A 56247-nucleotide genomic window follows, 5' to 3' on the forward strand; every position below is an offset into this window, starting at 1 on the left:
AAACTGGCTCCCCCTGCTGGACTTGAACCAGCGACATACGGATTAACAGTCCGCCGTTCTACCGACTGAACTAAGGGGGAAGAGGCATCTCTTCAATGCGAGGCGCATGTTAAAGGCTGCTCTGAAAGCTGTCAACACCGAAACGCAATTTCCCTGAGTAATCAGTTTGTTTGCTGAAAATGTGATCGAAACGGCTTAAAAGTCAACGGCGTGGGGCAATGGTTGTTCGAGTTTAAAGCAGACCACACAGAAGACAGCGGCTTGGCAGCGCCAGGCGGCAGGCCCGGAAGAGAGTATTAACGCTGCGAACCTTTTGAATGTAAAATTTATGTAAATTTTACATTCCTGTTTTAATAAAAAAAACCAGAAAATAGCCGGCCTGACAGGCAGTGAGTAATAAAATTGTCATAAAAATTATCATGCATCTATTTAACGCTTTATTATTCTGACTTTAAAGTTATAAATTTGATGCCTGCAGATAAACTTGCCGCTGTGACTTATCCTTTTTGCTGATTGCATTTGCTGGCAGCCATTATTTTAATGCATTTGTCATAACAATAAGGGTATAGTGTGAATACCTGAGCATGGAGCTGGTTCAGGTGCGGTACCTGGAAAACGAATGTGTTGATGTCATTGTCGGCAAAGCTGGCCGTTAATGTACACAATTTTAATTTTTGCTTTCTTTTTATTGTATATACATGGAGTAGAGTGTTCATGACCGACAAAAAAATCGCGTTGGTAACCGGTGCAGCTGGCGGAATTGGTACAGAAGTATGTCGTTTATTTTTAAATAATGACTATAAAGTACTGGCTACTCACCGTCCGGGCAAAGAGCAGCAAGCTGCTGCATGGCTGCAGGATGAAGGCCTGGCCGGTCAGGATATCAAGTTGCTGGCGCTGAATGTGGCCGATCATGAAGCCACAGCGACAGTACTTGCTGATACCTTACGCGAAATGGGTCACATTGATGTGCTGGTCAACAATGCCGGCATTACCCGTGATGCCACCTTCAAGAGAATGTCGTGGGATCAATGGAAAGAGGTAATGGACACTAACCTGAACAGTCTGTTCAGCGTAACACAGCCAATTTTCAACAATATGTGCGAACAAGGCAGTGGCCGCATTATTAATATTTCTTCTGTAAATGGTCTTAAAGGTCAGTTTGGTCAGGCTAACTATTCTGCGGCCAAGGCCGGCATGATCGGCTTTACCAAGGCGCTTGCCGCTGAGGGAGCCCGTTTTGGTGTGACCGTTAATGCCGTGGCCCCCGGTTATACTGCCACGCCCATGGTAACTGCCATTCGTGAAGACGTGCTGGACTCTATTAAAGCCACTATTCCGCTTAAACGTCTTGCCACCACCGAAGAAGTGGCCGGGGCTGTACTTTATCTGGCTGGCGAATATGGCGGTTATGTTACCGGTGAAACCCTGTCTGTTAACGGCGGCCTGTACATGCAGTAATGCTGTATTTTTATTTACGGAGAAAAAGTCATGTCTGAACCAGTATATATTGTTGCCGCCAAGCGCACGCCCATCGGTGCCTTTTTGGGCTCACTTAAAACCGTCTCTCCTGCCGATCTGGCAGCGGCCGCCATTAAAGGTGCGCTGGAGCAGGCGCAGCTGTCCGGTAATGATGTTAATGAAGTAATCGTTGGCAACGTGATCAGCGCAGGTCAGGGCATGGGGGTCGGACGTCAGGCTGCCATGACAGCGGGCATTCCCGCCGGTATTCCTGCCTACACCCTGAACATGGTGTGTGGCAGCGGCATGAAAACCCTGATGGATGCCTGTGCCCATATTAAAGCCGGTGACGCTGAGGTGGTGGTGGCTGCGGGCTGTGAAAACATGTCGCAGATTCCTCATGTGGTGAAAGGCGATCTGCGCAATGGTCAGAAGATGGGTGACATGACACTGTCCGATCTGTTGCTGAGCGACGGTCTGACCGACGTATTCAATCAGTATCATATGGGAGTCACCGCCGAAAATGTGGTGGCACAGGAAAATATCAGCCGTGAACAGCAGGACGCACTGGCCGCTGCCAGCCAGTCAAAAGCGGTAGCAGCCATTGAAGCAGGCTTCTTTAAAGATGAAATTGTGCCGGTGGAAGTGAAAACCCGCAAAGAAGTGCTGAGCATTGATACCGATGAATATCCCAAGGCCGGCACAACCACCGACGCGCTGGCCAAGCTGCGCCCGGCATTCAAGCGTGATGGTGGCTCGGTCACCGCCGGTAATGCGTCCGGCATCAATGACGGCGGCAGTGCCATTATCGTGGCCAGCAAGTCTGCTGTTGAGCGCCTGGGCCTGACGCCACTGGCAGAGGTCGTCAGTTACGGCCAGGGCGGTATCGATCCCGAGATCATGGGATTGGGCCCGGTGCCTGCCATTGCTCAGGCGCTGGACAAAGCCGGCCTTAAGCTGGCTGACATAGAGCGCTTTGAGCTTAACGAAGCCTTTGCCGGTCAGGCACTGGGCGTGGTGCGTCAGCTGTCAGCCCGGCACGACATCGCCGAGCAGGTGCTGCTTGAAAAAACCAATAAGAACGGTGGTGCCATTGCATTGGGTCACCCGCTGGGTGCTTCCGGCAACCGTATTATGGTCACTCTGCTGTATGAGCTGCAGCGCAGCAACAGCAAGTTGGGGCTGGCGTCCCTTTGCGTGGGCGGCGGCATGGGTACAGCGGTAATTCTGAAGTCAGTTTCTTAATAAGGACATCATTATGTACACGGACATTTTCAAAACCTTTAACGATCAGACCGAAAAAACCTTTGGTCCTCTGTATCAGTACAATCAGCTGGTCGCCAAAAACTTCACTGCGCTTACCAACCTGCAGCTGGAAGCCGCTCGTCAGTATGCTGACATTGGTCTGGCGCAGCTGCAGATTAACAGCCAGATTAAAGACGTTCAGGGCCTGGTTACCTGCGGTTCCAAACAGCTGGAAACCATGACCCGCATCAGTCAGCAAATGATGGAAGACGGTAAAAAGCTGTCTGAGCTGGCCCAGGAGTTTAAAGCGGGTCTGGATGAACTGGCTGCCAAGGCCAACAAAGCCTGAGCCCTATCTTGACCGTGCTTGTTTAACAAGGGAAAGGGGCCATGGCGGCCCCTTTCTGTTTGTACAATACGGCTGTGGCCTTTTCATGCAGGGAGGGGAAATAATGCAGCAGAATATATTTGAAGGCAGTGATCCGGTTCGTCAGTTTTTTGCCTGGAACGAAACTGTCTGGTCCGATATTCAGAAGTCCAGCCTGGGAGATAACCTTGTTACTCAGGCGCTGTCCCGGGTGAACGCAGAGGATCTGAAGGTTTTTTATGATGTGGTGGCCAGTAACCCTGTACGGCTGATGGAAATGCAGATGCAGTGGTGGCAGGGCCAGCTGGCCATCTGTCAGAACAGCATGGTACGGGCGATTGACCGCAGTGCTGACAGTGTGATTGCCGATCCGCCCGGCGATCGCCGTTTTAAATATGCGGGCTGGAAGGAAGATCCTAATTTTGATTTTCTGCGCCAGTCATATCTGCATTTTTCCAATTCATTAATGCAGACCCTGGAGATAGTGGAAGGACTGCCTGATCCGGTGCGCCAGCGTCTTATCTTCTTTTTCCGCCAGACCATTAACGCCTTGTCACCCAGCAACTTTATCTGGAGTAACCCGGAGTTGCTGCACCGTACCCTGGAGGAAAAAGGTGCCAACCTGGTCAAGGGGATTCATCTGTTTCAGGAAGATCTGGCCAATAGTGCCAACCTGCTTAAAATTCGCATGACCCGTCAGTCGGCGTTTGAGCTTGGCAAGGATCTGGCCACCACACCCGGTGAGGTGGTATTTCGTAACGATATTTTCGAACTGATCCAGTATCAGGCCACGACCAGTCAGGTGCACAAAACCCCCTTGCTGGTGATACCGCCCTTTATCAACAAGTTCTATATTCTTGATTTGCGAGAGCAAAATTCCTTTGTGCGCTGGTTGCGGGATCAGGGGCATACGGTCTTCCTGATGTCCTGGCGAAATCCGGGCAAAGAGCAGGCCAGTATTGGTTTTCAGGACCTGATCAATTCAGGCACCATGGAAGCCATACGGGTAATGGAGCGCATCACTGGCGAAAAGGAAGTCAATGCTATCGGTTATTGTATTGGCGGTACTCTGCTGGCCAGCACCATGGCGCTGTATGCAGCCCGGCGCATGAAGCCCAGAGTCAAAAGTGCTACCTTCCTGACCACACTGCTCGACTTTACTCAGCCGGGAGAAGTAGGGGTTTTCATTAACGACCCCGTGGTCAGTGCCATGGAGCAGATGAACGATGCTCAGGGATATTTTGACGGCCGCCAGATGGCAGTGACCTTCAGTTTGCTGCGAGAAAACAGTCTCTACTGGAACTATTACATTGATAACTATCTGAAAGGCGAAGAGCCCACCGAGTTTGATATTCTGTACTGGAACAGTGACAGCACCAACCTCAGTGCTACCTGTGCCAGTTTTCTGCTGCGGGATCTCTATCTTGATAACAAGCTCGGCAAGGGTGAAGTAAAAGTCGGTAACTTTGGCGTAGACTTGTCCAAGGTTGAGACGCCCAGTTATTTTCTGTCTACCAAAGACGATCATATTGCGCTGTGGGATGCTACCTTTAAAGGCGCTGGTCTGCTGGGCGGAGACAAAACTCTGGTATTGGGTGAGTCTGGTCATGTGGCCGGTGTGGTTAATCCGCCTGACAGGAATAAGTACGGCTACTGGCTAAACGAGCAGGGTTTTGAGTCTGCCGATCAATGGCTGGCTGCGGCCCGACGGGAAAGTGGCTCCTGGTGGCCGCATTGGCAGCAGTGGGTCACTCCGCATCTGGGCAAACCGGTGCCGGCCCGTGATGTTGGCAATGAGGAATGCCCGCCGCTGATGCCGGCACCGGGCCGCTATGTACAGCAAACGCTGCCGGTAGAAGGATAACGCCTGTCTGCTTTATCATCAGTTAACGCCGCTTTCGAGCGGCTTTTTTACTTTTGGCAGCAATATAGTGGCGGTGCTATTGAGCACTGTGCCGGAATCATGGATCATGGAGACTTTACGCTATTTCACCATTTTCCACTTTCGAGGTGCATTGAATGAGTCAGGCGGACCACAGTCCCAGCAATTTCATTCGTCAGATCATTGATGAAGATCTGGCCAGCGGCAAGCATCAGGCGGTGCAGACCCGTTTTCCACCGGAGCCCAACGGCTATCTGCACATTGGCCATGCGAAATCCATTTGTCTGAACTTTGGCATTGCCAAAGACTATCAGGGCAAATGTAATCTGCGCTTTGATGATACCAACCCCGAAAAGGAAAGCGTGGAATATGTCGAGTCCATCAAGCGCGACGTACAATGGCTGGGTTTTGAGTGGAGCGGCGATATTCGTTACTCCTCCGACTACTTTGAAAAATTGTATGGTTATGCCGTTGAGCTGATTGAAAAAGGCCTGGCCTATGTGGATGAGCTTACCCCCGAGCAGATCCGCGAATACCGTGGCACCCTGACCAGTCCGGGCCGCAACAGCCCGTACCGGGACCGGCCGGTAGCAGAAAACCTGGCGTTGTTCGCGCGCATGCGCAACGGTGAGTTCAAGGAAGGCACTGCCTGCCTGCGGGCCAAAATCGATATGGCGTCTTCCTTTATGGTGATGCGTGATCCCGTCATCTACCGGGTGCGTTTTGCCCACCACCACCAGACCGGTGATCAGTGGTGCATTTACCCCATGTACGACTTCACCCACTGCATTTCCGATGCGCTGGAAGGCATTACCCACTCTCTTTGTACCCTTGAGTTTCAGGACAACCGCCGCCTCTATGACTGGGTGCTCGATAACATCAGCATTGACTGTCATCCGCGCCAGTATGAGTTTTCCCGGCTTAATCTGGAATACACCGTCATGTCCAAGCGCAAGCTTAACCAGCTGGTGACCGACGGCCATGTGGAAGGCTGGAATGATCCGCGTATGCCCACCATTTCCGGTCTGCGCCGTCGCGGTTACACACCCGCTGCCATTCGTGAGTTTTGTCGTCGTATTGGGGTGACCAAACAAGACAATACGGTAGAGATGGGGATGCTTGAGGCCTGTATTCGTGATGATCTCAATGAAAATGCACCTCGTGCCATGGCAGTGCTGCGTCCGGTACGATTAATCATTGAAAATCTGCCTGAAGGCCATGAAGAAACACTGAAAGCCCCCAATCATCCCAGCAAACCTGAAATGGGGGAGCGTGAGCTGGCGTTTACTCGTGAAATCTTCATTGATGAGGCAGACTTTCGTGAAGAGGCCAACAAGAAATACAAACGGCTGGTACTGGGCAAGGAAGTGCGTCTGCGCAATGCCTATGTGATCAAGGCCGAACGTGTGGAAAAAGACAACGACGGTAACATCACCACCATTTACTGCAGCTACGAACCTGATACTCTGGGCAAGGATCCGGCAGACGGGCGAAAGGTCAAAGGCGTGATCCACTGGGTTTCTGCTGCTCGCGGTGTACCGGCGGAGGTTCGCCTGTACGATCGTTTGTTCAGCATTCCCAACCCCGGAGCCGCTGAGTCTTTTGAGGCAGCCCTCAATCCGGACTCGTTGCAGGTGCTCAAACACGCTGTGGTTGAAGCCTCTCTGGCCAGTGCGAGTGCCGAACATGCGTATCAGTTTGAGCGTGAAGGGTACTTCTGCCGTGACAGCGAGTCTGACGCGCTGGTATTTAACCTGACTGTTGCATTGCGTGATTCCTGGGGTAGCAAGGAAGGCGCATAACAACAAAAAAAGCCGCAGTCACTGCGGCTTTTTTTAATTATTCATCGTTATGGTTACATTCGTCATTATTGCAGTGACCATATAAATAAAGGCTGTGATTGGTCAGCTTGATATTAAACTGGCCGGCAATAACGCGCTGCCGTTCTTCAATGACTTCATCATGAAATTCAATAACCTTGCCGCAGTCAAGGCAGACCAGATGATCGTGATGTTCCTGGGTAGCCAGCTCAAAAACAGACTTGCCACCCTCAAAATGATGCCGGGTAACGATGCCGGCATCGTCAAACTGGTTCAGTACCCGATAAACGGTAGCCAGACCAATTTCTTCGCCCTGGTCGATGAGCAATTTGTAGAGTTCTTCCGCACTGACATGCTGGGTATCCGGTTGCTGTAACAACTCCAGAATCTTGATCCGGGGGAGTGTGACCTTGAGTCCTGCTTTCTTCAGTGCTTGATTGTTATCGGCCATAAAATCAACGATTCACATTTCATTTGGGTATTAGTGTTAATTCTGCGTCTTCCTGCCTTCAAAGGCAACCCGAATTCCCGGGCGGTGACAAAACCGTCATATAAGGGTTATCATTTGAGTACTTTTACGGCGCGGAGTAACAGTAAATGGTAACGGTTATCCTTTCCCGGCCCTGGCTATTGCGCCGCTTAATGAATCTGTGGCCCCCTTTTTGGGGGGCGGGCATTCGGCTTGAGCATATCAGTCGTGACTACAGTTACTGCCGTGCGTCACTGGTTTTACGCTGGTGGAATAAAAATGCCAACGGGACTCAGTATGGCGGCAGTCTGTTTTCGATGACAGATCCGTTGTACTCCATGATGCTGATGGCCACGCTGGGGCCTGGTTATCAGGTATGGGACAGGGCGTCTCGTATTACGTTTTTAAAGCCCGGACGAGGTCGTGTTTATGCAGAAGTTTATCTGAATCGTGACAGACTCGACGAAATCCGACGTAGCACGGCGGGCGGTGGTAAGTATTTTCCGGAGTTTCGTATTAATATTGTCAATGAAAGCGGAGAACTGGTTGCCGAAGTAGAGCGTACCCTCTACGTGCGTAAAAAAGCGGCAAACAAACGCTGAATCATGATGTTAAGCAAAATTTCCTAATGTCATGGTCTATAAAATAATTTGCGGTTAGTGGTGAACTTCGTTCATACTTAGCTTGCTTAGTGGTCTTTTTGACTCCCATTAAAAACAAGGAGCATGTAATGCGTAATAAAATGATGATGGTTGGTGGTGTTGTTGGTGCCCTGATGCTGGCTGGTTGTAGCTCCACTACTGCTCTGGAAGAGAAACTGGACATGCTGTCTCAGGACGTACAGGCTGTTCAACAGGGTCAGCAGTCTAACGCTGCCAAGATTGACCGTCTGGCTGCCGACGTTGCCGAAGCCCGCGCTTCTGCCGACCGCGCCAACTCTCGTCTGGATCAGATGGGTCGTTACACCAAGTAACATTACCCTGCGAATATTTAAAAGGCCTGACGTAAGTCAGGCCTTTTTTATTGGTAATGCCTTAACGGGCAGACTGGCTGCCCGTTATATCAATACAGGCTTTGTCCAACCAACTGAGGCGTCGCTTGCTGCTGACCGATAATCTGCTCCAGTGTTGCCCTGTCGAGGCCATTTTCCAGTAAGGGCTCCAGTACGCTGATATCTACCGGGCGTGTATCTTTGTGTCCTTCCGGAGTAAGCGGCTCGTGAGACTCCACAAAAGTCTGGCCGTATTCATCGGTGCTTATCTTGAGTGACTGATTCACAATCTGTACGCGCGTGCCTTTGTCGACCTGAGCAAACAGCCACTCGACATGCTCCGGATACATACGAATGCAGCCGGCGCTGGAGCGCAGACCCACATCCAGCGGATCATTGGTACCGTGGATCAGATATTCACCGCTGCCATAAGAAAGGCGCATGGCATATTCACCCAGTGGGTTATCGGGGCCGGCAGGAACCACAGCCGGCAAAGGGATTCCTTTGGCGGCATACTCCTTGCGGGTATTGGCGGTCGGGGTCCAGGTCGGGTTTTCCCGCATCTGGGAAATAGAGGTCACCATTTCAGGCGTGGCGCGGCCCACCCGGCCAATACCGATGGGGAACACATAGACCTGATCTTCGTTTTCCGGATAATAATACAGGCGCAGCTCCGCCAGGTTGATCACAATCCCTTGCGTTTCGGCTCTGGGCAGCAGCATCTGATTGGGGATCACCACTTTGTCACCGGGGCGCAGCAGCAGCAGATCCTGATCAGGGTTGGCAGCCATCATCAGAATAGGACTCACGCCATAATAGCGGGCCAGCCCGGCCAGCGTGTCACCCTCCTGAGTGGTATGAATAAGAATTTGCCCCACGGGCTGCCCCTTGTCGGCAGGCAGAGGAAGCGGACGTACTGCCGCCTGTGCTGCCGTGAAAGGCAGCAGCATACTGAGCAGAATGGCACTAAACAGTTTCATGACGTAATTCTCTTACTGTGATGTGTACCGGGATCATACCCTTGTTGAACAAAAAAGGGATGCGCCCGGCGCATCCCTTAAAGACCCGAGCTGTCGCGTTAACCTTCCAGCTCTTTCAGGCACATTTCTTCATATACCTGTTTACACCAGCCCTTGACCCGCTCCTGGGTCAGCTCGGGCTGACGGTCTTCGTCAATGCCAAGTCCTACAAAGTGAGCATCGTCCACCAGGGCGCGAGAGGCTTCAAAATCATAGCCTTCGGTGGGCCAGTGACCAATGATAATAGCACCACGAGGCTCGATAATGTCTTTCAGGGTGCCCATGGCATCCAGGAAATACTCGGCATAGTCTTCCTGATCGCCGCAGCCAAAAATGGCAACCAGCTTGTCGTTAAAGTCGATTTGCTCAAGCTCGGGAAAAAAGTCATCCCAGTCGGCCTGAGATTCGCCGTAATACCAGGTGGGAATGCCCAGCAGCAGCAAATCAAATCCGGCGATGTCTTCTTTGGTGCTCTTGGCAATATCGTGAACTTCAATCAGATGCTTACCCAGTTCTTTCTGGATCATCTTTGCCACGGCTTCGGTGTTGCCGGTATCACTTCCAAAAAACAGACCTACACTTGCCATAATTATGCCGTACCTGTTGAGAATGGTGTTGTAAAACCTGGCGCTATTCCTGCTCTTGCTGTGCCAGTTGTTGCAACAGCAAGGCCTGAATCAGCTCGGCTCGGCTGAGCCGGCGCTCATTGGCCAGAACGTTAAGTTTGCTGAACAGTTGCTCATCTACCTTGAGCTCTATTCGGCGAAGACCGCGTTCACGATCCCGTTTGAGCTGATTACGCTTGTTGAGTTTAAGCTGAACCTGCCGGGGCAGGGGATTGGTTTTGGGTCTGCCGGGCCGACGTTCGTCGGCGAACAGATCCAGCGTGGTTCTGTCTGCCTCTTGCTTGGCCATGGCTCAGCCCACACCACCACTTTCCCATGCTGCCTCAATAATGCCTTTGGCGATAAATCCGGCACAACCGAGAAACAGCACCAGCCAAACAATAGAACGGCCAAACTTGGGCACATTGCCCCGTTTCAGAACATCCTGTATAGCCAGTCCGATCAGCAGAAAAATGGCCACAAAAAAGAGTTTCAGCCCCAGGCTTTCCAGCAGCTCAATTTGATCCAAAGACATAAAGTTGACCGACCGTTAACAATGGGCGCCACTATAGCACAAAGGCAGAAAGCCTGTTAACTGAGAGCAAGCAGGAAATCCTGCACCAGGCGGTTAAATAAATCGGGTTTCTCTGCATGCAGCCAGTGGCCGGTCCCCTGAATAACCCGGGCCTGAGCCTGCGGAAACTGAGCCAGCACCTCGGGCTGGTGCTCAGGCAGCAGATAGTCTGACTCACTGCCTTTAATAAACAGTACCGGTGCCTCAAAAGGTGCCGGCAGGCCGGGCCAGCTCATAATGTTGGCGTAGGCCTGGTGCAGGGCGGTAACATTAAAGCGCCAGGTATGTTCATCATTGCTGAACGACTTCAGCAAAAACTGGCGCACACCGGCCATGCTGACATGTTGTGCCAGCACCGCATCGGCTTCCTTGCGGGTCTGGCAGCCGGCGTTCATGACCGCCTGCAGACCGGCAAATACTTCCTGATGGCGGGCCTGACGGTAGGCCACCGGTGCCATGTCGGCCACCACCAGACCGCGTACCTGTTCCGGTGCCAGTCCGGCGGCCATCATCACGGCCTTGCCGCCCATGGAATGCCCCACCATGGCAGGCGTATCCAGCTGCAGCTGTGCGCTCAGTTCCAGCAGATCTTCCGCCATGGCGGAGTAGGTCATTTCTCCACTGCGGGGTGACAGCCCATGGTTACGCAGATCGACGGAGATAACATCGAAATGTGGTGTCAGTGCCCGGCTCAGACCATTTAAATTGTCAAGGCTGCCAAACAGGCCATGTACCAGTATCACCGGCATACCGCTGCCCTGGCGTCGATAATTCAGTTGCATGAAGCGTGCGCCTTGTTGCGTCAAAAGAGGGCAATATTGTTGCCCGAGCCGGGCATGGGCGCAACCCGCTTGGGCCGGACCCTTGCAACATGTATAATCAGCCACTCTTCACTGGGAGTGGATATGCCTGAAAAAATGATGAAAACCATTGAGGTGGATGAAGAGCTTTACCGTTACATTGCCAGTAATACCCGGCATATCGGAGAGAGCGCCTCGGACATATTGCGCCGTTTACTGAAACTGGAAAGCCAAAAAACCGAACCCAGCGCGGAGCCGGCCCCGGCGGGTGTGCAGGGAGAGGGCGTACGCCGTATGCTCGACGCCGGCACTCTGGCTGCGCAAGATTCTGCTATTGAACGTTTTATGACGATTTTGTCGGTATTGTACCGGGATAATCCGGCTGCCTTTGCTCAGGCCTCAGATATCAAGGGGCGCAAACGTATCTATTTTGCCGACTCGGAAGCTGCCTTGCTGGCGGCGGGCAACACGACCAAGCCCAGAGCCATTGATGGCAGCCCTTATTGGGTGATAACCAATACCAACACCGGCCGCAAACGCAATATCGTGACTCAGCTGATGGCCGCTATGGGCTATGCCCACGGCCTGATTGAGCGGGTCAGCCAAAGCATCTGAACATATCAAGGACAGTAATCAACATGAGCACGCACCCTCGCGCAGGCCAGCCTGCACAGCCTGCGGATCTGGTTAATATTCCCAAACTGATGGCCGCGTTTTATCAGCGTACCCCTGATGTCAGCCAGCCGGGACAACGTGTGGCCTTTGGTACTTCCGGCCATCGTGGTTCTTCTTTGGATGCCAGTTTTAATCAGGCGCATATTTACGCCATTTGTCAGGCGGTGGCAGAGTATCGCCGGGCGCAGGGTATCAGCGGGCCGCTGTTTCTGGGCATGGACACCCATGCGTTATCGGAAGCAGCCTTTGGCGCAGCACTGGAAGTATTAACCGCCAACGGCGTTGAAGTCAGGGTGCAGCAGGGCGGCGGTTATACCCCTACACCGGTGATTTCTCATGCCATTCTGGAGTTTAACCGCGCAGGTGGGGCGCTTGCCGACGGCATAGTGATCACACCGTCCCATAATCCGCCGCAGGATGGCGGCATTAAATATAATGGCCCCGACGGTGGTCCTGCCAGTGCCGAGGCCACCGGTGCCATTGAGCAACGAGCCAATGCGCTGCTGGCCGAAGGCAATGCCGGCGTCACTCGCCAGCCCTGTGAGCAGGCGCGGCAGCAGGCGGTGCCTCATGATTATGTGAATGCCTATGTGGCGCAGCTGGATCAGGTCATTGATATGGAGGCCATTCGCCGGGCCGGCATTCGTATTGGCGTGGATCCGCTGGGTGGCTCGGGTCTGGCTTACTGGCCGCACATTGCCAAACGTTTTGGCCTGAATATTACTCTGGTAAATGAGCGCCAGGATGCCGACTTTGGCTTTATGCCGCTGGATCATGACGGCAAAATCCGTATGGACTGCTCCAGCCCCTTCAGCATGACCCGTTTGCTGGCGCTGAAAGATGAGTTTGATATTGCCTGTGGTAATGATCCCGATTATGACCGCCATGGCATAGTGGATGCCGATGGTCTGATGAACCCGAACCATTATCTGGCGGTGTGCATACACTATCTGTTTACTCACAGACCCGAGTGGTCCGTCAGTCTGGCGGTGGGCAAGACGCTGGTGTCTTCATCCATTATCGACCGGGTGGCAGCCAGTCTGCAGCGTCCGCTGATGGAAGTGCCGGTCGGCTTTAAATGGTATGTAGAACACCTGATGGCCGGCAAGCTGGCCTTTGTGGGGGAAGAAAGTGCCGGTGCCTCTTTCTTGCGTAAAAACGGCGATGTCTGGACCACGGATAAAGACGGTTTTATTCCGTCACTGCTGGCGGCAGAAATACTGGCGGTAACCGGTAAAACACCCCACCAGTATTATGCCATGCTGACCGACGAGCTGGGCCGGCCACATTACCGGCGGGTGGATGCGCCTGCAAACCATGCCCAAAAGAAAGTGCTCAGTGCGCTTCAGCCGAAAAACGTGCAGGCCGACACCCTGGCCGGCGATGCCATTATCGCCCGCCTGACGAGTGCGCCGGGTAACGGGGCAGCCATTGGTGGTTTAAAGGTGGTCACTGAGCAGGGCTGGTTTGCCGCCCGCCCCAGTGGTACCGAGCAGGTATATAAAATTTATGCCGAGAGCTTTCGCAGTGAAGCTCACCTGGATCAGCTGATCACCGAAGCACGGGCTTTGGTGAGTGAGGTGTTTGCTCAGGCTGGCGTATAAATTTGCAGCCGGCGCTGATCAGCGCCGGCTTTTGACTTTATTATGTGGGGTAGACCCCTAAATCCTTAGACATTGATACTGAAATCGTGTTTTATTGCATTAAGATGTCTGGCAATAAAATGGATTTTTGGAGGTATCTGTGACTAATGCTCTTGATGACTTTCTTGCCCTCAGCAGACAGCACCCCTGGTATTTATCCCCTTCAGTATATTCGCTGCCTTGCGGCACTGCAGCCCAGATCTGGGATACCGGCGTCCTGTGTCTGGAGCCGGACAACCCGGCTGGTCGTGATTTGATTATTTCCTGCGGCATTCACGGTAATGAAACCGCGCCCATTGAGCTGTGCGAGGCGTTGCTGCACAGGCTGATCAGTGGCGAGCTGACCTGCCGCCAGCGAGTGCTGTTTATTTTTGGCAATCCGGCAGCGATGAATGCCGCGGTACGTGAACTGGATGAAAACCTGAACCGGCTGTTTTCCGGCGCTCATGCCGAGGGCAATGAGGTGAATCAGGAGCGTAAACGGGCTGCGTTGCTGGAAAGCTATGTGACCCGCTTTTTTTCGGTGCGAGAGCATGCAGAGCGGCTGCATTACGACTTGCATACTGCCATTCGGCCTTCACAGCGGGAAAAGTTTGCCGTGTATCCTTATTTGCATGGCGCACCTTACAGTCGGGCTCAGCTGGCGTTGTTGCAGGCTGCCGGCATTAATACGGTATTACTGGCTCACGAGCCTACCACCACCTTCAGCTGTTTCAGTGCGCACCGGTTCAATGCCCATGCCTTTACCCTTGAGCTGGGCAAGGTAATGCCTTTTGGTGACAATGATCTGACCCGGCTGACCGCACTTAATCAATGCCTTGAAGCATTGATCTCTGAGCCTGGCTGGCAGCCACCACCACTCACACCAGAGCATCTGGACGTGTTTGCCGTGAGTCAGGAGATTGTTAAAAACACCGATGACTTTGCCCTTTGTTTCAACAATGGTGTATCCAATTTCACCGAGTTTGAACAAGGTGTCTTGCTGGCGACTGATCAGCAGCAGCAGTGGCATGTTCAGCAGGAGCGGGAAGCCGTGGTGTTTCCCAATGCCAGTGTGGCATGCGGACAACGTGCAGCCTTGATGGTAGTACCGGTATCTTCGTTTACCTTACCTCTGAGATAGTGACTGAAAGCCGTTTCTTTGATGCTCATTATACTTTTGTGAACAAAATGTAGATTTTTGGTGTTGGCCTGTGTAATCATTCAGGTGCTGAAAGGTGGAATGCAAAAAACACAAAAAAATATTACTTTGTATTCACATCAGAATTCACCCTTTGAACCATGTGAAGGAATCACGGTTATGAAGCAAATCTGCAAGCGCGTTTTCACTCTGTCTGCCCTGGCCCTGGCCGTTTCTGCTGCTCCTCAGGTAAGTGCTGCTACCTGGTCTGATACCTATATTGGTTATCGCTTTGGTACCGAGTTTACTGAGCCTAGTAACGACAAAGATATAACCAAACACATTCTGCAATTTACCCACGCCAGCGGTTATGCCTATGGCCAGAACTTTCTGAATGTGGATTTGCTGCAGTCCGATGAAAATGATCCTGCCAGCGGCGATGTCCGTGGGGAAGGAGATGGTGCGACAGAAGCTTACCTGACTTATCGCCACCAACTGCATCTGGGCAAAGTTTTTGATCAGGACTTCAGTTTTGGTCCGGTAAAGGAAGTGGCACTCTCGGCAGGTTTTGATCTGAACACCAAAAACACCACCTTTGGCCCGCGCAAGCAGCTGCTGTTAGTGGGTCCGACCCTGAAGTTTGCCGTGCCCAAGGGCTTCTTGGACTTCAGTGTCTTTTATGCTCATGAGCGTAACCGCAATGGCTTCAAGCCTGCCGGCGAGCGTGATATCACTTTTAACGATTATACGGTCTACAACCTGGCCTGGGGACTGCCCTTTAATGCTGGCCCGGTACCGATGAAGTTTCAGGGCTTTATTAACTACAATACGCCCAAAGGGCTGGGTACCGATGATGAAATTCTGGCACGTCCTTCCCTGATGGTGGATGTGGGCGATCTGGCCTTTGGCAAGAGCAATACTCTGTGGGCTGGTGTTGGCTACGAGTATTGGCGTAACAAATTTGGTAATCAGGGTGTGGATGGTATTGATACCGATGCACCGACCTTTCAGCTGGAATGGCACTTCTAAGCCGCTGCATAAACACAAGTCCCTGTAAAAAAGAGCGCCGCGGCGCTCTTTTTGCATTTGCTATGGTTAAAACCGCCAGACAGCCAGGCCCTGTACTGCGCTCTCGGTAACCGAGCCGCCATATTTATTGTGCCAGTATTGATATTCAATCCCCACAAAGAGTCGTCTGGGATCATTGAACAGGGTTTTACCCAAATCGTAACGCAGCTGCGGCTGAGCCAGCACATGAGCCTTTACCTTGTCGCCGAACTCATTCTCCCGGCTGCCGATATATTCAATATGACCTTCCAGGCTGAAGTCATGGCTGCCGGCACTGAACGGAAAAGCCCAGGCGGTGTCCAGCATCCAGCTGTTGCTTTCCTTGGGTGCTCCGCCGCCGGCTACACCTGTGCTGTCGTCAATATAGGCGGTGATCAGGGTATTAAAAAAGGCGGCACCGGGCACATCCAGCGCCAGTTGTACCCCCGGCAGATATTTACGTACCTTGCTGTCTCCACCAGCGTTAATCCCCATCACCAGGCCAATATCCTTGACGGGGCCCAGGCTTAAATCCCGGCCACTGATCTTGCCCAGGCTGAAGTTGAAATAACCTTCACCATACCAGTCCCGGCGGCGCTGGCTGTCTTTCCAGTCGGAATAATCAATAAAAAAGAAGTTGTCGCCGTACTTCCAGCCGCTGGCGTGTTGCAGGGTATAAATGCTGGTAGTGGATTTATCATCGGCATCAGGTCCAAAGGGCTGTTGCTTGAGGTTTCCTATCTGATACTGCAGCTCTGTGGTACTCCAGTCGGCGGCCATGGCCGGCACGCAGCTGGCAGCAATCAATAAGCCAAGCAGGGATTTCTGTATCATAACATCCTGTTCCTTTGTGTCCGTATTACTGAAAAATGAAAATACAAAGTGCCGTTTTTCTGGCGTCATCAGGCACAGCAGGATGTTACATTCGGTTAACAATGTGGTGTGTGATCATGATCACAATACGATTTAAAATCTCCATATAAAGATTCTTTACTTAAAATCCAAGTTCCGCCATCAGGTTATAAAAAAGAAGCCTTGCGGCTTCTTTGGGGCTAGTCGGTTTTTACTGCCGGCTCGGTGGCCTGTGATTCCTTGGCAGTCTGCTGCTGCTCCTTAACCACATGATTTTTCGGGTAAATCGTCTTGGGACCAAACGGATAGCGGCGATGGGTAAACACATAATGATAGACACTGGCAAAACCTACCATAAACAGGGTGCCGGCCAGAGTGGGCAGAATAAAGTCCATGGGGGTCAGGTGAGCCGCAGACAGGTAAATCAGAATGGGGTTGGCACCGGCAGGGGGATGCAGAGTGTCGGTAAGCACCATCATGGTAATGCTCAGTCCAAAGCAAATGCCAAGACCAAGGGTGGGATCAGGAATAAACTCAAGGCCAGCCACGGTAATGCAGGTGGTTAAAAGGTGACCCAGAATCACATGCTTGGGACGCGACAGCGGCGCTGAAGGCAACAATAATAATAACACCAGGGTGGCACCCATGGGGGCACTCAGCACCATGAAGTGAGTCCAGTCCTTCAGGTAGCTCAGGCAGATAACGGCAACAAAAGCTGCTGCACCGGCCAGGGTTGCGTCACGCAAGCGGTGTTTCAAATGCATGGAGACCTCGTGATTTGTATCGTTTTTATAAGATATGCTTATAAAGCAAGCTACTAAATTGTATTTATAATGCATAAAAAATAAAAGTCATCATCCATGAAAAAAGTGCATAACTTATGAAGGAGAGCAGGGATGAGTGAACATGAGTCGCTGCGCAAGGCGCTGCACTGGCTGACCGGGCAACCGGCAATCAATAAAGAATCGATTGCCGCAGCCAGCCGGCACTTTGACTTGTCTCCGCTGGATGAGCAGTTCCTGCGAGATTACTTTTTAAACCAACGCGCAGAAAACGTCTCAAAAAGTATGCAAAGTGATGATTTAGAAAGCAATTGATTACCAAGCCCTTTACAGCACGAAGCGGATCACAGTATGATCCGCAGTACTGGAGGGGTGGCAGAGTGGTTGAATGCACCGGTCTTGAAAACCGGCGTAGGTTAATAGCCTACCGTGGGTTCAAATCCCACCTCCTCCGCCACATTAAAAAGCCCGCTGCATTAGCAGCGGGCTTTTTTGTTGTTGCTGACGCTATTCTGGCAGAAACGTATTATATTAGTGGTTTCTTTTATATGCGTGGGAGCGGGTTAGATGAAAACCATACTGCAGGTTGATTTTCCTTTTAGCGGGCCTTTTGACCAGGAGATGGCTCAGGCCATGGCAGGACTGGCGCACTCCATTAATGAAGAGGCTGGTTTTATCTGGAAAATATGGACAGAAAATGCGGCTCAGGAGCAAGCCGGAGGAGTTTATCTGTTTGAGAATGAAGCCAGCGCGCAGCAATATCTGAAAAAGCATACAGCCCGCCTTGAAGAGGCAGGAGTTACCGGCATTCGAGGTCGGATATTTGCTGTAAATGAAACGCTCAGCGCGGTTAACAAGGCACCTCTGTAAATCAAACGCCGGCCAGTGGCCGGCGTTATTATTGCTGTGATTATGCTTTCTGGCGGCGGCGCTGGGCCCAGGCCACCAGGCCTGCCAGCAAGAGTGCCGGAACAAACATCCATTCCTTGTCGGGGCGGTCGGACGAACGCTGTAACGACACCACTTCCAGATCAAAGTCTACCCCCAGACGCTCTGCCTGGCTGCCAAAATCCACCATATCAATCAGTATTTTGTCACCTTCGGTGCGCAGGCTGCTGATACCGGTGCTGGCCAGACGTTCACTGGCACTGGTGAGATCTGCATCAAAATTGAGTTTCACCATTTTGTTGACCGGCTCGCCAAACAGGTTGTTTCCTCCCAGCTGCAGAATAATGGACTCGTTCGCCGGCAGGCTTTCCACCACTTGCTCCCACTGACTGGCGTTATATTGCGCCATGGGCGGAAACAGTTTGTCCCAGAAAAAACCCGGCCGGAACAGGGTAAAGGCCACCAGCAGCAGCGCCAGGGTTTCCCACCAGCGGCTTTTAACCAGCCAGAACCCTTGCGTGGCGGCGGCAAACAACAACATGGCGGCCAGCGCACTTATAATGGTCAGCAGTAATCCGCCCCAGCTTTCAATCCCCAGCAACAGCAGCTGAGTATTAAAAATAAACATAAAGGGCAGAATGGCGGTACGAATATCGTAGGTAAAGCCCTGTATACCGGTTTTTATCGGATCGGACTTGGCAATGGCGGCGGCAGCAAAGGCGGCCAGCCCTACCGGCGGTGTATCGTCTGCCAGTATGCCGAAGTAGAACACAAACAGATGCACGGCAATGAGCGGCACTATCAGTCCATGCTGAGCGCCCAGATTCACGATCACCGGTGCCATCAGGGTAGACACGACGATGTAGTTGGCTGTGGTAGGCAGCCCCATGCCCAGCAGCAGGCTGATGACCGCCGTGAAGATCAGCATCAGGAGCAGGCTGCCGCCCGAGATGAACTCCACAAACTCCGTCATCACCAGACCTATGCCGGTAAGGGTGACTGTGCCGACCACGATACCGGCAGCAGCGGTGGCTACCCCAATGCCAATCATGTTGCGGGCACCGGTGACCAGTCCCATAAACAGATCAAAGCTGCCTTCCTTGAGCAGACCTTCTGTTTGTTGCTTGCGGAACAGGGCCTTGAGCGGCTTGTGCGTGACCACGATAAACATCATAAACAGGGTGGCCCAGAATGCCGACAGCCCCGGAGATAACCGCTCTACCGTTAAACACCACACCAGTACGACGATGGGCAGCAGATAATACATGCCCGACTTAAAGGTAGGGCCGGGCTCAGGCATATGAATGTCCGGGCTGTCCGGGTCGTCAATGGCCAGATCCGGCAGTCGGGCAGACCAGGCCACCAGCGCAATATAGGCCACCAGTGCCACTGCGCTCAGCACCCAGGTGGCCAGCGGGCCAAACAGGGTTTTGGTCCAGCCAATACCATAATAGATGCCGGCAGAAAGCAGCAGCATGCCTACGGTAATGGTCATAAAGCCGAACAGACGCTGGGCGATAGTAACCTTGCGGCGTTGCTGCAGCGGTTGCATACCGGCTTTTACCGCTTCCAGATGCACGATGTAAATCAGGGCGGCATAGGAAATGAGTGCCGGCAAAATCGCCGCCTTGATCACTTCTATATAGGAGATACCCACATACTCCACCATCAGAAAGGCGGCGGCCCCCATAATGGGCGGGGTCAGCTGACCATTGGTAGAAGCGGCAACTTCCACCGCACCGGCTTTGGTGGCCGGAAAGCCCACCCGCTTCATCAGCGGTATGGTAAAGGTGCCGGTGGTGACCACGTTGGCAATGGATGAGCCGGATACCAGCCCGGACAGGCCCGACGACACCACTGCTGCCTTGGCCGGACCGCCGCGCAGGTGCCCCAGCATGGAAAAGGCCAGCTTGATAAAGTAGTTGCCGGCTCCGGCCCGCTCCAGCAAAGAGCCAAACAATACAAACATAAACACAAAGGAGGTAGAGACTCCCAGCGCCACCCCAAACACCCCTTCGGTAGTCAGCCACTGGTGAGTCACGGTGCGCGCCAGGCTGGCACCGCGGTGGGCGATCACGTCCGGCATCATGGGGCCGGCAAAGGTGTAGAACAGAAAGATGGCGGCCACCACCATCAGTGGCGGACCCAGGGCCCGGCGGGTGGCTTCCAGCAGCAGCAGCATGCCAGTGCAGGCCACGACCAGATCCTGCATAATGGGCAGGCCCGGCCGGCTGGCCAGCTCACGATAAAACAAAAACAGATAGGCGGCACAAAAGGCACCGGCCAGACCCAGCAGCCAGTCGTGCAGGGGAATTCTGTCTCGCGGAGAATGCTTTAAGGCCGGAAAGGCAGTAAAGGACAAGAACACCGCAAAGGCCAGATGAATGGAGCGGGCTTCGGTATCGTTGAAAATACCGATATTAAACATAAAGGGCAGGGGTGATACGTACCACAGCTGAAACAGTGCCCAGCAGAGCGGCACCAGCAGCAGGGTCCAGTGACCCACACCGGTAGGATGCCGGCCGCCGGTATCGGCCTGAGCCAGCATCTCATCCAGCGTTTGCTGAGTGTTATCCTGAGGTGGTTGAGACATGTGTTTTCCTCCGAATGTCAGGGTAAACAGCAAACCGGGGCGGCAAGAACTTGGCTTGCCGCCCCGGTGGTTTCCTGACCAGAACAGGGAAGCAGGCTTCCCCGGTACAAGGCTGATTTAGTCGATCAGACCTGCTTCCTTGTAGTATTTCTGGGCGCCTGGGTGCAGCTCGGCACTCAGACCATCTTTCACCATTTCCTCTTTCTTGAGGTTGGCAAAGGCGGGGTGCAGGCGCACAAACTGATCAAAGTTGTCAAACACGGCTTTGGTCAGCTGGTAGATTTGCGCTTCCGGCACCTTGGCACTGGTGACCAGGTTGGCACCCACACCAAAGGTTTTTACGTCTTCATCGGAGCCGGTGTATTCGCCACCGGGAATGGTAATGTAACGGTAATAGGCGTTGTCGCTGACCAGCTTGTCGACCACCTCACCGCTCACGGATACCAGGTTGGCTTCACAGGCGGTAGTGGCTTCCTTGATGGAGCCGTTCGGGTGACCTACCACGTAAACGAAGGCATCAATACGGTTGTCACACAGGGCCTGGCCGTGTTCGGCGGGGCGCAGCTCGGACACCAGGCTGAAGTCATCGTGAGTCCAGCCATAGGCTTTCAGCAATACTTCCATGGTATCGCGCTGGCCGGAGCCCGGGTTACCTATGTTGACCCGCTTGCCTTTGAGATCTTCAAAGTTCTTAATGTTGGCATCCTGGCGGGCCACTATGGTGAGGGCTTCACCATGCAGGGCAAACACAGAGCGCAAATCCTCATACGCGCCCTGCTCGCTGAAGGGGCCTTCGCCGTTCAGTGCCTGATATTCCAGATCCGACTGGGCCACACCCACTTCCAGCTCACCGGAGCGCAGCGAGTTGAGGTTGTAACCGGAGCCGCCGGTGCTTTCTACTGAGCAGCGAATACCGTGCTCGGTACGGCCCTGGTTCACCAGACGGCAAATCGCACCGCCGGTAGGATAGTAAACGCCGGTAACACCACCGGTACCAATGGTGATAAAACTCTGGTCGGCTGCCATGGCACCGGATACACCGGCACCCAGCCCCAGGGTCATGACCGCTGCCGCGCCACTGATGGTTTTTTTAATCGACATAGTTCCTTTCCTTGTCTTTGGATTCAATGGTCGTGCTTGAATGTTTAGCTAAGCTATTCAAAGATAGCAAAAAATTGTATGAAAAGGCGAGATAAAAGAAGGACTCAAGCCGGCCTTTGAGTTAACGATTATTAATGGCTGCAATCATACGGTGCAAGGCCTCGTCAAGCATGGCCCGGGGGCAGCCAAAGTTCAGCCGCACAAAGTCACTGCCGCCGAACTGGCCGCCGGGAGACAGGCCCACGCCGGCCTGCTCAAAGAAACCGATAGGATCGTCCAGCTGCAGGGCGCTGATATCCACCCAGGCCAGATAAGTGGCTTCCGGGGACAGTACCTTCACACCGGGCACGTCGTTCAGGCGCTCCACCAGCAGATCCCGGTTTTTAAGCAAATATTCCAGCTGTGCCTGCAACCAGTCTTCGCCGTCGGCATAGGCGGCTTCGGCGGCCACAAAGCCCAGCAGGTTAACATCGGCCATAATACCCCGGGCGGCGCGGGTGAAGCGGGTGCGCAGCTCGGCATTGGGCACTACCGCAAAAGAGCAGCACAGGCCGGCAATGTTAAAGGTTTTGCTCGGTGCCATCAGGATCACGCTGCGATCGGCGGCGTCCGCACTGATGGCAGCATAAGGCACGTGAGACTTGCCTTCATCAAGCAACAGGTCACAGTGAATTTCATCAGAGCAGACGATCAGATCATGCCGTTTGGCAATGTCGTTGATGGCTTCAAGCTCTTCGGTAGTGTAAATGGTACCGCCCGGGTTGTGCGGGTTACAGAACAGCAGCAACTCGCTGTCTTTGGCCTGACGCTCGAGCGAGTCGAGATCCAACAGCCAGCGGCCGTCTTTTTCCACCATTTCGACGTGCGCCGCCTTGCGGCCATGAAAGCCGGGAGCATGTAAAAAGGGGTAGTAAATGGGCTTGGGCATCAGAATGTTGCTGCCAGGCTCGCTGAAGGTCTGACAGGCCAGATTCAGTGCCGGTACCACGCCGGGCATATAGACCAGCCAGTCGGCCTGAATGTTCCAGCCATAGCGCTCGCGGCAGCGCTCGATAATCAGTTCGGTCAGCGCCGGAGTAGGGCGGCTGTAGCCAAAAATACCGTGTTCTACCCGCTCATTCAGCGCGTCTATCACGGCAGGTGGTGCCTTGAACTCGGTGTCGGCAACCCACATGGGCAAAATATCGGTGCCTTCATATTTCAGCCACTTGAGCGCACGGGTAGGGCGGCGGTCTATCCACTGATCGAAATCAAACATGAGGTTTCCTTGTCTACTGCGAGTCCAAGAGCATAAGGAAGCCGGCGCGTGCTGGCAACAATCAGAGCACATCCTCAGGTTGGGCCTGATCATCGTAATGTTTGCGAATAAGACCCAGCAGCAGGCTGGCAGCGGGGCCGGGAGGAACAGTGCCGGGCAGTACCAGGTGGGTAAAACGTTTGCGCAATGCCTGGTTGGCCATGTGCAGTTGTACCAGAATGCCGTCATTCACCATGGGCTGCACCACATCCGAAGGAAGCCAGGCAAAGCCGACTCCCCGGCGCAGCAGTGAAAGCGCATCGTGTAAATGATGAATAATCCAGCGCTGCTCACCCCTGGCCCAGCCTTCTTCCTGTTCACTGCCATCGGCCAGCATCAGCTCCAGTTGTTGCTCCATCTCGGTCTGGCCCACGCCCTTGATATTTGCCAGCGGATGATTGGGGGCGGCGACGGGCACATAAACGGTGGTGGCCAGAGGGAGGGAGGTGAGATTCGGATAAGCTCTGGAGGCAAATACCATATGGGCTGCTTGCTGTCTGATCACGGTCTGACAGCCAGAAGGCTGGGTTTCCACCAGATGAATGCGGCAGCCCCGTGACTGAGTACGAAATTCAGCCAGGGCCTGATACAAGGGAGCGCGGGGCAAAGACGCTTCTACCACAATACGCAGCACCGGCTCCCAGCCGCTTGCCAGTATATCGGCCAGTCGCTCCAGGCTTTCTACATCCTGGGTCAGCTTGCGCGAGCGGCGCAGAAATACCTCACCCTGGGGAGTAAGGCAGGCCTTGCGACCGCGAACTTCCAGCAAAGAAAGACCAAGCGCCTGCTGCAATTTGGCCACCGCATGGTTCAGAGATGACTGGCTTTTATTCAGTTTTTCGGCGGCCTGGGCGTAACCACCGTGGTCAACCACCGCCTGAAAAATACGCCATTGCTCAACTGTGCTTTTGGGACGATACATAATAATGCCTGCCTTGGCATTGCCATCATGAGGCCGAACCATGGCCTCAGCGTTAATGATAGTCCTGTTCAGAATGAACCTATGCCAGAGTCAGTGTAGCAGCAGCGGAACAGGTATGTCAGGCTCTGGGCTGGCCGGACACTCTGTCGGTCTGCGCATCCAGAGACCGGCCGTTCACTGTCTCACTGTCGCTGCCCATCAGATAAAGGTAAGGCCCCATAATGTCGGCAGGCGAGCGCAGGCTAGACGGCGCTTCGGCGGGAAAGGCGCGCGCCCGCATGTGCGTGCGGGTTGCTCCCGGATTAATACAGTTGGCGCGCACGCCGGTATCCGCAAGCTCAGCAGCCAGCACCTGCATCATGCCTTCGGTGGCAAATTTGGAAATGGCATAGCTGCCCCAGTAGGCCCGGCCCTGTCTGCCTACCCCTGAGCTGGTAAACACGATGGAAGCAGGCTTGCTGTCTTTCAGCAGTGGCAGCAGTGCCTGGGTCATCAGAAACTGAGACTTGAGGTTTACCTGCATTACCTGGTCCCATTCATCCTCGCCAATCATTTCAAAAGGACCCAGGGCACCCAGCTGGCCGGCATTAAACAGCACACCGTCAAGGCGGCCAAACTGCTGGCGCACAGTGGCGGTCATGTCCTGATAGTTCTGTTTGGTTGCCCCCTGCAGATCCAGAGGAATGATAGCGGGCTCCGGACTGCCCTGAGCCAGCAGCTCATCATAAACGGCTTCCAGCTTTTTGACGGTTTTGCCCAGCAATATGACGGTGGCCCCGTGGGCACCATAGCTGAGTGCTGCCTGCCGGCCTATGCCGTCGCCGGCACCGGTCACCAGAATGACCTTGTTCTTGAGCAAATCGGGTGAGGGTTGATAATCAAGCATGGACCTTGTTCTCTGTACAGAAATTCAGTGTGTGCCGATCAAACCAGACTCTGCATCCTGATGCCAGCACGGAAAGCAAAAAAGCCGATTGGTGTTCTTGTTTGGGGCTGTCAGAATAACGCCATTCAGCTGCATAAGGAGAGTAATGTGGAATTTTTATACGAATATGGTCTGTTCGCAGCCAAGGCTCTGACCTGGGTGGCTGCTCTGGGGGTTGTGATTGCGCTGGCGGCGGCAGCCAGGCAAAAGCAGAGCAGCGACGGTGTGAACATTAAAGATGTGAGCGCAGCATTACGCCGGCAGGCCCGTCGCCTGCGCATGGAAACCGCCGTCACCGATGCCGAACGCAAGGCCCTGAAACAGGAATATCAAAAGGCGGATAAAACCGAAAAGAAGCAGGGCGATCAGCGTCGGCGGCTCTATGTGCTCGACTTCAAGGGCAGTATGGATGCTCATGAAGTGAAATGGCTGAGCGAGGAAGTGTCGGCATTGCTGCAGCTGGCAGATCCCGAAGACGAAGTGCTGGTGCGGCTTGAGTCTGGTGGCGGCGTGGTGCACGGTTACGGCCTGGGTGCTGCAGAGTTACAGCGACTGAAGGGCCATGGCCTTAAGCTGACGGTGGCGGTAGACAAGGTTGCTGCCAGCGGCGGTTATATGATGGCCTGTGTGGCCGAGCGTATTATTGCCGCTCCCTTTGCCATTGTGGGCTCCATTGGTGTGGTGGCGCAAATGCCCAACTTTAACAAATTTCTGAAAAACCGGGATATAGACGTAGAGCTGCACACGGCCGGCGAATACAAGCGCACCCTGACACTGTTCGGTGAAAACGATGATCATGGCCGGGCCAAGTTCCGTGAAGAGCTGGAAGTAATCCATCAGCGTTTTAAGGCCTTTATTGCCGACAACCGTCCCAAGCTGGATCTGGATCGGGTGGCGACCGGCGAACACTGGCTGGCCAGCGATGCTCAGGCACTGGGGCTGGTGGACTCATTGCAAACCAGCAGCGATTACCTGCTGGCGCAAAGTAGCGATAAACGCATTATCAGTCTGAACTTCAAGCCCAAACAAAGCCTGAAGGACAAGTTTGGCAAGGCGGCAGAAATGGGTGTCAGCCGGGCACTGATGAAGCTCTATGAGGCGGGGCAGCGGCCCTTCAGCTGATTTAATTCAGGGAATAGGGAGCAGGGAATAGGGATTAGTGGCCATTCCCTATTCCCTGCAGTTTACCGTTGAAACGGGTACACGGATCCTAGTTCAAGAATTTGGGTGAGCTCGTCCAGGGCCGCGCGGGATTCCTCCAGCAGCGCCGGATCGCGCAGATCGTTCGGGTGCAGCCTGTCGCGGTAATGGCGCTGTACCCAGTCGGTAAGGCGGCCATACAGGCGATCATTCATCAGGCAGGCGGGATTTACCGCATTCAGCTGGGCCCGGTTCATGGCCACCCGCAGGCGCAGACAAGCGGGGCCGCCCCCGTTTTGCATGCTTTGTTTTACGTCCATAAAGCGCACTTCCCGTATGGGGGTATTCATGGCCAGCAACCGCTCAAGATAGGCGTTTACGCTGGGCGTGCCGGCGCACTCTGTGGGCGCAATCAGCGCCATATGGCCTGGCTTCAGGGTAACCAGCTGCGTATTGAACAGGTAGCTTTTTACCGCATCTGCTACCGGCACCTCGTCATTTTTTACTTCAATAAAATGCAGCTCAGTATCGGGCAGTTTGCGCCGCACTTCTGCCTGCATGCCCTGAGTATCAAGAAAAGCCTGCCGATGGTAAAACAGCACATTGCCGTTACCCACGGCAATGACGTCATTATGAAACACACCCTGATCAATCACTGCAGGATTTTGCTGAATAAAAACCGTCTTGCACTCACTCAGCCCATGCAGGCGGGCCACGGCCCGGGAGGCTTCCAGTGTCTGGCGGGCAGGAAAGCGGCGCGGTGCCGGTGCCCCGGGCTGATGGGCCCGGCGGCCATAGACAAATAGTTCAAGCCCGTGGCCCTGCTCATTATGCAGCCGGGTGTGGTTTGCAGCGCCTTCGTCACCGAAGTCGTCATGGGCGGGCAGGGCCTGGTGATGACAAAAATGGGCTTCGTCGGCAAACACACTGCGCAATATACGGCCAGTCACCTCATGCTCAATGGAGCGGTGAAACTTGTTAACCAGATTGGCAGGAGTAAAGTGCACGCGGCCATCAAGTGTATCGGCACCGGGTGAAACGGTGGCGGCGTTGGCGGTCCACATGGCTGATGCGGAGCTGCAGGCCGCCAGCAAATGGGGGGCCTCACGAAAGGCGCTGTCCAGTACTTGTGCATCAGTGCCGGCAAAGCCCAGCCGGCGCAGTGTGTCTGTGTCGGGGCGGGCCTGCGGAGCCAGCACTCCCTGCACCAGCCCCATGTCGGCCAGGGCCTTCATTTTGCTCAGTCCCTGCAGGGCGGCCTCCCGCGGATGCGACATGCTTTTAGCATGACGATTGGATGCCACATTACCCCATGAAAGTCCGGCATAGTTATGAGTGGGACCTACCAGACCATCGAAGTTCGCTTCCTGTTCAATCATGATAATCTCCTTGAAATCCTGGCGTTGACCAATAAAAGATGCTGCGTACTGCCATTATATTTAGATTTTTATCAAGGTTGTAACTCAAATGTGACAAAGCCACCAGGGGCAGGAATAATGATGCATAAAAAGCGGGCGAACAGGCGACCTGAATAAAAAAGCAGTTGATTCCTGTCTCTATGAGGGCGTTAATAAATAAATATAAATTCACTGAATTTTTTTCAGGCCCGCGCCCGGCTGGTTTGCTTTTTATGACGATATCACTTATACAGCCGTCATTACCGTGCCACAGACCCGCCCGAACGGGGCCGAACTTTAAGGATTTTAACGCGCTTTATGAGCAAATCTCTCGTTATTGTGGAATCGCCCGCCAAAGCCAAGACCATCAACAAGTACCTGGGCAGGAACTATGTGGTCAAATCCAGTGTCGGCCATGTTCGGGACTTGCCGACCGCCGGTTCAGCCAATGGTAAAAAGCCGGCAGCGCGCAAAACCGATACCAAAAGTCTGAGCCCGGAAGAAAAGGCCCGGCTGAAAAAAGAAAAGGATCACAAGGCGCTGATCGCCCGTATGGGGGTTGATCCTGAGCACGGCTGGCAGGCCAACTATCAGGTATTGCCGGGCAAAGAAAAGGTGGTCAATGAGCTTCAGGCACTGGCCGAAAAGGCTGACACCATCTATCTGGCAACGGATTTGGACCGCGAAGGGGAGGCCATTGCCTGGCATCTGAAAGAGCTGATCGGCGGTGATGACCAACGCTTTAAGCGGGTGGTGTTTAACGAGATCACCAAGTCTGCCATTCAGGATGCTTTCAGCCAGCCGTCGGAGCTGAACCTGAACCGGGTAAATGCTCAGCAGGCCCGTCGTTTTCTCGATCGGGTCGTGGGCTATATGGTATCGCCACTGTTGTGGAAAAAGGTTGCCAGAGGCTTGTCGGCCGGCCGGGTGCAGTCGGTAGCGGTGCGGCTGATTGTGGAAAAAGAACGGGAAATCAAGGCTTTTGTGCCTGAAGAATACTGGGATATTCAGGCTGCGCTGAGCAATGAACAAAAGCTGGCGTTGTCCATGATGGTCGCCAAATACCAGAGCAAGGAGTTTCGGCCCACCAATGAGGCCGACGCCATGGCAGCGGTGGATGCGCTGCGTGCGGGTACCTTTACCGTGGCCAGCCGGGAAGACAGACCCACCCAGAGCAAGCCGCCGGCCCCCTTTATTACGTCAACTTTGCAGCAGGCAGCCAGCACCCGGCTAAGCTACGGTGTCAAGCGCACCATGATGCTGGCCCAGCGCCTGTATGAAGCCGGTTACATCACCTATATGCGTACCGACTCCACCAACCTGAGTCAGGAAGCGGTGGCCTCGGTGCGTGATTTTATTGAGCAGCAGCACGGCAGGGATTATCTGCCCGAGTCACCCAATGTCTACGGTGCCAAGGCTAACGCCCAGGAAGCCCACGAAGCCATTCGTCCGTCCGACGTCACCCTGTCTGCGGAGCAGCTCGATGGCATGGAGGCTGATGCCAAGCGACTTTACGATCTTATCTGGCGTCAGTTTGTGGCCTGTCAGATGACGCCGGCGAAATACGACAGCAGCACCATTACGGTCACCTCCGGTGACTATGAGCTGAAAGCCCGGGGACGTATTCTGCGCTTCGCCGGCTGGACCCGCGTGCTCACGCCTCAAAGCCGTAAAGGTGAAGATACCGAGCTGCCGGCGGTGCAGCAGGGTGAAACCCTCACCCTGAATGAGCTGACGCCAAAACAGCACTTTACCAAGCCGCCGGCACGTTTTACCGAAGCGGCCCTGGTGCGGGAGCTGGAAAAGCGTGGCATTGGCCGTCCGTCTACCTATGCCTCCATCATCTCTACCATTCAGGACAGAGGCTATGTCAAAGTGGAAAGCCGTCGTTTTTATGCTGAAAAAATGGGCGAGATTGTGGCCGACAGGCTGCAGGAAAGTTTTGCCGAGCTGATGAACTACGACTTTACCGCCCAGATGGAAAGCAAGCTGGATGAAATTGCCGGCGGCAAACTGAACTGGACCCAGGTGCTTGATGCCTTTTATGCCGAGTTCAGTGAAGAGCTGGAAAAGGCCGAACAGCCGGCAGAAGAAGGCGGTATGCGTGCCAATGAAATGGTACTGACCGATATCGACTGCCCTACCTGCGGCCGCAAAATGGGTATTCGCACTGCCACCACCGGCGTGTTCCTGGGCTGTTCCGGCTATGCGCTGCCGCCCAAGGAACGCTGCAAGCAGACCATTAATCTGGTTCCCGGTGACGAATTTGTGCTGGCCAACGATGAAGAGGCAGAAACCGATGCGCTGCGTGCCAAGCGCCGCTGTGGCAAGTGCGGTACTGCCATGGATTCATATCTGATTGATGACAAGCGCAAGCTGCATGTGTGTGGTCAAAATCCGGACTGTGACGGTTATGAGCTGGAACAGGGCCAGTTTAAACTCAAGGGCTATGAAGGCCCGGTCATTGACTGTGATCGCTGCGGCAGTGAAATGCAGCTTAAAACCGGCCGCTTCGGTAAGTACATGGCCTGTACCAATGACGAGTGCAAAAATACTCGCAAGATCCTGAAAAACGGTGAAGTAGCGCCGCCCAAGGAAGATCCGGTGCACCTGCCCGAGCTACCCTGCACTCAGTCTGACGCCTACTTTGTGCTGCGCGACGGTGCCGCCGGCATTTTTATGGCCGCCAGTAATTTTCCCAAATCCCGGGAAACCCGTGCGCCTTTGGTGGAAGAGCTGGTACGCTTTAAAGACCGGCTGCCATCCAAGTTCCTTTATCTGGCCGAGGCACCTGTCGAAGATCCGGATGGTAACAAGGCGGTGGTGCGCTTCAGCCGTAAAAACAAGGAACAATATGTGATGACAGAGGTCAATAAAAAAGCGACCGGCTGGACTGCGCATTATGTGGATGGCAAGTGGCAGCAACATCAGAAAGGTAAAAAGTAACCCCAAAGCCGCCTGTTGTTCGTATGTTTCGCACAAGGAGTTGGGTGCAATCATCTCAGGCACTGCCTGAACAGGAGTGAATATGGATATTCGTGAAGTAAGGCCGGGCATGATTTGTTACACCACCGAAGGGTCGGGCTATGTACTGGAGGTGGATGTAAACAATGAGGTGGTATTGCTGCAGCGGGAAGACGAGACCATTCCCTTTCAGGTACATGTAAGCGATTTGCTTGAAAGAGCTGAGTAACCTTATTGATCAAGCAGCACCAGCAGCGCACCCAGATCGGGTCGCCACTGGTGCTGTTTCATATCAATCTTATTGCCCCTGAAGACAACACCTTCCGTAAGCAGCCGCTCTTTTTGTTCACGCGCTTCCCGGCTGCCCGCCGGCAGGCTGATATGCCCCGAAGACGCCACTACCCTGTGCCAGGGCAGGGCAGAGGTATCGGCCCGGCGCAGCACAGTGCCGGCCAGCCGTGCCCGTCCGGGCAGACCGGCCAGATCTGCGAGCTGACCATAACTGACCACATAACCGGCAGGAACCAGTGCCAGCACCGATAATATGGCCTGCTTGCCGGTCATGCTCATATCAGGAAAAGGTGCGGCTCAGATTGTTCAGTCCCTGAGAGCGCGCCAGCAGTTCCCGGCTGGAGTCTTCTACCTGAGTAATGGTGTTGAGATTGGCTGAGGAGGTCTCGGATATTTGATGGACATTACGGCTGATCTCTTCTGCCACCTGTTGCTGCTGGCCTGCCGCAGTTGAAATTTCCACGGTGAAGCCGGCGATATTGTCAATTTCCTGAACCACACGCCCCAGACTTTCAGTGCCGGCTTCAGCCGCATTCACACATTCCTGGCTGTGTGCCCGGTTGGTATCCATCATGGTGCGCCAGTTGGTCAGAGTTTGCTGGATCTGGCTGATGCTGGTCTGAATTTGTTCGGTGGCACCATGGGTGCGTGTGGAGAGGGCACGCACTTCTTCGGCCACCACCGCAAAGCCACGGCCATGCTCACCGGCACGGGCCGCTTCAATGGCGGCATTCAGTGCCAGCAGGTTGGTCTGATCAGCAATACCCTGAATTTCTGTCATCAAGGTACCAATGCGATTGGACTCTTCTGACAGTGCCACTGTGGCCTCAGCAGCTTGCTCCGCCTCCCGGGCCAGCTCTACTATCTTCTGTCGTGTCTGCTCCAGCTGGTTTTGAGTCAGATAGCATTGATTCTGAGCCTCTTCGGCATTTTGGGCGGCTTTATGAGTATTTTGAGTAATTTCATTGGCCGTGGCCGACATCTCATCAATAGCGGCAGCAATCTGATGGGTATCGCTGTCCTGGCGGCTGAGATCGTTCCGGGCACTGCTCATGGCCTGCATCATGCTGGTAGCCAGAGATTTGAGGGAGCCGGTCGCATCATCCACCCGGCCTAAAATAGTGCGGGAGCGCGCCTGCCACAGGCCAAGGTGGTAATCAGCAATGGAATGAGGCTCGTTGCCGGAATAAACCAGCCGGGACAGGCTGTCATATTCCTTGTGCAGATTTTGAAAGAAACGCATGCTGGAAAACAGCTGGTTGCGGGTGTTCAGCACCAGCCAGGCCAGAGGCAGCAGGCTCCATACCAGACCGGACAAGCCGCCATAATGCCAGGCACCGCCCAACAGGCCCAGCATAACGGCACTGCTTATCCAGGGCCTCAGGGCAGTCAGCTTGACGGCCGGTTTTTTGCGCTTGCTTTTTTCCGCAGCCAGCAGACTGGCATAGGCTTTCTCGGCACGGGCACGCACTGCCGGATCCAGCCTGGTACGCACCGACTGATAGCCGGTGACCTTGCCGTTTTCGTAAATAGGAGTCACATAGGCATCCACCCAGTAATAGCGGCCATCCTTGCAGCGGTTTTTAACGGCTCCGCGCCAGGCCTGTCCCTGCTCCATACGATCCCACAGGTCCTTGAAGGCAGCTTTGGGCATGTCAGGATGGCGCACAATATTATGGTTTTTCCCTTGCAACTCTTCAGCAGTAAAGCCGGCCACTTTGCAGAAAATGTCATTGGCGTAGGTAATCACACCGCGTTTATCGGTGGTAGATACCAGCTGCTCCTGCTCGCTGTAGGTTACTTCTTCATCGATAACGTGCTGATTTCTTCTGTTCATTAGGATGCTTAATATATTTGTCGCATTTTGTTAGTTACTTATCGGCATAGCGAGCCAGTTCTTAAATAAAAAACAGCACTGACTTCTTTACTGGCTCAGACGTTAAGGGCCGGCTGACACACCTGGCTCAGGCAGCAGATTTGCGGGTATGGCAGTGCCTTCCCGACGAGGATCCGCCACGCCTTGCAGCTGGTTACCCTGTCGCATAATCACATGCAGGCCCGAGTTAAGCTCGTTAAAACGGGGCTTATAGCCCAATGCTGCCATGGCCGGCTGCAGTGCCCGGTTACGGCCAAATGGTTCCATTTCCAGCTGTCCTCCTCTGTGTAATACATGAGGTTGGTGTACTGCTTCACGAATATCCATCCCCCAGTCTAGTACACTGATCAGGGTGTGCAGAACATAGCCGATAATGCTGCTGCCTCCGGGAGAGCCGAGCACCATCAGCAGTTCGTTATGTTGATCAAACACCAGGGTGGGGCTCATGGAGGAGCGAGGACGTTTGCCCGGCTCCAGACGGTTGGCCAGCGGCACACCATTTTGCTCGGGTACAAAGGCAAAGTCGGTGAGTTCATTGTTAAGCAGAAATCCCTGTACCATCAGCCGGGAGCCAAAGGCGTTTTCAATGGTAGAGGTGAGGGAAACGGCATTACCCTTGGCGTCAATAATGCTTATCTGGGTCGTCGATGGCAGTTCCGGTGAGGTATCTGCCGGCGGAGCCGGCTGTATTGTTGGCTGGCCGGCCTTTACCTCAGACAGCGCCTGTGCTGATGCCTTTAATAACCCGGCTCGATCAGCAAGGTAGTCTGCACTCAGCAGTGCCTCAACCGGCACGGGCACAAAGTCACTGTCGGCGGCATAACGTGCTCTGTCGGCAAACGCCAGGCGGGAAGCATCGGCAATCAGCCGCCAGGCCGTAGGTGAGGCCGGCCCCATCTTGCTCAGCTCAAAGTGAGACAGCATGCCCAGAATTTGCCCCAGCGCCAGCGCTCCGGAGCCGGGTGGACCCATGCTACATAATTTGTATTGACGATAAGGAAAACACAGCGCCGGACGTTCCTGAACGCGGTACTGGGCCAGGTCTTCAAGCGTCAGGGTGCCCGGGTTGCTGGCAGCTGAGACCTTGTCGACCATCAGACCGGCAATTTTTCCTTCATAAAAAGCAGAAGGTCCCTCTATGCTGAGCCGCGTCAGTATGGCGGCGAGTAATGGGTTAACCAGATGATGTCCGGCAGTAAGCGGTTCGCCCTTTTCGTTAAAGAAATAGTCCCTGGCCTGAGGATCCTGCTGCAGACTGTCACGGTTTTTAGTAATCAGTTGTGCCAGTCTGGGCGATACTTCAAAACCATTCAAAGAAAGAGAAATAGCGGGAGTGAACAGGTCCTGCCAGGGCAGGGAGCCAAAACGCTGATGGGCCTGCCACATCAGCATTACCGTGCCCGGTGTGCCTACTGAGCGGCCGCCGATCACGGCGTCCATAAACTCAAGCGGCTTACCCTGTTCATCAATAAACAATTCAGGTGAAGCAGCCAGCGGGGCGGTTTCCCGACCGTCCAGCGTTGTTACCTGCTGTTGCTCTTGCTGCCAATGCACCAGAAAACCGCCGCCGCCAAGTCCGGATGACTGTGGCTCCACCAGCGTCAGTACCATCTGGGCGGCTATCATGGCATCTACCGCACTGCCACCCCGTTCCAGCATTTGTTGCGCTGCCCGGCTGGCATGAGGATTGGCCGTCACCACCATCGCCTGCTGTGTCTGCACCAGCGGCTTGTTTTGCCAGCCGGTGGCGGCTTCAGGTGTAGCACGGCTGTCGGCATAAGCGGGAGACCACCAGAGTAAAAAAATAAGAAACAGGGGCATAACAGGGCTCCTGAGCAAACAAGGTACCTCAGCTTAGCAGCAAGCAAAGGTAAAACCAGCCAAAAAACACCCAAGGTGCTGAAAATAAAAGCAAATGATGCTGGCGACAGAAAAATGACTTGTATTGCAGGTGCACCTGCCTATAATGCAACTCCATCAGCAGCCCGGCTGTTGATGATTTTTTGTATTTTGATTTGTATGCGGGAATAGCTCAGCTGGTAGAGCACAACCTTGCCAAGGTTGGGGTCGCGAGTTCGAATCTCGTTTCCCGCTCCAATCAACACCCTGCAAAGGCGCGTTAGCAAAGCGGTTATGCAGCGGATTGCAAATCCGTTTAGTCCGGTTCGACTCCGGAACGCGCCTCCATTACTTCTCCTTATTCCAGTTTCCATCTACCCGAACATACCAGCTGCCATCTTCATTCTGGTAGTTCTGCCGATCCCGCAATTCGGTGGTAACGCGTCCGCCCGTCATCCAGCCCAGTTTTTGCTGGGGCATAAAACCCGGCCCCGGCAGCTCATAGCCCCAGCGTCCGTAGTCATGGCCTGGCTGCTTCGGCAGCATGGATCCTTCGGGATAAAATAAACGTCCTTTCAACAGCAGCCGCTTCTTTACCGGCAACAGGCCTTCGGCTTTCAGTGCTGCACGGACTTCAGCATGTTCACTCAACTGCAGCTGATGCTGTTGCATATGATCCAGTTTGCGTCTGAGTCTGTCGCAGGGGTTAATACCCAAGGCACTGTCTTGCGGAGCGCTCATATCAGTGATCAGATAAAATTTCACCGCCAGCTCCCAGTGTTCGATACGCTGGCGATGGTGGTCCCACAGCAGAAAATCAAAGGCACCCATGGTCCGTCCTGCCACTACCTGCTGGCGATTAAAGCCCAGTATTTGAAAACCCGGATAGTCCAGTAAAAAGAAGTGCCACAGGGCCTCAAAGTACTGCCCCAGCCGGCGGCAGTGACGACAGTGATGCAGCAGCAGGGCGGGATTTCTATCCAGTTGTTGCAGGCGTGGCTGATATGCTTTCAGCAGGTGAGCATACCAGCTATCGTCCGGTGCCATAGAGACTCCGGGCAATAAACCCGGGCTACCAATGGCCCAGGCCAGATCCCGCACTTCATTATGGCGATAATGAGTTAATGGCTGCGTTGGTAAAAGGCGCATCAAATCATCCTCTTTTGCTTTACAATATTGCCCATTCAACCCATCAACAAGGGGAGCCAGCGTGAACAACATCCAGCTCGAGCAACTGTTAAACAAGCAGCTGAATACTCAGGCTATTCGTGATTATTGCCCCAACGGACTGCAAGTGGAAGGGCGCGCCGACATTCGCCATATTGTTACCGGTGTGACCGCCAGCCAGGCATTAATTGACGAGGCCATTGCCCGTCGCGCCGATGCCATTCTGGTGCATCACGGTTATTTTTGGAAAGGAGAATCGCAGCCGGTAACAGGCATGAAGCGCAACCGGCTGAAAGCCCTGCTGGCGAATGATGTCAACCTTTATGCATATCATCTGCCACTGGATATTGCTCCTGAGCTTGGTAATAACGCTCAGCTGGCGGCGTTACTCGGCATTGAGATGACCGGTCCGCTTGAGCCGGGCAATGAGTTGTCGGTGGCCATGCGTGGTGAGCTGAGCACGGCAGTGACCGGGAGCGAACTGGCCAGCCGCATTGAGCAGACGCTGGGCCGAGGCGTGCTGCATGTGGGTGACACAGGGCCGGCGCAAATTCGCAAAATTGGCTGGTGCACCGGTGGTGGTCAGGGCTATATCGATCTGGCGGCAGAGCAGGGCATGGATGCCTTTATCAGTGGTGAAGTTTCCGAGCAGACGGTTCACTCAGCCCGTGAGCTGGGCATTCACTTCTTTGCTGCCGGCCATCATGCCACCGAGCGCTACGGCGTTAAGGCACTGGGAGAGTGGCTGGCAGCCAACCATGGGATCACCGTGGAATTTGTAGATATCGACAATCCGGCATAAAAAAGACCAGGGAGGATAACCACCCTGGTTTCGCAGCAGCCACGAGGGCAACAATATTGTTTGTCCTGCTGAGCGCAGTGAACAAGCACGGTGAATGGGTAACGTATGAGTCATTTTCTATGTTGAACATATGTTAACATCCGGTTATCTGAAGGCAAGTCATTTCTTCAGGCCCAAAGAAAAATGACAATGAATTCAATGAGAGAAGTATGATGGTAGATAAAAGGCTAACTGTCCTGATGGTGGAAGACACGCCGTCATTGGCAGCCATGTATCAGATGTTTTTGCAGGATGAGCCTTTGGTGCTGACGACAGTCAGCAACGGCCAGCAGGCACTGGAGCATATTAAGCGCGAGCCTCCTGATATTTTGCTGCTGGATTTAATCCTGCCCGATATGCCGGGTATGGATATTTTGCAGTGGCTGCATGAAGAGCAGCTGAATATTACTACCATAGTGATGACGGCTCACGGCTCTGTGGATGTCGCGGTAGACGCCATGCGTCTGGGGGCTCATGACTTTATCAGCAAACCGGTAGAAGCCGAACGGCTCAAGGTGACCCTGCATAACACCATGAAATTTCGCCGGCTCAATCAGCTGGTCAATCAGTATCGCCATGAGATCGACAGAAAGCGTTTTCAAGGGTTTATCGGTGAAAGTCTGCCGATGCAAAAAGTTTACCGGCTGATTGAGAATGCCGCTCCCAGCACTGCTACCGTCTTTATTACCGGTGAAAGCGGCACTGGCAAGGAAGTATGTGCTGAAGCTATCCATCAGCTCAGTGGCCGCGCTGACGGGCCTTTTATTGCACTGAACTGTGCCGCTATTCCACGTGATTTGATGGAAAGTGAGCTGTTCGGCCATATCAAGGGTGCCTTTACCGGTGCACTGCAAGACAGAGACGGCGCTGTTATCCGTGCCAACGGCGGCACTCTGTTTATGGATGAAATCTGTGAAATGGATCTGGAGCTGCAGAGCAAGCTGCTGCGCTTTTTACAGACCGGCCTGATCCAGCCGGTGGGCAGCTCCAATCATGTGAAAGTTGATGTGCGCATTGTGTGTGCAACCAACCGGGATCCGCTTGTTGAAGTAGAGCAGGGCCGTTTTCGGGAAGATCTCTACTACCGCTTGCATGTGATCCCGGTACATCTTCCGCCACTGCGCGAGCGGGGAGGAGATGTAATTAATATTGCCACCACCCTGGTGCGTCAGGCGTCACGGGAAGAAGGCAAAGATTTTGTGGGGCTGTCTGAGGCAACCAAAAATCGTTTGCAGGCATATCACTGGCCCGGCAATGTGCGCCAGCTGCAAAACGTGATCCGTAATGCAGTGGTGCTGCATCAGGGAGAGTGGATTGAAGTTGATATGCTGCCGGCACCACTTGATAGCATTACAACCGGAGCGACAACGGCCGATCATGACGGAGCAGCGGCATCTCAGCCCATATTACCGCTGGCAGTGGTTGAACGAAAAGCCATAGAACGCACTATTGCTCATTGTGATGGCAACATCTCCCGGGCTGCAGCCATGCTCGAGGTCAGCCCGTCAACGATTTATCGTAAGCTGCAAAGCTGGGGAGATGATAATGGCTGACTGGCAAACACTTTACCCTCGTCTGCCGCTGTTGGATCCGGCACGACTGGAACAACTGGTCAAAGATCTTGGGCAGGATGCACTGGGCCGTCTGCTGATCTTGTTTGCGGAAGACGGCATACAGCAGGGAGAAGCGCTGGAGCAGGCGTTTAATGAAGGAAATCATGAAGGCATGGCACTATGGTGCCATAGTCTTAAATCAGCCTGTGGCAGTTACGGTGCTTTACGCTGTCAGTTCCTGGCAGAAAAGCTGGAACAGGCTTGTCGTCAGCAACAGACTGATCAGGTGTCGTTACTGATGGCAGCCTGGCAACAGGCGCTGAGTGATACCCTTGAAGCGGTTCAATTACACAGAGAAAGCCGTTAAGCAGGCAAAAAAAATGGCCAACCCAATGGGTTGGCCGAACTTCAGCGGGAGCTGAAGAGAGCACGGGATAAAAACGACTGCTTAAGTATATGAAAGTATCGTGCCAACTTTTCAAAACCCCGTCATTGCTGGCTTTCCGGTGTATTTGAATAAATATCGACCAACCCAAATTGCGAAATGTCGCATTTTGCGATAGGTGTTTGTTGCGTAATGCAATTTCCCTTCTATCTCCCTCTGACAAAGCAAATAAATACCGATACAGTCCATATTCTCTTGCCGGCAGCCAAATATTTCTTGATCTAAAGCTATGTTTACACCTAAGGTGAAGTGAGAACATTGGTTTACAAACTCCGAGTCCGTCATCGCCTAAGTTGGGTTCTCAATAAGGTGTGCGGACCGCTCGGGCCTTCGGGCTCGTAAGGGTGTTATCAGAAATGATGCCGCCTCCCGTTTTGGAAAGGTGTTTATGCTGGAACTACAAGACGCGTTCGCGCGCAAATTTCATTATTTGCGGCTGTCGGTGACCGACGTCTGCAACTTTCGCTGTCAATACTGTTTGCCTGACGGTTATCGTCCCGACGGCCGCAAGTCTTTTCTTACCCTGAGTGAGATCCGTCACATCACTCGTGCTTTTGCCGCCATGGGCACCAACAAGGTGCGCATTACCGGTGGTGAGCCCTCCATGCGCCGGGACTTTACCGATATCATCGAAACGGTGGCATCTACGCCCGGCATTCGCAAGGTGGCTACCACTACCAACGGCTATCGTATGGCGGAGCAGATAGCAGACTGGCGCAGTGCCGGGCTGGGCGCTGTCAACGTCAGCGTTGACAGCCTGGATCCGCGCATGTTTCACCAGATCACCGGTCAGAACCGTTTTCATGAGGTGATGGCGGGCATTGATGCCGCCTTTGCGGCCGGTTTTGAGCAGGTGAAGGTGAATACGGTACTGATGCGCGGGCTCAATGACGGTGAGCTGGGTAACTTTCTGGCCTGGATAAAGTCCAATCCTATTCAGTTACGTTTTATCGAGCTGATGCAAACCGGTGAAATGGACGAGCTGTTTGACCGTCATCACGTGCGTGGGGCGGCCATCAAGGAAAAGTTGCTGGAAGCCGGCTGGCAGCAAAAAGTACGGGCGCATAATGATGGTCCGGCGGAAGTATTCTGGCATTCGGACTATGTGGGCGAAATTGGCCTTATCATGCCTTATGCCAAAGACTTCTGTGCCAGTTGCAACCGCCTGCGGGTGTCGGCGCTGGGCAAGTTGCATTTGTGCCTGTTTGGTGAATATGGTGTAGATCTGCGTGAGCTGCTGCAGCATGAAGGACAACAGGCGGCGCTGCAACGGCGCTTGCGTGACGCCCTGGCCGATAAAAAAGCGACCCACTTTCTGCATGAAGGCATCAGCGGCATGACACCGCATTTGGCATCCATCGGCGGTTAACAGTTTCATAACACTGCCAGGTGGTGGCTGGTGTCATCGCCCGATACTGATCTGCATCAATATATCCCTGAATACCCCGTATTCAGGGTTTCTATCGCTACTCCCTTTTTATACTCTGTAAATACTCATTTAAACTCAGCTTGTCACACTTGTGCTACATTTCAGGCTGTTACTAATAATGGGAGCAATATGGATACCGCACCCGATTTATCCCGCCGGCGCTGGCTGAAGGGAGGATTGACGCCTCAGCATCATGTTCAGACTCTGCCCTGGGCACTGGACCGGCCAGCATTTACCGCCCAATGCACCCGCTGTGGCGACTGCATTCAAGCCTGCCCCGAGCAGATTATTGTGGTGGCCGACGGTGGCTTTCCGGCCATCGATTTCAGTAAAGGTGAATGCACTTTCTGCACCGACTGTGTCAGTGCCTGCGGCGAGCCTCTGTTTTATTCCACCGAACAGGCCCCCTGGCAGCAAGTGGCTGCTTTCAGTCATGCCTGCCTCGCTCATCAGGGTGTGCATTGCCGCAGTTGTGAAGATGGCTGCGAGCCCCGGGCCATTCGCTTTCGGCCCCGGCTGGGGGGCGTATCGGTGCCCGAGCTGGAGCAGGATGCCTGCACCGGTTGCGGCGGCTGTGTGGCGGCCTGTCCGGTGAGTGCCATCAGCATTGTTAAAGAGGGAGGAGCAGCATGACGGAGCAGGAATGGCATGTGGCCAGCCTGGTGGTGTATTGCAAGCCTGAACAAATGGCAGCGGTGATCGCCACCATTAACGCCATGCCCGGTGCCGAAGTGCCGGTGTTTGGTGAGCAGGGCAAGCTGGTGGTGTCCCTTGAAGGACCCGACCAGAGTGCCATCGTGGCCAATATTGACCGCATAGCGCCCCTTGACGGCGTGATATCGACCACTCTCATTTATCATGAGTTTGCCGGCCAGGAAGCCGGTGAGGAGCAAGCATGAAACTGAATCGTCGTGATTTTATGAAAGCCAATGCGGTGGCGGCGGCAGCAGCAGCGGCCGGTCTGGCCGTGCCGGCCATGGCGACCAACCTCATCACCAGCCGGGATCAGACTGCCATTAAGTGGGACAAGGCACCCTGTCGTTTTTGTGGCACCGGCTGCTCGGTACTGGTGGGCTCACAAAACGGCAAGGTAGTGGCCACTCAGGGTGATCCCAAGGCACCGGTAAACCGGGGGCTGAACTGCGTTAAAGGGTATTTTCTGTCAAAAATCATGTACGGCAAAGACCGGCTGACCACGCCGCTGCTGCGCATGAGTAACGGTCAATACGACAAAAATGGCGAATTCACGCCCGTCAGCTGGGATCAGGCCTTTGATATCATGGCTGAAAAGTGGAAAGCCGCGCTCAGGACCAAAGGGCCGGAAGCAGTGGGCATGTTCGGCTCCGGTCAGTGGACCATTATGGAAGGCTATGCTGCCGCCAAGCTTTTCAAGGCGGGTTTTCGCTCCAATAACCTGGATCCCAATGCTCGCCATTGCATGGCGTCGGCAGTGGCCGGCTTTATGCGCACCTTTGGCATGGACGAACCCATGGGCTGCTATGACGACATTGAAGCCACCGACAGCTTTGTGCTGTGGGGCTCCAATATGGCGGAAATGCACCCTATTTTGTGGTCCCGCCTGACCGATCGCCGGCTGAGCGCGCCTCATGTGCGGGTGCATGTGCTTTCTACCTATGAGCACCGCAGCTTTGAGCTGGCGGATAATGGCATGGTATTCAAGCCCCAGACCGATCTGGCCATTCTTAATTACATTGCCCACTACATTATTGAGAACGGTCATGTTAATCAGAGCTTTGTGGAGCGTCATGTACGCTTTGCACGGGGTGAAACCGATATCGGTTATGGCCTGCGGCCCACCCATCCGCGCCAGGCGGCGGCCGCCAACCCGGACTCCGGTGCTTCCACGCCCATGAACTTTGATGAGTTTGCTGCCTTTGTGGCCGACTACGATGTAAACACAGTTGCAGATCTGTCCGGCGTGCCCGCCGACAAGCTGGAAGCGCTGGCCATGGCCTACGCCGATCCCAATACCAAGGTGGTGTCGTTCTGGACCATGGGCTTTAACCAGCATACCCGGGGCACCTGGGCCAATAACATGGTTTACAACATACATCTGCTGACCGGCAAAATCTCCGAGCCGGGCAACAGCCCGTTTTCACTGACCGGCCAGCCGTCTGCCTGTGGTACCGCCCGGGAAGTGGGCACTTTTTCTCACCGTCTGCCTGCCGACATGGTAGTAACCAATCCGGACCACAGAGCCGTGGCCGAAAGAATCTGGAAGCTGCCCGCCGGCACCATCAACCCTGAGCCCGGTTATCATGCCGTGCTGCAAAACCGCATGCTGAAAGACGGCAAGCTCAATGCCTATTGGGTGATGTGTAACAACAATATGCAGGCGGCGGCCAATATGAACGAAGAAAGCCTGCCCGGCTATCGTAACCCGGAAAACTTTGTTGTGGTCTCCGACCCGTATCCCACAGTGACCGCTCAGGCGGCGGATCTGGTGCTGCCCACCGCCATGTGGGTAGAGAAGGAAGGAGGCTACGGCAATGCCGAGCGCCGCACTCAGGTGTGGTATCAGCAGGTAAAAGCGCCGGAAGGGGCGCGCTCGGATCTGTGGCAGCTGATGGAGTTTTCCAAACGCTTCACCATGGAAGAGATCTGGCCTGAGGAGCTGCTGACCCAGATGTCCGAATACCGTAGCAAAAGCCTGTATGACGTGCTCTTTACCAACGGTCAGGTCGATCGCTTTCCGGCGGAAGACTGCAAAAACGAGTTCAATGACGAGCGGGACCACTTCGGTTTTTATGTGCAGAAGGGCCTGTTTGAAGAATATGCGGAGTTTGGCCGCGGCCATGCTCACGATCTGGCCCCCTACGACAGATACCATGAAGAGCGGGGGCTGCGCTGGCCGGTGGTGAACGGCCAGGAAACCCTGTGGCGCTACCGGGAAGGCTATGACCCTTATGTAGAAGAGGGGGCCGGTGTGCAGTTTTATGGTCATAAAGACAACAGGGCGGTGATTTTTGCATTGCCTTACGAGCCGGCGGCGGAAGAGCCCGATGAAGAATTTGACCTCTGGCTGTCTACCGGCCGGGTGCTGGAGCACTGGCACTCGGGCACCATGACCCGCCGAGTGCCCGAGTTGCACAAGTCTTATCCTGCCGCTCAGGTGTTTATGCACCCTGATGATGCCAGTGCCCGGGGCCTGCGCCGGGGCGATGAGGTATTAATGAGCTCACGCCGGGGCGAAATGAGAACCCGGCTGGAAACCCGGGGCCGCAACCGGCCGCCCAAAGGCCTGGTGTTTGTGCCCTGGTTTGATGAAAGTCAGTTGATTAACCGCCTGACCCTGGATGCGACCTGCCCGCTGTCCAAGGAAACGGATTACAAAAAGTGCGCCGTCAAGGTGACCAAGGCATAACCCACGTCAATGTGAGTAAGGTGGAGAATCGCATATGAGCATCACCGCAAAACATCTGCTGGCACCTTTGTTGCTGGTGCTGGCCGGACTGGCAACGGCTGCCCCCGATGCGGGTAACATGGAATCCCTGCGGGGAAAAATGTCCCTGGACAAGGATCCGGCTCCTTCTCGTATTGCCGATCCGTTGAAAGATCAGGGCATACAGGACAGGGTTTATATGCATCAGCCACCGCTGGTGCCCCATCAGGTGCGTGGCTATGAGGTGGATCTCAAGGTAAACCAGTGCCTGTCCTGCCATGGCTGGAAAAATGCCGCCGAACGCAACGCGCCCAGAGTCAGCCCCACTCATTATGAAAACCGGGATGGCCTGACCCTGGGAGACATCAGCCCGCGGCGTTATTTTTGTCTGCAGTGTCATGTGCCGCAAACCGGGGCAGAGCCGCTGGTGGATAACGTCTTTACGCCGGTCGAGTCACTGCGCTGAGGAGGCATTATGGCAAAGAAAAACGGACTGCTGCGCGGCTTGTGGCGCGTGTTCCGCTCGCCGGCACGCGTGGCGGCAGGGGTGGTGCTGTTGCTGGGCTTTATTGGCGGGGTGATTTTCTGGGGTGGCTTTAACACCGCCCTGGAAATGACCAACACCGAGAGCTTTTGCATCAGCTGCCACGAGATGCGCGATAACGTCTATCTGGAATACAGAGATACCATTCATTATGCCAACCGTTCCGGGGTGCGAGCCAGTTGTCCCGACTGTCATGTGCCGCATGAATGGACCCACAAGATAGTGCGTAAAATTGCCGCTTCCAAGGAAGTGTGGGGCAAGATCACCGGCATTATTGACACCCCGGAAAAGTTTGAGGCCCATCGCCGGCACATGGCCGAGCGGGAATGGCAGCGCATGAAGGAGACTGACTCCCGGGAGTGCCGCAACTGTCATAACTTTGACTTTATGGACTTCAGTGTGCAGGGCAATCGCGCCGCTCAGGCTCATTCCACCTCACTGGCCAGCGGTGAAAAAACCTGCATTGACTGCCATAAAGGCATAGCGCATCAGCTGCCGGACATGAGCGGAGTGGCCGGTTTCTGATCTCGGTCATGCAGCAAGGCAACGCCTGTGGCAATATGGCCACAGGCTTTTTTTTGGCTTGACCTGCTGCCGGGCAGCGGGAACAATGCCGGTAAGTTAATTTTATGTGAAAATAATTAAGGTGACATCATGAGTCATGCAAGTCAGGAGCTGGTGCCGCTCAATATCGCGGTGCTGACGGTGTCTGATACCCGTACCGAAGAAAGCGATACATCCGGTCGTTTTCTGGTAGAGGCGCTTACCGCGGCCGGCCACCGGCTGGCAGAAAAAGTCATTCTCAAGGATGACAAATACGAGATTCGTGCGCTGATTTCCCGCTGGATAGCCAGCCCGCAAGTGCAGGTGGTGATCATCACCGGCGGCACCGGCTTTACCGGTCGTGATACCACACCGGAAGCGGTGGCCCCGCTGCTGGATGTGCAGATTGACGGCTTTGGCGAGCTGTTCCGTCATATCACCTATCAGGAGCTGGGCACCTCTACCGTGCAAAGCCGCGCGCTTGGCGGCCTGGCCAACCGCACGGCGGTGTTCTGCCTGCCGGGCTCCACCGGTGCCTGCCGCACCGGCTGGAACGGCATTCTGGCCGAGCAGCTGGATGCCCGGCACAAGCCCTGTAATTTTGTGCAGCATCTGGTGAGCCTATGAGCCGGCTTACTCATATTAATGCCTCCGGTGAGGCCAACATGGTGGATGTGAGCGATAAGGCAGTGACCAGCCGGGAAGCCCGGGCCGAAGCCTGGGTGCTGATGGCTCCCGAGACCCTGGCGCTGATTGTAGAGGGCCGGCATCACAAGGGTGATGTGTTTGCCACCGCCCGCATTGCCGGCATTATGGCGGCCAAGAAAACCTCTGATCTTATTCCGTTGTGCCATCCGCTGGCGCTGTCGAAAGTGGAGGTCAAGCTTGAGCCATGCCGCGAGCGCGGCGGCGTGCGCATAGAGAGCTACTGCAAGCTGGCCGGTCAGACCGGCGTGGAGATGGAAGCGCTCACCGCCGCATCGGTGGCGGCGCTCACCATTTACGACATGTGCAAGGCGGTACAGAAAGACATGCTGATAGAGGGCGTGCGTCTGCTGGAGAAAAAGGGCGGCAAGTCCGGGGAGTTCAGAGCTGATGATTAAGGTGGTATTTTTTGCCCGTGTTCGGGAGCAGCTGGGTGAAGACGAGCTGTCGCTCGAGACAGAGTTTGCCAATGTGAACGCCCTGCGTGAGCATCTGGCGGCGCGCAACGAGACCTGGGCGCAGGTACTGGCCGACAACAGCCTGCTGGTGGCGGTCAATCATGAAATGGCCAGCCCGGCAACGGCCCTGAAAGACGGTGATGAAGTGGCGTTTTTTCCGCCGGTAACCGGAGGTTAGCATGATACGGGTTCAGACCGAGGACTTCTGCCTGGCCACCGAATATGAAGCCTTAAGCCAGTCGTATCAGACCGGTGCCGTGGTCACCTTTGTGGGCAAGGTACGTGAGATGAATCAGGGTGATGCGGTCAGTGGCATGACCCTGGAGCACTATCCGGGCATGACAGAGCACGCGCTTGAGCAGATTGTGGCCGAGGCCAACAGCCGCTGGCCGCTGCTGGGGTGCCGGGTGATCCACCGGGTGGGCGCATTGGAGCTGGGGGATCAAATTGTGTTGGTAGGCGTGGCCAGTCAGCACAGAGAAGCGGCGTTCGAGGCCTGCCATTTTATTATGGATTACCTGAAAACCCGTGCTCCCTTCTGGAAAAAAGAACGCACCACAGATGGCGAACGCTGGGTGGATGCCAAACACAGCGACACCGACGCCGCCAACAAGTGGTGACCCTTCGGGAGCTTGAAGCTTGAAGCTGTAAGCTATCAGCTATCAGTGGTGTAACTGGCAGGCATGATGTCTGCAAATAAACCTATGTAAGCTGGCAGCGAGCAGACGCTACCGATGGTGCATGAAGCAGCAGTGGGGATTGCCGAAGCCGACCATAAAATGCCACGGATGGCATTTTCGAGCGTCCCATGGAGGGGCCCGAAGCGTGTCGGCGGAGTGCAACCGCACTGCTGCTTCATATAGCAGAGTGGGGTTTACCAATACAGGCCGTCAATCAATTCCAGGGTGACGGTGTCGCCTTTTTCCACATGGCCTCTGTCCTGCTCCAGGTGCAGCAGGCAGTTGGCTTCGGCCATGGCGCTGAACACCGCCGAGCTCTGTGAGCCTGCGGGCACCACGCCCAGGGAGCCGTCGGCCTGTGTTTCCACCCAGCCGCGCTGAAAGTCCATTCGTCCCGGTGATTTTCTGAATGGCACCAGTGCCGTGGCCTGCAGAGTGATGGCAGGAAAGAGCTGCTCGCCGGCCAGTTTTGCCAGGGCAGGGCGCACCAGCAGGTGAAAGGTAACCGCCGCCGACACCGGATTGCCCGGCAAACCGAAAAAGGCGCATTGGTCGATATGGCCAAAGGCAAAAGGTTTGCCCGGTTTGACCGCCAGCTTCCAGAAGCCAATGCGGCCCACTTCTTCCAGCACGGCCTTGGTGTGGTCGGCATCGCCCACCGACACGCCGCCCGAGGTCACAATGGCATCGTGGCTGGATGCGGCTTTTAAAAACGTCTGGCGGATCAGCGTGGGATCATCCGCAATAATGCCATAATCGGTGATCTCCACTCCCAGCCGGCCCAGCATGGCCGCCAGACCAGTGCGGTTGGAGTCGTAAATTTCGCCCGGTGCCAGCAGCTCGCCGGGGCGCTTCAGCTCATCACCGGTAGACAAGAGCGCCACCCGCAGCGGCCGGCGCACCGGCACCTGCTCCAGCCCCAGTGAGGCCAGCACCGACAGCACGCGGGCATTAATACGCATGCCGGCCTTAAACACCACTTCGCCCTGAGCCACATCTTCTGCCGCCTGACGCACGTTCTGACCCGGGCGTACTGCCTGGGCAAGGGTCACACGGTTGTTGGCAGAGGTGCAGTTTTCCTGCATTTCCACACTGTCGGCACCCAGTGGCAGGGCCGCACCTGTCATGATGCGCACACACTGGCCGCTTTCTACCCGGCCGGTGAACGGATGGCCCGCCAGGCTGGTACCAATTAATGCCAGCTCCTGTCCGGCAGTGGCATCGGCGGCCTGCAGGGCATAGCCGTCCATGGCCGAATTGGTAAAAGCGGGCACATCCAGCGGTGACGTCACCTCTTCTGCAAGAATTCGGTTCAGAGCCTGCTCCAGCGGCACCAGCTCGTTAGTGTCAAGGGTATCCAGCTGCCCCAGCATATCGGCTTTGGCATCTGCAAAAGGGCGAAGGCCCGGCTGACTGCAACAATCCTGAATGGCCATAATCCGGCTCCCTGAATGGTGTTGATTGACTACATTATTCCAGACCCGGGCAGTGATTGTCATGACGGTGTCATCAAAATGAGCGCTAATCCGTCATTCACAGCCAGTGTCAAATGCACTAACATGCCCTCTGCTTGTAAATCCCACGGAGAAGATGATGACCGCATTGAGCGACGAAGCCATTCGGGTCCGCTCGGCCCTGGAAGCCCGGGGTCTGGAAACCCCGATGCGCCATAACCCCCTGAGCCGGGATCAACAGCAAGAGCAGATCACCGGCCTGATGACCCAGGTAATGGATGTGCTCGGGCTGGATCTGGAAGACGACAGTCTGGCAGAAACCCCCCAGCGCATCGCTAAAATGTATGTGCGTGAGATCTTCTCCGGGCTGGATTATAGTCAGTTCCCCAAAATTACCCTGATCGATAACAAAATGAAGGTCGACGAAATGGTACAGGTGCGCAATATCACCATGACGAGTACCTGCGAGCACCATTTTGTCACTATAGACGGCACTGCTACCGTGGCTTACATTCCGCGCAGCAAGGTGATTGGCTTGTCCAAAATTAACCGCATTGTGCAGTTTTTTGCCCGCCGGCCTCAGGTACAAGAGCGGCTGACCCAACAGATACTGGTCGCATTGCAGACCCTGCTGGAGTCGGAGGATGTGGCAGTGAGCATGACGGCTACCCATTATTGCGTCAAGGCCCGCGGTGTGATGGATGCCACCAGTACGACTACCACCACCTCTCTGGGGGGAATTTTCAAAAGCCGGCAGGAAACCCGTCAGGAGTTTCTGAGCGGTGTGGTGCGCTGAGCATGAAGCCCAGAGTGGAAATTCGCTATTGCAGTCTGTGCCGCTGGTTGTTGCGTTCGGGCTGGCTTGCCCAGGAGATGCTGTCCACGTTTGCTGATGATCTCGGCGAGGTAGCCCTGATCCCGGGTGACAAGGGACAGTTTCAGATTTTGGTAAACGGCGAGCTTATCTGGTGCCGGGTGGCCGATAACGGCTTTCCCGACGCCAAGGAAATAAAGCAGCGCATTCGGGACCAGATTGCTCCGGAGCGCGACCTGGGCCACAGCGATCGCTGACAACTCTGTCACTGTGTGCTGAGCTTTGCGGCTAAACTTAGAAAAAATAATGTTTATGCTGCCATCAGAACGCTAAGACAGGGCTGTCTATGTTAAGGCTGCACACCCAACCATATCATCATAACGGTATTGAGCTTGCCGGTGCATCTGCCAAGCTGGCGCTGGTGTGCGAAGGCGGCGGTCAGCGGGGTATTTTCACTGCCGGTGTGCTCGACGCCTTTATGGCTGATTCGTTCGACCCCTTTCAGTTATTTATCGGCTCTTCTGCCGGTGCCCAGAATATATCCAGTTTTGTCTGTCACAGCCCGGGTTATGCCCGGGAAGTGATCATGGACTACACCACCCGATCGGATTTTTTCCGGCCGCTGCATTTTGCCCGGGGAGGCGATCTGGTGGATCTTGACTGGTACTTTGAGGTACTGCGCCATCAGCTGCCGCTGGATGTTGCAGGCGGCCGTCTGCGGCTGGGACAGCGTGAGCTGTTGTTTTGCAGTACCCGGGTGCGGGATTATCAGGCTTGTTACTTCCACCCGGACAGTACTGACTGGCTGCTGGGGCTGAAAGCGTCCAGTGCCATACCGCTGTTTTACCGTAAAGGCGTGGAATGGCAGGGAGAGCGCTATCTTGACGGCGGCGTGGCCGATGCCATTCCGGTGCGTGAAGCCTGGCGCAGAGGGGCGGGGGTGATCGTCGTGATCCGCACACAACCGGCGGCTCAGCGCATGAACCTCAGCTGGTTGCACCGGCTGGAAAGTCTGGCAGGCAAGGAGCGTATTGGCGAGCTGCTGGGAATTATTCGTGCTCATCAGCATTGCTGCCACGATGCCTGTCGTTTTATCGAACAGCCGCCAGATTCGACAAATGTCCTGGAAATTGCACCGCCCGTGCCGTTGCAAAGCCGTGTGCTTGGTTCAGGCAGGCAACAGCTTGAGCAGGATTACCAACTGGGTTTTCGTTGCGGCCAGCAGTTTTTGCTGAAATATGGCGAAAAGATAACATGATGGAGGGGATGAATGCGGGTTTTTTATCAGGTTTCGTCTGGTCAGCGGCACAACCGGACTGTACACTCGCGGCCCCGGTTTTTATCATGGCCGTGAACGGCTTACTGTTAAACCGACTCATACTCATGCCGGGCAGCGCAATGCCCGGATTTTCTGTGACCCTGAACCAAAAAGGGGACAAAACGCATGGCTGAATGGTCCGCAAGCGACGCACTCAAAATCTACAACCTGCCTTACTGGGGCGCGGGTTTTTTCCATCTCGATGAACAGGGGCGTGTCTATGTCACTCCTGATAAAACCCGCCCCGATGCCAGAGTGGTGCTGGCAGATGTGGTGGAGCAACTCAAGGCTGAAGGCTATGCTGCGCCTGTCCTGCTGCGTTTTCCGGATATTATCAAAAGCCGCATTGATGCGTTGTTTCATGCCTTTAACGGTGCCATTGAAGACTATGGCTATGAAGGCGATTACCTGACTGTGTATCCGATTAAGGTGAACCAGCAGCGCGGCGTACTGGATGCCGTCACCAAGGCCTACAAAGACAAACCCCGGCTGGGGCTGGAAGCCGGCTCAAAGCCGGAGCTGCTGGCGGTGCTGGCCCATACTCACGAAACCGAGTCGGTGATTGTCTGCAACGGCTACAAAGACAAGGAATACGTGCGCCTGGCGCTGCTTGGCACCAAAATGGGCCATCAGGTTTACATTGTGATTGAAAAGCTGTCTGAGCTGTCCCTGGTAATGGAAGAAGCCGCCAAGCTTAAGGTGTCGCCGCGTCTTGGTGTGCGGGCCCGGCTGGCGTCTCAGGGCGCAGGAAAATGGCAGTCGAGCGGCGGCGAGAAGTCCAAGTTCGGCCTCAGTGCCACTCAGGTGCTGAGCCTGGTTAATCAGCTGAAAGATGCCGGCTGCATCGACTGGCTGCAGTTGCTGCATTTTCATCTGGGATCTCAGATTGCCAACATTCGTGATATTCAGAAGGGCATTCGCGAGTGCGGCCGCTTTTATGCCGAGCTGCGCCGGCTGAATGTGCCGGTCAACATTGTGGATGTGGGCGGTGGTCTGGGCGTGGACTATGAAGGCACCCGCTCACAAAGCTACTGTTCGGCCAACTATAATCTGCGCGAATATGCCAACAATGTGGTGTGGGGCATCGGCAATGTCTGCCGGGAGTATGAGCTGCCGCATCCGCGTATTATCAGCGAGTCTGGCCGGGCCATTACTGCTCACCATGCCATGCTGGTGGCCAATGTGATCAGTATTGAGTCGGCTCAGAGCACGCGACCGGCAGCGCCGGCAGAAGATGCCCCCTTTTTGCTGAAAAATATGTGGGAAACCTGGAATGATCTGTGCCGGGACGATCCGCCCCTGCTGGAAATCTATCACGACACAGTAGCAGAGCTTGCCGATGTGCATGGTCAGTACAATATGGGCATGCTCACCCTGGAAGACAGAGCCTGGGCAGAAGAAGTACACCTGAATATTTGTCTGGCCATCAAGCAAAAGCTGGATCCGGTAAACCGGGCACACAGGCCCATTATGGATGAGCTGAATGAAAAGCTGGCAGACAAGTGCTTTGTAAACTTTTCGCTGTTCCAGTCGTTGCCCGATGCCTGGGGCATTGATCAGATCTTTCCGGTGCTGCCCCTCGACGGCCTCGACAGAGCGCCGGCGCGGCGTGCGGTGATCCTGGACATTACCTGCGACTCTGACGGTGCCATTGATCAGTATGTAGACGGTCAGGGTGTGGAAACCACACTGCCCATGCCGGAGTTTGTGCCCGGACAGCCCCAGTATCTGGGCTTCTTCCTGGTGGGCGCCTATCAGGAAATTCTGGGCGATATGCATAATTTGTTTGGTGACACTCACAGTGCCGAGGTGGTGCTGGATGAGCAGGGCAAGGCGCACATCACCAATATCAAGGAAGGCAGCAATGTGGCCGAGCTGCTGCGTTATGTGGACATTGACCCGACCGTCATCAATGCCCAGTATGAGTTGCAGGCAAGCCATCCCGATCTGGATGAGGAAACCCGGGCGCTGTTGCTGAAAGAGCTTTCTGCCGGGCTTGAAGGCTACGCCTATCTGGAAGAAGAGCAATAACATCAACGCCCCGAAAGGGGCGTTTGTTATTGGTCTGCAGGCTGCTCATGCAGTTTACGCTCAAGATCCTGAGTCACAATGGCCAGCGCCTTGAGTGCCAGCTCTGGATCGACCTGGTTTACTTCAAGTAATTCAATCAAGTCTACCGCCAGCTGTATGTGTGCGGGTGCGTCTTTCAGGCTCATGTTTCAACGTTCACTTATCAAAAATAAAAAAACGCCCAGCAGTGAATGCTGGGCTAAGACTTAGTGCTTAATTGCAGTGGCATCTTGTAGGAGCCCTTCCGGGAACAAAGGTTCCCGAACATTTGCAAAAAGACTGCATAAAAAATATTCACAGCGGATTGCTTGACAGCCGGACGTGTCAAACATAGATTTTAAACAAGTGTTTAAAACTTGTTGAGGGTGTCCGGTGGCGCGTAACAATACCAAACAAAAAATACTGGATGCCGCCGAAGTGTTGTTTGCCGAGCAGGGCTTCAGCGACACGTCACTCAGGCTGATCACCAGTGCGGCAGATGTGAACCTGGCCTCGGTCAATTATCACTTTGGCTCGCGCAAGGATCTGATCAAGGCGGTAATGAACCGTTATCTCAGTCAGTTTATGCCCGAGGTGAATAATAGCCTGCGGCAGCTGCTGAATCAGAACGAGATAAAAGTCCAGCAGGTGTTTGAGTGCTTTGTCAGTCCGCTGATGGGGCTGACCCGTATACGCCGGCGCGGTCCCGAGATTTTCCTCCAGCTGCTGGGGGGAGGCTATATGGATAACCAGGGCTTTTTGCGCTGGTTTATCGTTAACCAATATGGTGAAGTGCTGGACAACTTCTCCCGTTGTATCAGGCAGGCGATTCCGGGCCTGTCGTCGGCAGACTTGTTCTGGCGGCTGCACTTCACCCTGGGTACCGTGGTATTTACCATGGCATCCGGTGACGCTCTGCGTGATATAGCCCGTAACGATTTTAATGAGAATATTGACGTGGAAGGCCTGGTTCGAAAGGTAATTCCTTATCTGGCAAGCGGCATGGAAGCCCGCATCGATTGACACAACCAAGGGGTTGAGGAGGTCATAATGAGTTTACGCAGAAAGTGGATAAGTGCACCGGCATTCAATACTTTTAAAAAGGTATTACCGCCGCTGTCGGCAACCGAGCGTGAAGCCATGGAAGCCGGCTCGGTCTGGTGGGACGGTGAGCTGTTCAGCGGCCGGCCCGACTGGTCGAAATTACTGGCCTATGGCCCGTCCGAACTCAGCGAGCGGGAACAGTCATTTCTTGATAACGAAGTGGAAACCCTGCTGGCCATGCTGGATGATTACCAGATTGTCAGCGAAGAGCGGGAGTTACCCGAGCCGGTATGGGACTATCTGCGCAGCAATGGCTTTTTCTCTCTGATCATTCCTGAGTCTTATGGCGGGCTGGAATTTTCTGCGTTTGCCAATTCCACCATAGTGGCCCGTATTGCCAGTCGCAGTACCAGTGCTTCTGTTACCGTGATGGTGCCCAATTCGCTGGGTCCCGGCGAGCTGTTAACCCATTACGGCACCGAAGCCCAGAAAAACCGCTGGCTGCCCGGCCTTGCCAATGGCACCGAAATTCCCTGTTTTGCGCTTACCGGCCCCGAAGCCGGCTCTGACGCCGGTGCCATTCCCGACAGTGGCGTGGTGTGTATGGGCGAATATGACGGCAAGGAGGTGCTGGGCCTGCGCCTGAACTGGGACAAGCGCTACATTACACTGGCTCCCCGCGCGACCGTGCTGGGGCTGGCGTTCAAACTGTACGATCCCGACGGCTTACTGGGCGACAACAAGGAGCCGGGCATTACCTGTGCACTTATTCCTACTTCACACCCGGGTGTCGAAACCGGCGACCGGCACCTGCCCATGGGACTGGCGTTTTTAAACGGCACCACCCGTGGCAAAGATGTATTTATTCCCATCGACTGGATTATCGGCGGCCCTGACTATGCCGGCCGTGGCTGGCGTATGCTGGTGGAGTGCCTGTCGGCAGGACGGGGTATCTCGTTGCCGGCACTGGGCGCGGCCAGTGGCCATCTGGCTACCCTCAGTACCAGTGCCTATTCGGTAGTGCGTAAACAGTTTGGTCTGTCTATCGGCCGTTTTGAAGGCGTTCAGGAGGCCATGGCCCGTATCGGCGGTCTGACCTACCAGCTGGAAGCGGCCCGCCGGCTCACTACCAGAGCGCTGGACTCCGGTGAAAGTCCGGCCATCGTAACGGCCATATCCAAATATCACATGACCGAAATGGCCCGCACCGTGATGAACGACGCCATGGACGTGCACGCGGGCAAGGCCATTCAGATGGGTCCCAAAAACTACCTGGCCCACAATTACATGGGCATGCCCATTGCCATTACCGTAGAAGGGGCCAATATTCTCACCCGCAACCTGATGATCTTTGGTCAGGGAGCCACCCGCTGTCACCCCTATGTGCTGAAAGAAATGGAAGCTGCCGCCAATCCCGATGAAAAGGCGGCGCTGGAGCAGTTCGACAAGCTGTTGTTCAGTCATATTCGCTTTGCCACCGGTAATGCGGCCGGGGCTCTGTGGCAGGGGCTGACCGGAGCCCGCTTTAACAACTCACCGGTGTCCGGTGAAACGGCGGTGTATTATCGCCAGCTCAGTCGTATGAGCCGGGCGCTGGCATTGTGTGCCGATGTGTCCATGCTGATGCTGGGGGGCGATCTCAAGCGTAAAGAAATGCTCTCGGCCCGGCTGGGAGATGTGCTCAGCCACCTTTATCTGGCCAGTGCCACCCTGAAATACTTTGAGGATAATGGCCGTCAGTCACAAGATCTGCCTTTTGTGCATTATGCGGTCAGCCGCAACCTGCACCTGATAGGTGAAGCCCTGAGCGGATTTTTGCAGAACTTCCCTAACAGGGCAGTGGCTTTTACCCTTAAAGCGCTGGTATTCCCGTTGGGTAATCGTTATCGCATGCCCTCAGACCGTTATGTGCACGGTATCTGTAAGCAGCTGATGAAACCAGGTGGCATACGAGACCGGCTGTCGGCACTGTGTTACCGGCCAGCCGCCAGTGAACCCGGCCTGGGTGAACTGGAAGCGGCCTTTGAAGCCATGGTGGCGGTCGCCAGTCTGGACAAAAAAATTGCCAAGGCGCAGAAAGACGGCACCTTGCCGCGTAAGCTGGCGCTAAGGCCACTGCTGGAGCAGGCACAGCAGGCAGGTATTATCACAGAGAGTGAAGCCCAGCGGCTGAAACAGGCTGATGAGCTGCGTCGCAAGGCCATAGCGGTAGACAGTTTCGCGCCCGGTGTGCTCAGCCGTCAACAGCAGGTGAAAAAAGAAAATGCAGCCTGATCCATGAGTGATATTATCCAGCAACTTGGCAGCCGGCGGTTGCTGCCATTGATCACTCTGGAGCAGCCGGCATCTGTGCTGTCCCTTGGCAGAGTGCTGGAAGATAACGGCCTGCCGGTAGCGGAAATTACCTTTCGCACCCCAGCAGCTGCCGATGCCATTGCGTTGCTGCGCCGGCACCATCCGCATATGCTGATTGGTGCCGGTACCATCCTTAACCGGCAACAGGCACTGGCTGCCAAAACAGCCGGTGCCGATTTTATGGTATCCCCCGGGTTTAACCCCAATACAGTGACGGCCTGCCGGGAGCTGGATATTCCCATTATTCCCGGGGTTAATAATGCCAGCACCATAGAGGCAGCGCTGGAAATGGGCCTGACTACACTCAAGTTTTTTCCGGCCGAGCCGTCGGGAGGCGTTGCCATGCTGAGCGCCCTGCTCGGGCCCTTTGGTCAGCTTAGTGTGCTGCCCACAGGGGGGATTGATACCAATAACCTCGGAGATTATCTGGCCATACCACAAGTGCTGGCGTGCGGCGGCTCCTGGCTGGCCTCGCCGGAGCTTATCAAGGCAGAAAACTGGCAGGAAGTTGCCCGGCGCGTGCGGCAGGCGGTGGCGTTAAGCCAGTAAAAAGGCCGGACTACACGTCCGGCCTTTTTTATATTGTCATCCCGGCGAAGGCCGGAATCCACTCTGTTATGGACTCCGGGTCAGGCCCGGAGTGACGGTATCTCGCTTATTCTACCGTCAGAATTTTGCAGGTATTGGTGCTGCCCACCACTTCCATCATGTCACCGTGGGTCAGCAATACCAGGTCACCGCTGTTTACATGGCCGGCTTCTTTCAGAATGGCAATGGCATTACGGCAGGTTTCAGAGATATTTTTGGTCTCGTCAGCCTTGAAGTAAACCGGGGTAACACCACGGAACAGGTTGGCCCAG

General features: G+C 54.7%; 57 protein-coding genes, 4 tRNA genes and 1 riboswitch (1 of these 62 only partly in view). Of the genes, 39 read left to right on the forward strand and 22 right to left on the reverse strand.

Going from position 1 to position 56247, the window contains the following annotated elements; all coding sequences use genetic code 11:
- Positions 1-4: 4 nt before the first annotated feature.
- Positions 5-80, reverse strand: a tRNA-Asn gene (locus tag G364_RS0113600).
- Positions 81-714: 634 nt separating this feature from the next.
- On the opposite strand from G364_RS0113600, the gene phbB reads away from it, so the two are divergent.
- From phbB to glnS, 5 genes are all read left to right on the forward strand, one after another.
- Positions 715-1461: an acetoacetyl-CoA reductase gene (gene phbB, locus G364_RS0113605; RefSeq protein ID WP_019935700.1), complete on the forward strand. Its 747-nt coding sequence runs from the start codon at positions 715-717 to the stop codon at positions 1459-1461.
- Positions 1462-1491: 30 nt separating this feature from the next.
- Positions 1492-2706, forward strand: coding sequence for an acetyl-CoA C-acetyltransferase (locus G364_RS0113610; RefSeq protein ID WP_019935701.1), 1215 nt, complete (start codon positions 1492-1494; stop codon positions 2704-2706).
- Positions 2707-2719: 13 nt separating this feature from the next.
- Entirely contained in the window at positions 2720-3055 is a 336-nt protein-coding gene (locus G364_RS0113615; protein WP_019935702.1) for a phasin family protein, read from the forward strand.
- Between the two features lie 103 nt (positions 3056-3158).
- Entirely contained in the window at positions 3159-4937 is a 1779-nt protein-coding gene (gene phaC, locus G364_RS0113620; protein ID WP_019935703.1) for a class I poly(R)-hydroxyalkanoic acid synthase, read from the forward strand.
- Positions 4938-5092: 155 nt separating this feature from the next.
- On the forward strand, positions 5093-6757 hold the full coding sequence (glnS, locus tag G364_RS0113625; RefSeq protein WP_019935704.1) for a glutamine--tRNA ligase: 1665 nt from the start codon (positions 5093-5095) through the stop codon (positions 6755-6757).
- A gap of 37 nt (positions 6758-6794) precedes the next feature.
- Here glnS and fur read toward each other — a convergent pair whose 3' ends face one another.
- Positions 6795-7226, reverse strand: coding sequence for a ferric iron uptake transcriptional regulator (gene fur / locus G364_RS0113630; protein WP_019935705.1), 432 nt, complete (start codon positions 7224-7226; stop codon positions 6795-6797).
- Positions 7227-7372: 146 nt separating this feature from the next.
- Here fur and G364_RS0113635 point away from each other — a divergent pair, with 146 nt between their 5' ends.
- Both G364_RS0113635 and G364_RS0113640 read left to right on the forward strand, forming a co-directional pair.
- Positions 7373-7846 carry a DUF4442 domain-containing protein gene (locus tag G364_RS0113635; RefSeq protein ID WP_026344918.1) on the forward strand — a complete coding sequence of 158 codons (474 nt, stop codon included), beginning with the start codon at positions 7373-7375 and terminating at the stop codon, positions 7844-7846.
- A gap of 128 nt (positions 7847-7974) precedes the next feature.
- Positions 7975-8217, forward strand: a complete 243-nt coding sequence (locus G364_RS0113640) for an LPP leucine zipper domain-containing protein (protein ID WP_019935707.1) — start codon at positions 7975-7977, stop codon at positions 8215-8217.
- A gap of 89 nt (positions 8218-8306) precedes the next feature.
- On the opposite strand, the gene G364_RS0113645 is transcribed toward G364_RS0113640, so the two are convergent.
- From G364_RS0113645 to G364_RS0113665, 5 genes are all read right to left on the reverse strand, one after another.
- A complete protein-coding gene (locus G364_RS0113645) occupies positions 8307-9215 on the reverse strand; it encodes a L,D-transpeptidase family protein (RefSeq protein WP_019935708.1) in 909 nt (302 codons plus the stop codon).
- Positions 9216-9313: 98 nt separating this feature from the next.
- A complete protein-coding gene (gene fldA, locus G364_RS0113650; RefSeq protein ID WP_019935709.1) occupies positions 9314-9841 on the reverse strand; it encodes a flavodoxin FldA in 528 nt (175 codons plus the stop codon).
- Between the two features lie 43 nt (positions 9842-9884).
- The gene (ybfE, locus tag G364_RS0113655; protein ID WP_019935710.1) at positions 9885-10169 is read right to left on the reverse strand and encodes a LexA regulated protein; all 285 of its coding nucleotides are present in this window, start codon (positions 10167-10169) and stop codon (positions 9885-9887) included.
- Between the two features lie 3 nt (positions 10170-10172).
- Positions 10173-10394, reverse strand: coding sequence for a DUF2788 domain-containing protein (locus G364_RS0113660; RefSeq protein WP_019935711.1), 222 nt, complete (start codon positions 10392-10394; stop codon positions 10173-10175).
- A 56-nt stretch (positions 10395-10450) separates the two neighbouring features.
- Positions 10451-11215: an alpha/beta fold hydrolase gene (locus G364_RS0113665; protein WP_019935712.1), complete on the reverse strand. Its 765-nt coding sequence runs from the start codon at positions 11213-11215 to the stop codon at positions 10451-10453.
- 123 nt (positions 11216-11338) lie between these two features.
- On the opposite strand from G364_RS0113665, the gene G364_RS0113670 reads away from it, so the two are divergent.
- From G364_RS0113670 to G364_RS0113685, 4 genes are all read left to right on the forward strand, one after another.
- Positions 11339-11848 carry a replication initiation negative regulator SeqA gene (locus G364_RS0113670; RefSeq protein WP_019935713.1) on the forward strand — a complete coding sequence of 170 codons (510 nt, stop codon included), beginning with the start codon at positions 11339-11341 and terminating at the stop codon, positions 11846-11848.
- 23 nt (positions 11849-11871) lie between these two features.
- Positions 11872-13512 (forward strand): phosphoglucomutase (alpha-D-glucose-1,6-bisphosphate-dependent), encoded by a 1641-nt coding sequence (gene pgm, locus G364_RS0113675; protein WP_019935714.1) that lies wholly within the window; start codon positions 11872-11874, stop codon positions 13510-13512.
- A gap of 139 nt (positions 13513-13651) precedes the next feature.
- On the forward strand, positions 13652-14674 hold the full coding sequence (astE, locus tag G364_RS0113680; protein WP_019935715.1) for a succinylglutamate desuccinylase: 1023 nt from the start codon (positions 13652-13654) through the stop codon (positions 14672-14674).
- 177 nt (positions 14675-14851) lie between these two features.
- On the forward strand, positions 14852-15700 hold the full coding sequence (locus tag G364_RS0113685) for a hypothetical protein (RefSeq protein WP_019935716.1): 849 nt from the start codon (positions 14852-14854) through the stop codon (positions 15698-15700).
- A 66-nt stretch (positions 15701-15766) separates the two neighbouring features.
- On the opposite strand, the gene G364_RS0113690 is transcribed toward G364_RS0113685, so the two are convergent.
- Positions 15767-16552, reverse strand: coding sequence for a nucleoside-binding outer membrane protein (locus G364_RS0113690; protein ID WP_019935717.1), 786 nt, complete (start codon positions 16550-16552; stop codon positions 15767-15769).
- Positions 16553-16770: 218 nt separating this feature from the next.
- A complete protein-coding gene (locus G364_RS0113695; protein ID WP_019935718.1) occupies positions 16771-17334 on the reverse strand; it encodes an HPP family protein in 564 nt (187 codons plus the stop codon).
- Between the two features lie 132 nt (positions 17335-17466).
- Here G364_RS0113695 and G364_RS0113700 point away from each other — a divergent pair, with 132 nt between their 5' ends.
- The 3 genes from G364_RS0113700 (at position 17467) to G364_RS0113710 (ending at position 18222) form a co-directional block, all read left to right on the forward strand.
- Complete coding sequence (locus G364_RS0113700) at positions 17467-17667, forward strand: hypothetical protein (protein WP_019935719.1); 201 nt, start codon at positions 17467-17469, stop codon at positions 17665-17667.
- Positions 17668-17718: 51 nt separating this feature from the next.
- Positions 17719-17809, forward strand: a tRNA-Ser gene (locus G364_RS0113705).
- 110 nt (positions 17810-17919) lie between these two features.
- Complete coding sequence (locus G364_RS0113710) at positions 17920-18222, forward strand: monooxygenase (RefSeq protein ID WP_019935720.1); 303 nt, start codon at positions 17920-17922, stop codon at positions 18220-18222.
- Between the two features lie 40 nt (positions 18223-18262).
- Here G364_RS0113710 and G364_RS0113715 read toward each other — a convergent pair whose 3' ends face one another.
- The 5 genes from G364_RS0113715 to G364_RS0113735 form a co-directional block, all read right to left on the reverse strand.
- Positions 18263-20833, reverse strand: coding sequence for a TRAP transporter permease (locus tag G364_RS0113715; protein ID WP_019935721.1), 2571 nt, complete (start codon positions 20831-20833; stop codon positions 18263-18265).
- Between the two features lie 117 nt (positions 20834-20950).
- On the reverse strand, positions 20951-21934 hold the full coding sequence (locus G364_RS0113720) for a TAXI family TRAP transporter solute-binding subunit (protein WP_019935722.1): 984 nt from the start codon (positions 21932-21934) through the stop codon (positions 20951-20953).
- Positions 21935-22055: 121 nt separating this feature from the next.
- Positions 22056-23192, reverse strand: a complete 1137-nt coding sequence (locus G364_RS0113725) for a MalY/PatB family protein (RefSeq protein WP_019935723.1) — start codon at positions 23190-23192, stop codon at positions 22056-22058.
- 61 nt (positions 23193-23253) lie between these two features.
- Positions 23254-24195: a LysR family transcriptional regulator gene (locus tag G364_RS0113730; RefSeq protein ID WP_019935724.1), complete on the reverse strand. Its 942-nt coding sequence runs from the start codon at positions 24193-24195 to the stop codon at positions 23254-23256.
- Between the two features lie 76 nt (positions 24196-24271).
- Positions 24272-25039 carry a YciK family oxidoreductase gene (locus tag G364_RS0113735; RefSeq protein WP_019935725.1) on the reverse strand — a complete coding sequence of 256 codons (768 nt, stop codon included), beginning with the start codon at positions 25037-25039 and terminating at the stop codon, positions 24272-24274.
- Positions 25040-25186: 147 nt separating this feature from the next.
- On the opposite strand from G364_RS0113735, the gene sohB reads away from it, so the two are divergent.
- Positions 25187-26200 carry a protease SohB gene (sohB, locus tag G364_RS0113740; protein WP_019935726.1) on the forward strand — a complete coding sequence of 338 codons (1014 nt, stop codon included), beginning with the start codon at positions 25187-25189 and terminating at the stop codon, positions 26198-26200.
- Between the two features lie 62 nt (positions 26201-26262).
- Here the strand turns inward: sohB and astB are convergent, their stop codons facing one another.
- Positions 26263-27597 (reverse strand): N-succinylarginine dihydrolase, encoded by a 1335-nt coding sequence (gene astB, locus G364_RS0113745; RefSeq protein WP_019935727.1) that lies wholly within the window; start codon positions 27595-27597, stop codon positions 26263-26265.
- A 336-nt stretch (positions 27598-27933) separates the two neighbouring features.
- On the opposite strand from astB, the gene topA reads away from it, so the two are divergent.
- Together topA and G364_RS17300 are read left to right on the forward strand one after the other, a co-directional pair.
- Positions 27934-30561 (forward strand): type I DNA topoisomerase, encoded by a 2628-nt coding sequence (gene topA, locus G364_RS0113750; protein ID WP_019935728.1) that lies wholly within the window; start codon positions 27934-27936, stop codon positions 30559-30561.
- Positions 30562-30643: 82 nt separating this feature from the next.
- Positions 30644-30808 (forward strand): hypothetical protein, encoded by a 165-nt coding sequence (locus G364_RS17300; RefSeq protein WP_019935729.1) that lies wholly within the window; start codon positions 30644-30646, stop codon positions 30806-30808.
- 2 nt (positions 30809-30810) lie between these two features.
- Here G364_RS17300 and G364_RS0113760 read toward each other — a convergent pair whose 3' ends face one another.
- The 3 genes from G364_RS0113760 to ggt all read right to left on the reverse strand — a co-directional run bounded on the left by G364_RS0113760 (position 30811) and on the right by ggt (position 34567).
- Entirely contained in the window at positions 30811-31149 is a 339-nt protein-coding gene (locus G364_RS0113760) for an MGMT family protein (protein WP_019935730.1), read from the reverse strand.
- Between the two features lies 1 nt (position 31150).
- Entirely contained in the window at positions 31151-32707 is a 1557-nt protein-coding gene (locus tag G364_RS0113765; RefSeq protein ID WP_019935731.1) for a methyl-accepting chemotaxis protein, read from the reverse strand.
- Between the two features lie 102 nt (positions 32708-32809).
- The gene (gene ggt, locus G364_RS0113770; RefSeq protein WP_019935732.1) at positions 32810-34567 is read right to left on the reverse strand and encodes a gamma-glutamyltransferase; all 1758 of its coding nucleotides are present in this window, start codon (positions 34565-34567) and stop codon (positions 32810-32812) included.
- Between the two features lie 200 nt (positions 34568-34767).
- Here ggt and G364_RS0113775 point away from each other — a divergent pair.
- Both G364_RS0113775 and G364_RS0113780 read left to right on the forward strand, forming a co-directional pair.
- Positions 34768-34843, forward strand: a tRNA-Gly gene (locus tag G364_RS0113775).
- 16 nt (positions 34844-34859) lie between these two features.
- Positions 34860-34933: transfer RNA gene (locus G364_RS0113780), tRNA-Cys, on the forward strand.
- Here the strand turns inward: G364_RS0113780 and G364_RS16895 are convergent.
- The gene (locus G364_RS16895) at positions 34934-35734 is read right to left on the reverse strand and encodes a DUF1853 family protein (protein ID WP_169336654.1); all 801 of its coding nucleotides are present in this window, start codon (positions 35732-35734) and stop codon (positions 34934-34936) included.
- A 61-nt stretch (positions 35735-35795) separates the two neighbouring features.
- Between G364_RS16895 and G364_RS0113790 the strand changes: the two genes are divergently transcribed.
- From G364_RS0113790 to moaE, 13 genes are all read left to right on the forward strand, one after another.
- Positions 35796-36554, forward strand: coding sequence for a Nif3-like dinuclear metal center hexameric protein (locus G364_RS0113790; protein WP_019935734.1), 759 nt, complete (start codon positions 35796-35798; stop codon positions 36552-36554).
- Between the two features lie 212 nt (positions 36555-36766).
- The gene (locus G364_RS0113795; RefSeq protein ID WP_026344921.1) at positions 36767-38146 is read left to right on the forward strand and encodes a sigma-54-dependent transcriptional regulator; all 1380 of its coding nucleotides are present in this window, start codon (positions 36767-36769) and stop codon (positions 38144-38146) included.
- Positions 38139-38513 carry an Hpt domain-containing protein gene (locus tag G364_RS0113800; RefSeq protein WP_019935736.1) on the forward strand — a complete coding sequence of 125 codons (375 nt, stop codon included), beginning with the start codon at positions 38139-38141 and terminating at the stop codon, positions 38511-38513. Before G364_RS0113795 ends, G364_RS0113800 begins: the two co-directional genes overlap by 8 nt.
- Positions 38514-38849: 336 nt before the next feature.
- Positions 38850-38992: riboswitch (molybdenum cofactor riboswitch) on the forward strand.
- Positions 38980-39960, forward strand: a complete 981-nt coding sequence (gene moaA, locus G364_RS0113805) for a GTP 3',8-cyclase MoaA (RefSeq protein WP_019935737.1) — start codon at positions 38980-38982, stop codon at positions 39958-39960. It overlaps the preceding riboswitch by 13 nt.
- Before the next feature lie 189 nt (positions 39961-40149).
- Entirely contained in the window at positions 40150-40653 is a 504-nt protein-coding gene (gene napF / locus G364_RS0113810; RefSeq protein WP_019935738.1) for a ferredoxin-type protein NapF, read from the forward strand.
- Positions 40650-40919 (forward strand): chaperone NapD, encoded by a 270-nt coding sequence (locus G364_RS0113815; protein ID WP_019935739.1) that lies wholly within the window; start codon positions 40650-40652, stop codon positions 40917-40919. Before napF ends, G364_RS0113815 begins: the two co-directional genes overlap by 4 nt.
- Positions 40916-43405 (forward strand): nitrate reductase catalytic subunit NapA, encoded by a 2490-nt coding sequence (gene napA / locus G364_RS0113820; protein WP_019935740.1) that lies wholly within the window; start codon positions 40916-40918, stop codon positions 43403-43405. The genes G364_RS0113815 and napA overlap by 4 nt, the downstream gene beginning before the upstream one ends.
- A 34-nt stretch (positions 43406-43439) precedes the next feature.
- Complete coding sequence (locus G364_RS0113825; RefSeq protein ID WP_019935741.1) at positions 43440-43889, forward strand: nitrate reductase cytochrome c-type subunit; 450 nt, start codon at positions 43440-43442, stop codon at positions 43887-43889.
- Between the two features lie 9 nt (positions 43890-43898).
- Positions 43899-44492, forward strand: a complete 594-nt coding sequence (locus G364_RS0113830; RefSeq protein ID WP_019935742.1) for a cytochrome c3 family protein — start codon at positions 43899-43901, stop codon at positions 44490-44492.
- 129 nt (positions 44493-44621) lie between these two features.
- Positions 44622-45137 carry a molybdenum cofactor biosynthesis protein B gene (gene moaB, locus G364_RS0113835; RefSeq protein WP_019935743.1) on the forward strand — a complete coding sequence of 172 codons (516 nt, stop codon included), beginning with the start codon at positions 44622-44624 and terminating at the stop codon, positions 45135-45137.
- Positions 45134-45613 carry a cyclic pyranopterin monophosphate synthase MoaC gene (gene moaC, locus G364_RS0113840; RefSeq protein ID WP_019935744.1) on the forward strand — a complete coding sequence of 160 codons (480 nt, stop codon included), beginning with the start codon at positions 45134-45136 and terminating at the stop codon, positions 45611-45613. Before moaB ends, moaC begins: the two co-directional genes overlap by 4 nt.
- Positions 45606-45851 (forward strand): molybdopterin synthase sulfur carrier subunit, encoded by a 246-nt coding sequence (moaD, locus tag G364_RS0113845; protein WP_019935745.1) that lies wholly within the window; start codon positions 45606-45608, stop codon positions 45849-45851. The genes moaC and moaD overlap by 8 nt, the downstream gene beginning before the upstream one ends.
- A gap of 1 nt (position 45852) precedes the next feature.
- Entirely contained in the window at positions 45853-46293 is a 441-nt protein-coding gene (gene moaE / locus G364_RS0113850; RefSeq protein WP_019935746.1) for a molybdopterin synthase catalytic subunit MoaE, read from the forward strand.
- 254 nt (positions 46294-46547) lie between these two features.
- On the opposite strand, the gene moeA is transcribed toward moaE, so the two are convergent.
- Entirely contained in the window at positions 46548-47789 is a 1242-nt protein-coding gene (moeA, locus tag G364_RS0113855; RefSeq protein ID WP_019935747.1) for a molybdopterin molybdotransferase MoeA, read from the reverse strand.
- A 157-nt stretch (positions 47790-47946) separates the two neighbouring features.
- On the opposite strand from moeA, the gene folE reads away from it, so the two are divergent.
- The 4 genes from folE to speA all read left to right on the forward strand — a co-directional run bounded on the left by folE (position 47947) and on the right by speA (position 51970).
- Complete coding sequence (gene folE, locus G364_RS0113860) at positions 47947-48603, forward strand: GTP cyclohydrolase I FolE (RefSeq protein ID WP_019935748.1); 657 nt, start codon at positions 47947-47949, stop codon at positions 48601-48603.
- A gap of 2 nt (positions 48604-48605) precedes the next feature.
- Positions 48606-48878 (forward strand): Rdx family protein, encoded by a 273-nt coding sequence (locus G364_RS0113865; protein ID WP_019935749.1) that lies wholly within the window; start codon positions 48606-48608, stop codon positions 48876-48878.
- A gap of 89 nt (positions 48879-48967) precedes the next feature.
- Entirely contained in the window at positions 48968-49879 is a 912-nt protein-coding gene (locus G364_RS0113870) for a patatin-like phospholipase family protein (RefSeq protein WP_019935750.1), read from the forward strand.
- A 186-nt stretch (positions 49880-50065) separates the two neighbouring features.
- Entirely contained in the window at positions 50066-51970 is a 1905-nt protein-coding gene (gene speA / locus G364_RS0113880; RefSeq protein WP_019935752.1) for a biosynthetic arginine decarboxylase, read from the forward strand.
- A gap of 26 nt (positions 51971-51996) precedes the next feature.
- Here the strand turns inward: speA and G364_RS17090 are convergent, their stop codons facing one another.
- Positions 51997-52155, reverse strand: a complete 159-nt coding sequence (locus G364_RS17090) for a DUF2496 domain-containing protein (protein ID WP_019935753.1) — start codon at positions 52153-52155, stop codon at positions 51997-51999.
- 226 nt (positions 52156-52381) lie between these two features.
- Here G364_RS17090 and psrA point away from each other — a divergent pair, with 226 nt between their 5' ends.
- The 3 genes from psrA to G364_RS0113900 are packed head-to-tail and all read left to right on the forward strand — an operon-like array spanning position 52382 to position 55936.
- On the forward strand, positions 52382-53011 hold the full coding sequence (psrA, locus tag G364_RS0113890; protein ID WP_019935754.1) for a TetR family transcriptional repressor PsrA: 630 nt from the start codon (positions 52382-52384) through the stop codon (positions 53009-53011).
- Between the two features lie 27 nt (positions 53012-53038).
- A complete protein-coding gene (locus tag G364_RS16615) occupies positions 53039-55306 on the forward strand; it encodes an acyl-CoA dehydrogenase (protein WP_019935755.1) in 2268 nt (755 codons plus the stop codon).
- A 3-nt stretch (positions 55307-55309) separates the two neighbouring features.
- A complete protein-coding gene (locus G364_RS0113900; RefSeq protein WP_019935756.1) occupies positions 55310-55936 on the forward strand; it encodes a bifunctional 4-hydroxy-2-oxoglutarate aldolase/2-dehydro-3-deoxy-phosphogluconate aldolase in 627 nt (208 codons plus the stop codon).
- Between the two features lie 106 nt (positions 55937-56042).
- Here the strand turns inward: G364_RS0113900 and pyk are convergent, their stop codons facing one another.
- Positions 56043-56247, reverse strand: the end of a protein-coding gene (gene pyk / locus G364_RS0113905) for a pyruvate kinase (protein ID WP_019935757.1). 1235 nt of this gene lie beyond the right edge of the window; 205 of the gene's 1440 nt are visible here — the last part of the coding sequence; its start codon lies off the right edge, out of view — the gene reads right to left on this strand; the stop codon is at positions 56043-56045.

Origin of the sequence: Oceanimonas smirnovii ATCC BAA-899, from assembly GCF_000381965.1 — a bacterium.
GTDB classification, from domain to species: Bacteria; Pseudomonadota; Gammaproteobacteria; order Enterobacterales; family Aeromonadaceae; genus Oceanimonas; species Oceanimonas smirnovii.

What these genes read in the sequence shown, in the direction of transcription:
- phbB (WP_019935700.1), top strand. Translation starts at nt 715, where the DNA reads ATGACCGACAAAAAAATCGCGTTGGTAACCGGTGCAGCTGGCGGAATT.
- G364_RS0113610 (WP_019935701.1), top strand. Translation starts at nt 1,492, where the DNA reads ATGTCTGAACCAGTATATATTGTTGCCGCCAAGCGCACGCCCATCGGT.
- G364_RS0113615 (WP_019935702.1), top strand. Translation starts at nt 2,720, where the DNA reads ATGTACACGGACATTTTCAAAACCTTTAACGATCAGACCGAAAAAACC.
- phaC (WP_019935703.1), top strand. Translation starts at nt 3,159, where the DNA reads ATGCAGCAGAATATATTTGAAGGCAGTGATCCGGTTCGTCAGTTTTTT.
- glnS (WP_019935704.1), top strand. Translation starts at nt 5,093, where the DNA reads ATGAGTCAGGCGGACCACAGTCCCAGCAATTTCATTCGTCAGATCATT.
- fur (WP_019935705.1), bottom strand. Translation starts at nt 7,226, where the DNA reads ATGGCCGATAACAATCAAGCACTGAAGAAAGCAGGACTCAAGGTCACA.
- G364_RS0113635 (WP_026344918.1), top strand. Translation starts at nt 7,373, where the DNA reads ATGGTAACGGTTATCCTTTCCCGGCCCTGGCTATTGCGCCGCTTAATG.
- G364_RS0113640 (WP_019935707.1), top strand. Translation starts at nt 7,975, where the DNA reads ATGCGTAATAAAATGATGATGGTTGGTGGTGTTGTTGGTGCCCTGATG.
- G364_RS0113645 (WP_019935708.1), bottom strand. Translation starts at nt 9,215, where the DNA reads ATGAAACTGTTTAGTGCCATTCTGCTCAGTATGCTGCTGCCTTTCACG.
- fldA (WP_019935709.1), bottom strand. Translation starts at nt 9,841, where the DNA reads ATGGCAAGTGTAGGTCTGTTTTTTGGAAGTGATACCGGCAACACCGAA.
- ybfE (WP_019935710.1), bottom strand. Translation starts at nt 10,169, where the DNA reads ATGGCCAAGCAAGAGGCAGACAGAACCACGCTGGATCTGTTCGCCGAC.
- G364_RS0113660 (WP_019935711.1), bottom strand. Translation starts at nt 10,394, where the DNA reads ATGTCTTTGGATCAAATTGAGCTGCTGGAAAGCCTGGGGCTGAAACTC.
- G364_RS0113665 (WP_019935712.1), bottom strand. Translation starts at nt 11,215, where the DNA reads ATGCAACTGAATTATCGACGCCAGGGCAGCGGTATGCCGGTGATACTG.
- G364_RS0113670 (WP_019935713.1), top strand. Translation starts at nt 11,339, where the DNA reads ATGCCTGAAAAAATGATGAAAACCATTGAGGTGGATGAAGAGCTTTAC.
- pgm (WP_019935714.1), top strand. Translation starts at nt 11,872, where the DNA reads ATGAGCACGCACCCTCGCGCAGGCCAGCCTGCACAGCCTGCGGATCTG.
- G364_RS0113685 (WP_019935716.1), top strand. Translation starts at nt 14,852, where the DNA reads ATGAAGCAAATCTGCAAGCGCGTTTTCACTCTGTCTGCCCTGGCCCTG.
- G364_RS0113690 (WP_019935717.1), bottom strand. Translation starts at nt 16,552, where the DNA reads ATGATACAGAAATCCCTGCTTGGCTTATTGATTGCTGCCAGCTGCGTG.
- G364_RS0113695 (WP_019935718.1), bottom strand. Translation starts at nt 17,334, where the DNA reads ATGCATTTGAAACACCGCTTGCGTGACGCAACCCTGGCCGGTGCAGCA.
- G364_RS0113700 (WP_019935719.1), top strand. Translation starts at nt 17,467, where the DNA reads ATGAGTGAACATGAGTCGCTGCGCAAGGCGCTGCACTGGCTGACCGGG.
- G364_RS0113710 (WP_019935720.1), top strand. Translation starts at nt 17,920, where the DNA reads ATGAAAACCATACTGCAGGTTGATTTTCCTTTTAGCGGGCCTTTTGAC.
- G364_RS0113715 (WP_019935721.1), bottom strand. Translation starts at nt 20,833, where the DNA reads ATGTCTCAACCACCTCAGGATAACACTCAGCAAACGCTGGATGAGATG.
- G364_RS0113720 (WP_019935722.1), bottom strand. Translation starts at nt 21,934, where the DNA reads ATGTCGATTAAAAAAACCATCAGTGGCGCGGCAGCGGTCATGACCCTG.
- G364_RS0113725 (WP_019935723.1), bottom strand. Translation starts at nt 23,192, where the DNA reads ATGTTTGATTTCGATCAGTGGATAGACCGCCGCCCTACCCGTGCGCTC.
- G364_RS0113730 (WP_019935724.1), bottom strand. Translation starts at nt 24,195, where the DNA reads ATGGTTCGGCCTCATGATGGCAATGCCAAGGCAGGCATTATTATGTAT.
- G364_RS0113735 (WP_019935725.1), bottom strand. Translation starts at nt 25,039, where the DNA reads ATGCTTGATTATCAACCCTCACCCGATTTGCTCAAGAACAAGGTCATT.
- astB (WP_019935727.1), bottom strand. Translation starts at nt 27,597, where the DNA reads ATGATTGAACAGGAAGCGAACTTCGATGGTCTGGTAGGTCCCACTCAT.
- topA (WP_019935728.1), top strand. Translation starts at nt 27,934, where the DNA reads ATGAGCAAATCTCTCGTTATTGTGGAATCGCCCGCCAAAGCCAAGACC.
- G364_RS17300 (WP_019935729.1), top strand. Translation starts at nt 30,644, where the DNA reads ATGGATATTCGTGAAGTAAGGCCGGGCATGATTTGTTACACCACCGAA.
- G364_RS0113760 (WP_019935730.1), bottom strand. Translation starts at nt 31,149, where the DNA reads ATGAGCATGACCGGCAAGCAGGCCATATTATCGGTGCTGGCACTGGTT.
- G364_RS0113765 (WP_019935731.1), bottom strand. Translation starts at nt 32,707, where the DNA reads ATGAACAGAAGAAATCAGCACGTTATCGATGAAGAAGTAACCTACAGC.
- ggt (WP_019935732.1), bottom strand. Translation starts at nt 34,567, where the DNA reads ATGCCCCTGTTTCTTATTTTTTTACTCTGGTGGTCTCCCGCTTATGCC.
- G364_RS16895 (WP_169336654.1), bottom strand. Translation starts at nt 35,734, where the DNA reads ATGCGCCTTTTACCAACGCAGCCATTAACTCATTATCGCCATAATGAA.
- G364_RS0113795 (WP_026344921.1), top strand. Translation starts at nt 36,767, where the DNA reads ATGGTAGATAAAAGGCTAACTGTCCTGATGGTGGAAGACACGCCGTCA.
- G364_RS0113800 (WP_019935736.1), top strand. Translation starts at nt 38,139, where the DNA reads ATGGCTGACTGGCAAACACTTTACCCTCGTCTGCCGCTGTTGGATCCG.
- moaA (WP_019935737.1), top strand. Translation starts at nt 38,980, where the DNA reads ATGCTGGAACTACAAGACGCGTTCGCGCGCAAATTTCATTATTTGCGG.
- napF (WP_019935738.1), top strand. Translation starts at nt 40,150, where the DNA reads ATGGATACCGCACCCGATTTATCCCGCCGGCGCTGGCTGAAGGGAGGA.
- G364_RS0113815 (WP_019935739.1), top strand. Translation starts at nt 40,650, where the DNA reads ATGACGGAGCAGGAATGGCATGTGGCCAGCCTGGTGGTGTATTGCAAG.
- napA (WP_019935740.1), top strand. Translation starts at nt 40,916, where the DNA reads ATGAAACTGAATCGTCGTGATTTTATGAAAGCCAATGCGGTGGCGGCG.
- G364_RS0113825 (WP_019935741.1), top strand. Translation starts at nt 43,440, where the DNA reads ATGAGCATCACCGCAAAACATCTGCTGGCACCTTTGTTGCTGGTGCTG.
- G364_RS0113830 (WP_019935742.1), top strand. Translation starts at nt 43,899, where the DNA reads ATGGCAAAGAAAAACGGACTGCTGCGCGGCTTGTGGCGCGTGTTCCGC.
- moaB (WP_019935743.1), top strand. Translation starts at nt 44,622, where the DNA reads ATGAGTCATGCAAGTCAGGAGCTGGTGCCGCTCAATATCGCGGTGCTG.
- moaC (WP_019935744.1), top strand. Translation starts at nt 45,134, where the DNA reads ATGAGCCGGCTTACTCATATTAATGCCTCCGGTGAGGCCAACATGGTG.
- moaD (WP_019935745.1), top strand. Translation starts at nt 45,606, where the DNA reads ATGATTAAGGTGGTATTTTTTGCCCGTGTTCGGGAGCAGCTGGGTGAA.
- moaE (WP_019935746.1), top strand. Translation starts at nt 45,853, where the DNA reads ATGATACGGGTTCAGACCGAGGACTTCTGCCTGGCCACCGAATATGAA.
- moeA (WP_019935747.1), bottom strand. Translation starts at nt 47,789, where the DNA reads ATGGCCATTCAGGATTGTTGCAGTCAGCCGGGCCTTCGCCCTTTTGCA.
- folE (WP_019935748.1), top strand. Translation starts at nt 47,947, where the DNA reads ATGACCGCATTGAGCGACGAAGCCATTCGGGTCCGCTCGGCCCTGGAA.
- G364_RS0113865 (WP_019935749.1), top strand. Translation starts at nt 48,606, where the DNA reads ATGAAGCCCAGAGTGGAAATTCGCTATTGCAGTCTGTGCCGCTGGTTG.
- G364_RS0113870 (WP_019935750.1), top strand. Translation starts at nt 48,968, where the DNA reads ATGTTAAGGCTGCACACCCAACCATATCATCATAACGGTATTGAGCTT.
- speA (WP_019935752.1), top strand. Translation starts at nt 50,066, where the DNA reads ATGGCTGAATGGTCCGCAAGCGACGCACTCAAAATCTACAACCTGCCT.
- G364_RS17090 (WP_019935753.1), bottom strand. Translation starts at nt 52,155, where the DNA reads ATGAGCCTGAAAGACGCACCCGCACACATACAGCTGGCGGTAGACTTG.
- G364_RS16615 (WP_019935755.1), top strand. Translation starts at nt 53,039, where the DNA reads ATGAGTTTACGCAGAAAGTGGATAAGTGCACCGGCATTCAATACTTTT.
- G364_RS0113900 (WP_019935756.1), top strand. Translation starts at nt 55,310, where the DNA reads ATGAGTGATATTATCCAGCAACTTGGCAGCCGGCGGTTGCTGCCATTG.